The following is a 55,532-nucleotide window of genomic DNA, read 5'->3' on the forward strand; positions in this document are numbered from 1 at the left end:
GCCGCTCCTCGTGACCTCCCCGCCGCGGCGCCCTACGGCCCGCCGGTGCACGTGCTGGGCCGCCGGGTCGACCAGACGGTCACCACCGGGCGGCACGCGACGGCCCCGAGTGCGGCCACGGCGGCGGCCGACCGCGAGCTGCTGCGCGCCGCCGGGCTCGGCACGGCCGCCGAGCTGCTCGACGTCCTGCGGTCGGCGGCGGCCGACCAGCGGCGCGACGTGTTCGGCCGGGTGGTCGCGGACGACCACGAGGCCTTCGCCGGAGCATGGTTGGCGGCGGCCTGCTACACCGAGGCGGTGGCCACCGCGCTCTGCGCCGCCGGCTGGTCGGGGGAGGCGGACCGGGTTCCGGCCGCGGAGGGGAGACCGGAGGGGAGGCCGGAGGAGATGCCCGCGGGGAGCTAATTGCACGGACAGGTAATCGGCGTCGGCTGGCATACTGGTCGCAGCCGGAGCGTTGTGGGAAGCACGGCGGCACCGGAGGACGGAAGGGACGGCGGGCGATGGGTATCCGTGACGACGCGGCCGAGGTCCGGGCCCGTGGCTGGCGGACGCTCGCCGCGCTGCACGGCCTGATCGAGACCGCCCTGGAGAAGGCGCTCCAGTCGGAGCACCGGCTCTCGGTGGTCGAGTACACCGTGCTGGACGCGCTCTCGCGCCAGGACGGGTGGCACATGCGGATGCAGCAGCTGGCCCGCGCCGCGGCGCTGAGCAGCAGCGCGACCACCCGGCTGGTCACCCGGCTCGAGGACCGCGGGCTGCTCGCCCGCTACCTCTGCGCCGACGACCGGCGCGGCATCTACACCGAGCTGACTCCCGAGGGCCGCACCCTGCTGGAGGCCGCCCGTCCGGTGCACGACGCGGCCCTGGAGGCGACCCTGGCGCAGGCCGCCGAACTCCCCGAACTGGCCCCGCTGGTGCGCGGCCTGGCCGAGCTCGACGACGAGGCCACCGCGGAGGCCGGCCCCGGGCTGGCCGCCGCCCGGGCCTGACCGCCGCCCGGGCCGACCGCGGCCGGGCCGCGAGGGTCTGCCGGGTCTGCCGGTCGCGGTGGCCCCGGTGGCCCCGACGGTCGGCGGGTGCTCAGCGTCGACCGTCGGCCAGGGCGTCCTGGCGGACCCGGTCGAGCAGGGCGAGCAGCAGTTCCTTGCTGGACGAGCGCTCCCGGACGTCGCAGAGCACGATCGGGACTTCGGGGCCGAGGTCGAGGGCGCGGCGGACGTCCTCGGGGCTGGCGTCGCGCCGGCCGTGGAAGCAGTTGACGCCGATCGCGAACGGGATGCCGCGCTGCTCGAAGAAGTCCACGGCGGCGAAGCTGGACTCGAGCCGCCGGGTGTCGGCGAGGATGATCGCCCCGAGCGCGCCGAGGGCGAGGTCATCCCACATGAACCAGAACCGGAACTGGCCGGGGGTGCCGAACAGGTAGAGCACCAGGTCCTCGCGGACGGTGATCCGCCCGAAGTCCATCGCCACGGTGGTGGTGGACTTTCCCTGGACACCGTCGAGGTTGTCGATCCCGATGCTGGCGCGGGTCATCCGCTCCTCGGTCTGGAGCGGTTCGATCTCGCTGACCGATCCGACCATGGTGGTCTTGCCGACGCCGAAGCCACCGGCGACGAGGATCTTGACCGCGCCCGGCACCAGGCTCTGGGTCGTCAATTCGGGTCTCCTGGAGTGCTGCTGGAGTGTGCGGAGAGCTGGGGAGGACTGGGCGGAGCTGGGGAGAGCTGCGGGGAACGGTCGGCAGCCGCCCGGTCAGAGCCGGCGGACGCCTTCGATCACGGCCTGGATCAGCGCGATGTCCGGTGCCTCGGCGAGCGCCACCGGGGCACGGGTGAGGATCAGCCGGGCCTCGGCCAGGTCGTCCAGCAGCACCTTGACCACGCTCACCGGCAGGTCGAGCGTGGCCGCGATCTCGGCCACGGCCAGCGGGCGTTCGCGGCACAGGTCGATGATCGCGGCCGGCTCGGGGGTGAGCCGGCTGGTGTCGGTGCGCGGGTCCGCGGTGACCACCAGGGTGATCAGCGCGAAGCCGTCACGGACCGGACCGGTACGCCCGTTGGTGATGGCGTAGGGGCGGACCAGATGGCCTGCGTCCTTGTCGTAGAACCAGGCCTCGTCGGCGTCGGCGGTCACGCACCGCCACCCGCGCCGGCCTGGCCGGCGTCGCTGCGCGGCGCCGCGGTGAGGTACTGGCCGACCTGCTTGACCAGCATGTTGATCTCGTAGGCCATCAGCCCGGCGTCCACCTGCTCGCTGGTGAGGACGGCGAGCCGGGCGCCCTGGCCGGCGGTGGTGACGAAGAGGAACAGCTGGTCCATCTCGACCACGGTCTGCCGGACCCGGCCCCCGTTGAACCGGTGCCCGGCGCCGCGGGCGAGGCTCTGCAGGCCGGAGGCGACGGCCGACAGGTGCTCGGCGTCGGCCCGGTCGAGGCCCTGCGACATGCCGACCAGCAGGCCGTCCTCGGAGAGGACGATGGCGTGGCGGGTCTCGGGGACCCGCGCCACCAGCTGGTCCAGCAGCCAGTTGAGGTCGCGCTGGGTGTCGGTGTGCTGCGTCATCACTGCTGATCCTTGGCTTCCTGAACGGCGGAGGCTTCCTGGGCGGCGGCGGGTGCGGCCGGGGCGTGCGGCGCGGCCGGTGCCTGGGGGGCGGCGGGCGTGGCGGGCCCGTCCGGTTCGTGGTCGGCCGCGCGGGCGGTCCGGGTGCCGCGCTGGATGGCGGCCATGGTGGCGCGCGAGCGCTGCGGTGACGGGTCGTCGATCTCGGCGCCGAGGTGCCGGGGGCCGGTCCGCGGGGCGTTCGCCGGGCCCGCCTGAGCCGGGAGACCGGCCGCCGGGGGCATCATGGCGCCGGGCGCGTTGGCCTCGCGGAGCTGCTCGGCGAGGCTGGCGTTGCGGACCCGCTGCGGCAGGATCCGCGGGGTGCGCAGCTCGCCGTCGGGCCCGTGCTCCAGGGGGGCCTCCTCGGCTCGCTCGTGGGTGGGCGTGCCACGGTCGGCGCCGACGCCGTCGAAGGGCGGCCCGGCGGGTTCGACCGCGGTGTCCGGTCCGGTGGCCGACTCGCCGCCCGGGAGGTCGTACGGCCTCGGCATGGCGGGCCGGGGGACGACCACCGCACCGGGCAGGCCGGGGATCTCGGCGCCGACCGGCAGCCCGCCGTTGGCCGGGGCCTGGGCGGTGCCGTCCTCGGGCCCGGGGTCCACGGGGTACTGGGCGAGCAATTCACCGATGATCACACCGCTGTTGCCCTCGCCGAGGATCCCGGGGCCGCCCGGCAGGCCGGGCAGGCCGGGCAGACCCGGCACACCCGGCCCGTCGGGACCGCCCGGCGCACCCGGCAGACCCGGCAGACCCGGCAGACCCGGCACACGGGGAACCCCCGGCGCATCCGGCGCTCCGGTGACCACCGCGGCGTCGGGACCCCCAGGGAGCCCGGGCGCACCGGCCGACCCAGCCGGACCGGCAGAGTCGGACCCGCCGTCCAGGCCCGGCGCGCCCGTGCCCCCGGGAGCCGCGCCGGGCTCCCCGCCCAGCAGCCCGCCGAGCACCCCGGCCAGCGCGCCCGACAGCTCCGCGGCCGCGGCGTCGTCCGCCGTCGCCGGCGCCGTCGCCGGCGCCTCGGGCACCGGGGTCCGGGTGACCCGGGCGCCGGAGGGCAGCCCGGGCACCGAGGCCGGCTGCTCGGCCTGCTCCAGCAGCACCGACGGCACCAGCACCACGGCCCGGGTGCCGCCGTACGGCGAGGGCCGCAGGGTCACCTGGATGTCGTGCCGGGCGGCGAGCCGCGCGACGACGAACAGGCCCAGGCGCAGGTCGTCGCCGAGGGCGGAGACGTCCAGCTCGGGCGGGTTGGCCAGGTAGTCGTTGAGCCGCTCGTACTCCTCCTCGCCCATGCCGAGGCCGCGGTCCTCGACCTCGACGGCGAGGCCCTTGGTGACCTCCTGCGCGGAGACCTGCACCTGGGTGTACGGCGGGGAGAAGGTGGTGCCGTTCTCGATCAGCTCGGCGATGAGGTGGATGACGTCGGCGACGGCCTGCCCGCTGAGCGAGGCGCGCGGCACGCCCTGGACGACGACGCGGGCGTAGTTCTCGGTCTCGGAGACGGCGCTGCGCAGCACGTTGACCATCGGCACGGCGTTGCGCCAGCGCCGGGCGGGCAGGGCGCCGCCGAGGATGACGAGGTTCTCGGCGTTGCGCCGCATCCGGGTGGCGAGGTGGTCGACGGCGAACAGTTCGCGCAGCAGCTCGGGTTCCTCGTGCTCGCGCTCCAGGGCGTCGAGCATGCTGATCTGGCGGTGGATCAGGATCTGGGTGCGCCGGGCGATGTTGAGGAAGACCTTCTTGGTGCCCTCGCGGCCCTGGGCCTGGTGCACGATGGCGGCGACGGCGGCCTGGCGCACGGCGGCGAGGCCGTCGGTGGTCTGCTGGACCTCGTCGCCGGCGCGGCGGGAGGGCGACCAGGCGGGCGGGGTGGGCACCGGCTCGCCGGCGCGCAGCCGGTCGACGACCTCGGGGATCTCCTGCTGGGCGAGCGCGAGGGTGTCGGAGCGCAGTCCGGACAGGCGGGCGGACAGCGCCCGGGCGGCCCGGACGCCGCGGACCAGGCTGACCAGCAGGACCACCGCGACGACGGCGCTGCCGACGACCAGCGCGGTGCGGTGCTCGGCGTCGCGCAGCAGGTAGGCGGCGTAGCCCCAGGCGGCGGCGAGGCCCAGGCTGGGGACCAGCACGAGGGCGAGGAGGGAGCTGCGGAGCGAGCCGGACCGGCCGGCGCGGTGGCCCGTGCGGGGGGCCGATATGCCTGGCATCTGATTCCTTGTTGCAGGGCCGGGTCGCTGGGCCGAACGGCGGGTCGGCCCGTGCGCGGTTCGGCCGGGGCTTCAGGGCGCCACGGCCGGGGTGGCCGGACGGGTTGACGCGGTGTCATCGTCCGGACGGGGTGCAGCACGGCCGCCGACGGCAGGAACGCTACCAGCCCCAGGTGCCCTCATCGCAACATCAACTGACGATATGTGAACGGCTTCTGGCGTCGCCGCACAATTCCGGTCGAAGCGTTCGCCGACGCATCATCGCAGCTCAACTCGGTTCCGGGGGAACGAGTACGGCTCTCCGGGGGGCCAGGGGAGCCTCCCGGAGAGCCGTCAGGAACAGGTCAATCCGTCGCTATGCTGAACGTTCGCGGTCCTCCGCTGCCGCCGCACACGAACACCCGACGCCGCACGCGGGCGCACCGCGGCCCGGCCGGACGGCGGCCGCCGGTCAGCCCGCCAGCGGTATCGGCACGATCTGCGCGCCGCGGAAGGCCTGCTCCTCCACCGCGGCCTCGTGCTGGGACAGTTCGGTCCACGCCCAGCTCGCCAGGCCGGACAGCTCCGCCGACCACTGCTTGCCGTAGGTGCCGCAGGCGACCTGGCCGAGCCGCAGCCGCTGGACGTCCGAGGTGCCGGCCGGCGGGTAGACGTGGGTGGCGTCGCGCAGGTAGCGCTCGATGCCGAACTCCGTCTGCAGGCCCCGGGCCGCGTGGATCTCCATGGCGTTGCGCGCGGAGTCCAGCGCGTACTCGGTGTTGATGAGCTTGGCGTTCATCAGCTCGGCGTCGCAGGCCTTGCCGTGGTCGAGCAGGTGCGAGGCGTGGTACGCGGCCAACTTGGCGGTCATCAGCCGGGACTGCATCTCGCCGAGCTTGAGCGCGATGTTGGGCAGCTGGTTGAGCGGCTTGCCGTACAGCACCCGCTCCTCGGCGAAGCGCGCGGTGTCCTCGACGATCGCGACGTGGATGCCGAGGGCGACGGCGGCGAGGTTGAGCCGTCCGTACAGGGTCGAGGAGGAGTAGGCGACGTCCAGGCCCTGCCCCTCGCGGCCCAGCCGGTTGCCGACCGGGATGCGGCAGTCCTCGAAGACGATCTCGCCGAAGCTGAAGCCGTGCAGGCCGCTCTGCGAGCCGAGTTCCCCGGTGCGGAAGCCGGGGCGGTCGCTCTCCACCAGGAACGCGGACAGGCCCCGGCTGCCCTCGTCGGTGCGCAGGACCACGCCGTGCACGTCGCCGATGTGGGAGTTGCCGACGAACCACTTGCGGCCGTTGAGCACGTACTCGTCGCCCTCGCGGCGGGCGGTGCCGGCCATGCCCAGCACGTGGCCGCCGGACTCCGGTTCGGTGACGGCGATGGTCGGCAGGGACCGGCCGGAGGCGAACCGCGGCAGCCAGGCGCGCCGCTGGGCGGGCGAGCCGAAGTGGATGACCTTGGCGACGCCGAGCTGGGAGGCCTGGGCCATCGCGCCCATGGCGCCGCTGACCCGGGCCAGCTCCTCCACGATCACGGTCTTGGCGAGGTGCCCGAGCCCGAGTCCGCCGTACTCGCGCGGAATCGTCACACCGATCCAGCCCCGGCGGGCGATCTCCCGTGCGAGCTCGAACTCGACCGTTCGATCGGCCTCCATTCTGGCCACGTGCGGGCGTATCTCCTTCTCCGCGAACTCCCGGACCTCGACCCGGAGACTCTCGTGTCGCTCGTCGGTGAAGTAGTCCATCGCCATGCTGGGTCCTCTCGTTCAGCGGGTGTGTCGTGCCTCCGTCCGTGCCGTCGAAGCCGCTCCGGCCGCCCCCGGGAACAGGTGGGGTGTGTGGAGGTGGTGGCGGCCGACTGCCCCTTGCCATCGGTGCGTGCGGAACTCGGGGCGGCCTTCCCAGGGTTGGGAATACCGTCCGTGTCTTCGGCAGGGCTCATTGTCATATGGGCCTCCTGTGCCGACCCAGAGTCGATCTTGGATTGGCGGGATTCGGTTCATCCTTACTCTGGGGTGTTTTGTCGTGACGCCAAGTGGGAAGTGATCTTCCCCCACTGCCGCCGCCTACTGAGCGTCCGTTCACGTGCGGCTTTGACTGTTCATCAGCAGGGGTGGCGAACCGGACCGGGAGCACCGCAGCGCCCGGATGTCTGATTACATGTGCGCCATGACTGATGTGATGAGCACTCAAGGCCAGTTCCCGGGTGCCCCCGGGGAGTCCGAGCGGACCCGCAGGCTGCGCAGCCTCGGTCTCAACGAACCGTCCGCGGACGAGGCCTTCGACCGCTTCGCCCACCTGGCCGCCAGCATCACCCGCGCTCCCATCGCGATGGTCAACTTCATCAACGACGAGCGCCAGATGTTCCGGGGGCTCTACATTCCGCCAAACTCCAACGACGCCGCCGTCGAAGAAGGCGCCTCGTGGGCCGATCGGGGCATCGCCTTCGACCTTCCCACCCGTCAGATGCCGCTGAGTCACGGCTTCTGCCCGCACGTCGTCGCCCAGCGCTCCCCCCTCGCGCTCGACGACATCCTCGCCTACCCCCGGTTCTCCGGAAACCCGGTCGTCGACGAACTGGGCGTGCGCGCCTACCTCGGCGCACCGCTCGTCGACGACACCAACACCGTCATCGGCACCGTCTGCGTCCTCGACCGGGAACCCCGGCAGTGGGGACGCGAACGGCTGCGCGACATCCAGCACCTCGCCGAGGCCCTGCTCTCCGAGATCCGGCTGCGCGACAACCTGCTCGCCCAGCAGCAGGAGATGTTCGCCGCCTTCGACGGCTCCCCGTTCCCCATCATGCTCACCGACGGCCCCGGCCAGGAGATCCGCTACGCCAACGCCCAGCACGCCGAGACCTTCGGCGCGCCGGTGGCCTACGGCGCGATCGGCGTCGCCTACCCGCAGCTCGGCGCGGCCGGTCTCCAGCAGGCCGTCGCCGAGGCCTACCACACCGGGCGCAGCACCGTCCTCAACGACGTCCGGATCCAGTCGAGCCGGCCCGACGCCCAGCGCGGCCAGCAGATCTTCAGCTTCACCTGCACCCCGCTGCGGGTCGCGCGCACCGGCCAGGTCAACGGCGTCCTCACCGTCGGCATGGACGTCACCGCGCAGTCCCGCACCGAGGAGGAGCTCGGCACGCTGGCCGCCCTGCTCGTCGACCGGCTCCAGCAGAACGGCGCCACCCCCGCCGGCCGCCCGGGCATCGCCGGGGAGTCCGGCCTCGTCCTGCCGGGCTGAGCCGCCGATCCGACCCGTCGACCCGGAATCCGGCGGCGACGCAGCCGCCCGCATCCGCACCGTCACCACCACAGACCGCCCGGCGCACAGCGCACCGCGCCGGCGGGCACCGTCCACCACCGTGGCGGGGCGCCTCTCACCCCCGAGGAGAGGCTCCCCGCCACGGTGCCGTTGCGGACACCCCGCCCCCGGCGCGCCGGAGTTCGCGCACCACCGGACGGCCGGACGGGCTCCGGCCGCCGAGCCGGGGCCGCCCGCCTCGGGCCACCTGCCTCCGGCCACCCGCCGTGGGCCGACTGTCCCGGCACCCGCGCCGGCCCCGGCCCCGGCCCCCGACGCCGGGCCCGAGCGGGTGAACCGCCCACCGCCCGCCCCCGGCCGGCGCCCGCCCGACGGCCGCCGGTGGTAGGCATGGGCCGCATGGACTGGTTCGCCGCCCCCGACTACTGGCTCAGCCGGCTGCTCGTCCAGCGACTGATCGCCGCCCTCTACCTGACCGGGTTCCTCGCCGCCGCCGCCCAGTTCCGCCCCCTCATCGGCACCGACGGCATGCTGCCGGTGCCCCGGTTCACCGCCCGCGTCCCCTTCCGCCACGCGCCCGGGATCTTCCACCTCCACTACAGCGACCGCTTCTTCGCCGCCGTCGCCCTCGGCGGAGCCGCACTCGCCGCCGCCGTCACCGCCGGACTCGGTGACGCCGTCCCGCTCTGGGCCTCCGTCCTGCTGTGGGCGGTGCTGTGGTCCCTCTACCTCTCCATCGTCAACGTCGGACAGACCTGGTACTCCTTCGGCTGGGAATCGCTGCTGCTCGAGGCCGGCTTCCTCGCCGCCTTCCTCGGCAACGCCGACACCGCCCCGCCCGCCCTGGTGCTCTGGCTGATGCGCTGGCTGGTCCTCCGCGTCGAGTTCGGCGCCGGACTGATCAAACTGCGCGGCGACAGCTGCTGGCGCGACCTCACCTGCCTGCGCTACCACCACGAGACCCAGCCCATGCCCGGACCGCTCAGCTGGTTCTTCCACCACCTGCCCGACCCGCTGCACCGGATCGAGGCGGGCGCCAACCACGTCGTCCAACTCCTCGTCCCGCTCTGCCTCCTCCTCCCGCAACCGGTCGCGACCTACGCCGCCTGCGCCGTCGTCGCCACCCAGCTGTGGCTGATCGCCTCCGGCAACTTCGCCTGGCTCAACTGGCTGACCATCGCGCTCGCCCTCGCCGCCGTCGAGCCCTCCCGACTCGGCCTGCCCGCCGGGACCCACCCCCGCCCCGCCGCCCCGCTCTGGTTCGAGGCCCTGGTGGTCGCGCTGACCGTCGCCGTCGCCGTCCTCAGCTACTGGCCGGTCCGCAACCTGATCTCCCGCCGCCAGGTCATGAACCGCTCCTTCAACCGCCTGCACCTCGTCAACTCCTACGGCGCCTTCGGCAGCATCAACCGGATCCGCCAGGAGATCGTCATCGAGGGCACCGACGAGCCGCACCCCACCCCCCGCACGGTGTGGCGCGAGTACGGCTTCAAGGGCAAACCCGGTGACGTGCACCGCCTCCCGCGCCAGTACGCCCCCTACCACCTGCGGCTCGACTGGCTGATGTGGTTCGCCGCCATCTCGCCCGCCTACGCCCGCCCCTGGTTCCTGCCCTTCGTCGCCCGCCTGCTCGCCGGCGACCCGGCCACCCTGCGCCTGCTGCGCCACAACCCCTTCCCCGACGCCCCGCCGACCCACGTCCGGGCGACCCTCCACCTCTACCGGTTCACCGATTGGCGCGAACTGCGGCGCACCGGCGCCTGGTGGCACCGGACCGCCCTCCACGAGTACCTCGCGCCGGTCGACCTCGCCGCCCTCAGCCGCGCCGGCCACCGCCCGCCACTCGGCCGACGTACCCGAACCGTCCCCCTGGACCGGCTGCGCCGCCCGGCCCGGCGGGCCGCCGACCCCTCCGGCGGCACCGCACACCCGGGCCCCGACCACCCGTCCGGCCCCACGCCCCGCCACCCGGGCGGCCCTCCCCGGTAGCGGCCAGGCGGGCGGTGCGGCATACGACACCGACCCGTCGGGCGGTGGGTGCGTGCAAGGCTCGAACGGGCACCCGTATTCTGGGCGTCCACAACCGGCGGCCCGCACGCGCGCCCCCCCGCCCCCGCCCCGGGGCACCCCGCGCAACCGGTCCGCCGCCCCCTCGCTGCCAGCCCCGCCGCCGCCGCCCAGAACCGGACCTCACATGACAGTGCTTCACTCGCGCAACGCCGACGCAGCCGACCCGGCGGACGTCGCCGCCGCAGACGTCAAGGACCCCCAGGACGCCAAGGCCACCACGGCGGAGCCCGACCTCCGCGAGGACCTCGGCCGCTACGCCGAACTCGGCGCCTTCACCCTCACCGCCGACACCCACGCCTGGTACGCGGCCGTCGACACCGTCGCCACGCCCGAGGACGCCCGCGCCGGCTCCACGGCCCTCGCCGAGCTGCGCGGCCACGACCTCCAGCAGACCTGGGACGACGTCACCGCCCTCGCCTCCGAGGCCAAGCTCGACGAGCCCGACACCGTCGCCAAGACCGTGCTGCTCGTCGAACTCCTCCAGCGCGTGCACCGGACCGCCGCCACCCTCCACCGGGCCGCCTACGACGCCGACCTCGGCGCCCTCGCCGCCGCCACCGCCGACGGTGCCTGGCGCCGCGAGAACGGCGTCAAGCTGTCGTGGCTGCGCGCCCGCTCCCTGCGCAAGCAGGCCACCGCCCTCGCCACCGACCGCCGCGTCCGCCGCGAGGACCTGCACGAGGCGCTCACCTCCGCCGAGATCGAGCGCCGCGCCTGGGCCGCCCTCGCCCCCTCCGGCACCCTCCCGGCCGCACCCGCCGACGGCGCGCTCGTCGAGCGGACCGCCCAGACCTTCGAGTCCATCAACACCGGCCTGCGCGAGCTCGCCCGGCTGCTGCCCGGCCACGACCTCGACGGGCTGGCCTTCGCCGGGCTGATCGACCTCGTCGACCGCCTCGCCGCCGACGAGGGCACGCTCTACCGCCTGCCCACCATCCGCGGGCTGCGCGCCACCCTCGAGGACGCCGGTCTCGCCGACCTCCTCTCCGAGCTCGCCGCCACCCGCGCCGACCGCTACGCCGCCGAGGCCGCCTACGCCGCCCGCCAGGCCCTGGCCGGCGGCCAGCGCGACGGCCTCGCGGGGGGCACCGCCGCGGGGACCGTCGAGTCGGACACCGTCGAGTCGGGGACCGTCGAGTCGGAGGTCGCCGGGTCGGAGGTCGCCGAGTCGGTCGAGTCCGCTGAGCCCGAGACCGCTGAGTCGGACGCCGCTGAGTCCTCCACGGCTCCGGTGACGGTCGAGGAGCCCTCGACCGACGTTGTCGCCGAGGTTGCGACCGAAGCCGACGCCGAGGCCGAGGTGGCTGCGGAGACGGTGGCCGTCGAGGCCGAGCCCTCCGAGGAGACGGACGTCCACGAGGCGGTCGCCGAGGAGGAGGTGACGGTGGAGGCCCAGCCCGTCGCGGTCACCCTTCCGGCGCCGTCCCCGGCTGCCGACGACCTGGTGGCCGCCGCGACCGCCGCGCTCGCGGAGGCCCCCGACGTCCCGGAGACGCTGGAGGAGTCGGAGACCGCGGAGCCGGTGGCGACGGACGAGCCCGTGGAGGAAGCGGTCGAGGAGGCTTCGGAGGTCGAGGCCGTCGCCGAGGCTCCCGCCGTCGAGGAGCCGGTCGTCGTCGCGAGCGAGCCGGTCGTCGAGGCCGAGGCGGTTGCCGAGCCGGAGGCGGTCGAGGAGACCGTCGACCCCGTCGAGGAAGCCGCCCCGATTGCCGAAGCCGAGGCGGATGTTGCCGAGGCGCCCGAGGCCGAGGCCGCCGTCGAGGTCGCGGTCGAGGAGCCTGCGGTCGAGGCGGAGGTGACCGTGCAGCCCGTCGTCGACGAGACCGTCGAGGCCGAGGTCGTCGCCGAGGTTGCCACTGAGACCGAGGTCGTCGACGAGACCGTCGAGCCGGTCGCTGTGGAGGAGGCCGAGGCCGAGGTCGCCGCGGAGCCCGTCGTCGTTGAGACCGTCGAGGCCGAGGTCGTCACCGAGGTTGCCACCGAGGCCGAGGTTGCCGCGGAGGTCGAGGTCGTCGACGAGACCGTCGAGCCGGTCGCTGTGGAGGAGCCCGAGGTCGAGGTCGTCGAGGTCGAGACCGAGACCCCCGCTGCCGTGGTCGAGGAGGCCGCCGAGCCCGTCGCCCTGGAGGAGCCGGCGGTCCGGGAGCAGGCCGCTGAGCCGGTAAAGGAGCCGGAGCCTGAGCTGGAGCCGGAGCCCGCGCCCGTCGCCGCCGGCCGTCCCGCGAAGCCCGACTTCACGCCCGGTCGGCCCGTGACCGCCTACTCGGCCGACGAGCTGCTCGCCGTGGTCCGGTGGGTGGACGGCGACGGCGAGACGCGGTCGGAGGAGGAACTGCTGCGCGCGGCGATGAAGGAGCTGGGCTTCGCCCGCCTCGGTCCGCGGATCAAGGAGGCGCTGGGCGCCGCCGTGACCGCCGCGCGGGGCTGACCCCGGAGAGCGGACGGCGCGCCTCGGACGGTGCGTGACGAAGGGCCCGGGACGCGGATGTCGCGTCCCGGGCCCTTCCGTCGTCCGTGGGGGTCAGCCCGCCTTGTTCCACGGCTGCCCGGACATCAGTGCCTTGACGTTGGACACGTAGCTCGGGTTGGGGATGGCCAGACTGCCGACCACCTGGTTGGTGGTCGGGTCGGTGACGGTGTTGTAGTGCACGTTGCCCGCACCGGCGTTGTACGCGGAGATGACCAGGTCGAGCAGCGGCGTCTTGCCGGTGGCCGGGTCGGGGGACAGGTCGTACTTGCCGCCGAAGGACGAGTCGCCGTAGTAGGCGACCAGCCAGTCGAGCAGCTGGGTGCCGAGCTGGACGTTCCCGGCGAGGGTCTTCGGGTCGGACGTGGTGCCGAACTTGCTGTTCATCCAGCTGACGGTGTTCGGCATGATCTGCATGGTGCCGATGCCGCCGTCGCAGGCGAGGATGCCGGACTGCCAGCCGCTCTCCTGCCAGGCGATCGCCTTGACCAGCGCGACGGGCAGCGGCGGGAGCTTGTCGGTGCCTCCGCTGCTGAGGTTGAGCGTGCGGCTCTGCCCGGCCGCGGCGACCAGGGCGGCGCCCACGGCGTCCTTGGGCTCGTCCGGCTGGGGCTTGGAGGGCTGGCAGCCGCTCTGCAGCGGCGGGACGTGCGGCGTGGCCGGCGCGGGCGGCGGCGGGGGTGCGACCGGGCCCGGCTTGGCGGTCGGTACGGGGGCGGCGACGACGGGCTTGGCGACCGGGGGCTGCGTGGTGGGCGCGGCGGGTGCGGCGGCCGCGGCGGACTGGCCGGGGGCGGCGCTGCTCGGGGCCGCGCTGGTGGTACCGGGCTTGGCCGACCTGCTCGCGGACGGGCTCGCGCTGCGCGAGGCGCTGGGGCTCGCCGTGGGCGACGCGGTCGGCGTCGCGCTCGCGCTCGTGGTGGCGGTCGCGGACGGGCCGGTGCTCGGCGTCTCGGTCGGCAGGGTCGTCGCCGCCACGGCCGTGGTGCCGGCCGCGGCGTTCTGGTGGTCGTCGGCATGCTTGCTGCCGCAGCCGGCCAGCACGGCGGTGGAGACGGCCGCGGCCGACACCATCACCAGCGCGCGCCGGGACGTGCTGACTGTCATCTGAGGTTCCCCCACTTGTCACCGGCGGTCCCGGCGAGTGGCGGTCATCCTACGATGGGCCGTCCGTGCCCCGGACGAACGGGTGGTCCAATGCCCGCGCGAGGACGGCAGGGGCCGTCACCAGGGACGGTCCGTACCAGGTCAGGTGACGCCCGCTGACCAGTGCCGCCGGGACGCCGGGGAACGCCTCCGGGCCGTCGTCCGCCGTGAAGCGGTACGGCTCGTCCGGCAGGACGACCAAGTCGGGCCTGCAGGCGAGGAGTTCCGGCAGCGGTACGGCCGGGTAGCGCTCGGGGTGCTCGGCGTGGACGAGCCGGACGCCGAGGCGGTGCAGCAGGTCCCCGGCGAAGGTGTCGCGGCCGAGCACCATCCACGGGCGGCGCCAGATCGGTACGACCGCCCGCGGGCCGCCGGGCGCACGCCGCAGCGGGGCGGCCCAGGCCGCCTCGGCCTCGTCCAGCCAGGCCGGACGGGGGAGCCCGCAGGCGGTGGTGAGCATCCGGTCGAGCGAGCGGAAGGCGTCGTCCAGGGTACGGACGTCGGTGACCCACACCGGGACCCCGGCGGCCCGCAGCGCGTCCAGGTCGGCGCGCCGGTTCTCCTCGTCGTTGGCCAGCACGAGGTCCGGGGCGAGGCCGAGGACGCCCGGGACGTCCGGGTTCTTGGTGCCGCCGATCCGGGTGACGGCCAGATCGGCCGGGTGGCTGCACCAGTCGGTGGCGCCGACCAGCAGCCCGGGGGCGGTGGCGGCGACCGCCTCGGTGAGCGACGGCACCAGGGACACCACCCGGCGCGGCGGGCGGGGGCCGAGCGGGACGGGCAGGTCGAGGTCGTCCCGCGGGACGGTGGGGTCGGCCATCCCGTCACCCTATGCCCGGGGGCGGCGACTCGGATGACAGATGACAGATAACAGACGACAGCTTTCGAAATCTGTTATCTGTCATCTGTCTGCTGTCATCTGTTACCCGTCGTCCGTGCGTCGGTGCGCGGCCGCCCACACGTCCCCGCCCCCGCCCCGCCCCCCTGCCTCAGCAGGCCGCCGCGAGCTCCCCGCTCTCGGCGGCCCGGAGCCGGGCTATCAGCTCCTCCCGGGCGCGGGCGACCCGGGAGCGGACGGTGCCGATCGGGCACCCGGCGACCTCCGCCGCCTCGGCGTAGCTCAGGCCGACCACCTGGGTGAGCACGAACGCCTCCCTTCGCTGGGCGGGCACCCGGTCGAGCAGGTCGCCGAGCGCCACGCCGTCCTCGAACCCGCCCGCCGGGTCGACTCCCTGTCGTTCCGCGGCCTCCTGCCAGTCCGGCAGGGCGGCGCAGCGCGGCCGGGCCGCGGCCGTCCGGTACCGGTCGATGACCGTGCGCCGGGCGATGGACAGCAACCAGGTGCGGGCCGAGGAGCGGCCGGCGAACCCGGGCAGGCTGCGCAGCGCGCGCAGGAAGGTCTCCTGGGCGAGGTCGTCGGCGGACTGCACGTCGGTGAGGTGGGCGACGAACCGCCAGACGTCCCGCTGGGTGGCGCGGACGAAGGCCTCGACGTCGGGTGCCCGGCCCGCGCGCGCGGTCAGGGCGAGGGCGGTGAGCTGTTCGTCATCCACGGCGTCCTCCGACCCGGTCGGCCGCGCCGTCCCCGCCGTGCGGGACGATGGTCGTATGAGATGCGCGCAGTTCCGTACCGCTCTGTCGGCCCGGCTCGACGGCGAGCCGACCGGTCTGCCGGGCGGCCGGCTGGACAAGCACGTCGCGCGCTGCGCCGGGTGCCGGCAGTGGCTGGAGCAGGCCGAGCGGCTGCACGGGCTGGTGCGCACGGGCGCCGCCGACGGTCCGTCGCAGGGGTGGACGGCCCGGCTGCTGGGCGGGCTCGGGCCGGTGGAGGCGGTGGGCGGTCAGGCTCCGGACGGGCCGGAGGCCGCGGAGCGCTAGGACGGTGGCGCCGGGGCAGGCCGGTGCGCCGTCGTGGTCGGGCATGGAGAGGTCCTGAGGGGAGGGCTGGGAACGGCGGCCGCCCCTGGGCGGTGCCGTCGGTGTCCGTGGGCGACCGCGCGGCGCGCCGTACCCCGGTCGGGGTGGCGGCACGACGGGCGCGGGCCCGGGCCCTGGCGCTGCGGCGGCCAACGGCGCGACCGGACGGCAGGGCGACCTGCCCGTCGCGGAGACCTCGTAGCGGAGAGGAGTGCGGCGGGCGCGTCAGCAGGCGAGGGCGGTGGCCGGCGGGCCGCGCCGCACCACGGCGTGCGTGAGGAGCACCGACCTCGGCGGGCGGGCCCGGTCGTGAGAAGGCCGGGGCGCGGCCGGCGGCCGGTAGCCGAAGGGCCGCGCGAAGAGCGCCGGCAGTGCGAACAGCAGGACGCCCGCGACGACCGACCCGAGCGCGCCGAGCAGGTCGAAGAGCCGCACCAGCGCGGCGTCTCCGCGCCACAGCAGCAGGGCGCAGGCCAGGGCGGCGAGGGCGTGGGCGGCGATCATCCCGAGGGACATCCCGTGGGCCATGCCGTGCGCCATCCCGTGCGCCGGGGAGACCCCGGACGGGCCCGGCATGCCCGCCATCCCGGCCATGTCCATCGCCATGCCGTCGGTCGCGGCGGGAGCCGCCGCCGACGCCGGGAGCGAACCGGCCGCGTGGTGCATGCCGGTCATCGGGTGCAGTCCGGCGGCGGGCGGCGCGTCCGGATCGAGGCCCGCCATCCGGGCCAGCTCGGCGGGGGAGAGCCCGGCGGGGATCCGTTCCGGGTTGCAGAGCAGCAGGGCGGCCCAGTCCGTCGAGGCGAGCCGGCCGAGACCGGCGTTCCCGCGGCCGAGCGCCCCGGCCTGCTCGAACACCAGGTGCAGCGCGCTCTGTGCCGCGACCATCCACGCGCTGATCGCCCCGAGCCCGCGCCGCCCGCCGGCGAGCAGCCAGGTCACACCGAGTACGGCCGCGAACGCGCCGGCCAGCACCGGGGGCGAGACTCCGGCCCCGGCCATGGCGACGTGTGCCGCGGCGGCCAGCGCCACGCAGAGCGCGGCGAAGACCGCGGCGCGCAGCAGGCGGATCCGGTCGGTCATCACGATGGGACTCATCGTCGCATTCGCCGGGCCCGGTCCGTACCGCACCCTCCGGTATTGGCCGGTTCCGCCCCGTGAGACCATGCCCGGCCGTCGACCCCTTCGACCCCGTCGACCCCGTCGGAGCCATCGGCCCCGTCCCCCGCCCCGTCGGCCCCACCCCCCCCGCCTCGTCCGCCCTGTCGGTACACCGCGGCCCCGCCCCGGACCGGCGGCGCCGGTACGACTACCAGCGCGGTTTGACATCTCCCCCCGGTTGCTCACTAAATGTGCACACGCAGGCGCAGAGGGTGTCCGCCGGGCGGGTGCCCGGGCGACGCAAGGACACCCGACACCACACGAGCAGGAGGCCCGGCCATGGCGACCTCGACCGGCTCGGCGGCCCCGGCCGTCGACCTCGCCGACCCCCGCTTCTGGCAGCTGCCGGCCCCCGCCCGCTCGGCCGCCTTCGCCGAACTGCGCCGACGCCCGGCCCCCGTCCGCTTCGCCGATCCGGCCACCGGGCGGGGCTTCCACGCGCTGGTCCGCCACGCCGACGTCGTCGAGGCCAGCCGCACCCCCGCCGTCTTCCTCAGCGGTCCGGGCGTCACGATCCCCGAGCCGGTCCGCTGGGTACGGGTGCTGTTCGGCGACTCGATGGTCAACCTCGACGACCCCCGGCACGCCCAGCTGCGCCGGATCATCTCGCGGGCCTTCACCCCCCGGCTGCTCGGCCAGGTCGAGGAGGACATCCGCCGGGTCGCCGCCCGACTGGTCGACGACCTGGAGCGGCGGCGCCCCGAGGAACCGGGCGACTTCGTCACCTCGGTGGCGGCCGAACTCCCCTTCCAGGTGATCTGCACCATGATGGGCATCCCGGAGCGGCCGCGCCGGGCGATCCTCGACCAGGTCAACCACGCGTCCGAGCACGCGGGGGTGGCCCGCCCGCTGCGCCGCCGGATCCGGGTGCCGGGGCGCGGGCTGATGGCGCTCGCCCGGATGCAGGGCATGGTCGCCGGCATCGGCCGCGAGCGCCGCCGCCGGCCCACCGAGGACCTCATCTCGGCGCTGGTCACCGCGGACGTGGACGGCCGCCGGCTCTCCGGCCGCGAACTCGGGGCCTTCTTCTCCCTGCTGCTGGTCGCCGGGGTGGAAACCACCCGCAACGCCCTCGCACACGGCCTGCACCTGCTGACCGTCCACCCGGAGCAGCGCGCCCTGCTCCTCGCCGACCTGGACGGGCGGCTGGGCGGCGCGGTCGACGAGATGGTCCGGTACGCGACGCCGATCGTCCAGTTCCGCCGGACGCTCGCCGTCGACCACGAGCTCGGCGGCCCCGGCGGGCCGCTGCTGCGGGCGGGGGAGAAGGTCGCGCTGTTCTTCGGCTCGGCCAACCGGGACGAGACGGTCTTCCCCGACCCGGAGGTCTTCGACATCACCCGCACGCCCAACCCGCACCTGGGGTTCGGCGGCGGCGGGCCGCACTACTGCCTCGGCGCGCACCTGGCCCGGCAGGAGATGAAGGCACTGTTCCGCGAGCTGTTCACCCGCCTGCCCGAGCTGCGCTCGGTGGGCGAACCGGAGCTCGTCCCGTCCAGCTTCGACCACCGCGTCCGGTCGCTTCGCTTCACCTACTGACGTCGGCCGCCCGGGCCGCCGCTCACCACTCCCGGGTGGCGATCAGCTCCTCCACGTCCGCGTCCGCGAAGCCGTAGGACGAGGCGACGAACCAGAAGTCCTCGGCGATCTCCTCCCGGGCGACCGTCTCGATCTCGCTCCCGGCCGCCTCGAACTCCGCCTCCAGCCGGTTGAACTCCTCGGTCGCGGCCTGCGTCAGCACGTACAGCTCCGCCAGGCCGGACGGCCGTTCGGCCTCGATCCGCTCGCAGAGCCGCAGCAGGACCGCCCTGCCCCGGTCGAGGACGTGGTCGGGGTAGTAGTCGTCCGCGTACAGCTGTCGAAGGAACCCGTGCTCCGCCACCTGCGGGTGCGTGATCGCCACGGCGCGTCCCCTTCCCGTAAGGGCCCGGTCGGGTGCGGGCCGTCGGGCCGATCGTGCACCACGCCACCGACAATCCGGTCCGGCACGGTCGTTCCGGCGCGTCGGGTGGTGTGGCCGCCGCGCCGGGCGGTGGCCGGCTCGGCGGCCTGCACCAGCACCCGGGTCCCGGCCGGCAGCGGGTTGCCGCCGCAGTGGTCGACGTCCGGGTGGCCCCACCCGCCGGTCGGCGCAGGCCCGGTGGGGCGCCGATGACGGTGCCGACGGCGGTGGCGGGCGTCACGGCGCGGAGCGCGGGAGGGGAGCACAATGCGGGACATGACAGAGCGTCCGACCTCCCCAGGAAGCGGGGCCGCCGCGCGGCCCGACGCGCAGCCCGCCGAACCCGTCCGGGCCGCGGCTGCACCCCGTCCGGCCCCGGCCGGGTCCGCGGACCGGCCCACCGCCGACGCCTGGGCCGCCCTCGGCGGTGCGGCCGACCTGCTGGAGAGGGTCTCCTTCCACGGCCCCGACGACCTGCTGCCCTCCGGCCTGCCGGTGCGCCGGCTCGCCCGGGCCACCGTGGCCGCCTGCTCGCTGGCCGCCGCCGAACTCGCCGCCCACCGAAGCGGCGGCCCCGTCCCGGCCGTCCGGGTGGACGAGGGCGCCGTCGCCACCGCCTTCGTCAGCGAGCGCCACCTGACGGTCGACGGCCGTACGCCCGTCAGCTTCGCCCCGCACTCCGGTTTCTGGCGCACCACCGACGGCTGGGTCCGCACCCACGCCAACTACCCGCACCACCGCGCCCGGCTGCTCGCCGCGCTCGACCTGCCCGCCGACGCGGGGCCCGAGCAGCTCGCCGCCGTGCTGGGCGGGCTGCCGGCCGAGCGGATCCAGGAGCGGGCCTATGCGGCGGGGGCGCTCGCCGTGGCCGTCGCGCCGGTCCGGGACGCCGAGCTCCCCCTGGTGGAGCACCGGGTGGTCGGCTCCGCACCGCCCCGACCGCTGGGAGGCGCCGACGTGTCCCGGCCCGCCGCCGGGATCCGCGTCCTCGACCTCACCCGGGTCATCGCCGGACCGGTCGCGACCCGCACGCTCGCCCTGCTCGGCGCCGACGTCCTGCGGGTCGACCCGCCCGGGATCCCCGAGGCCGACGACGCCCACGCCGACACCGGCTTCGGCAAGCGCTCGACCCGCCTCGACCTCGCGGACCGTGCCGACCGCGCGGTCTTCGACGGCCTGCTCGCGGACGCGGACGTCCTGGTCACCGCCTACCGGCCGGGCGCCCTGGACGCACACGGCCTCGCCGCCGAAGCCGTGGCGCAGCGCCACCCCGGCCTGGTCCTCGCCCAGCTCTGCGCCTGGGGCTGGACCGGCCCGTGGTCCGGCCGCCGGGGCTTCGACAGCCTCGTCCAGGCCGGTGTCGGCATCGCCGCCCACGAGGCCGGCCCCGGCGGGCACCCCGGTGTCCTGCCGGCCCAGGCCCTCGACCACGGGACCGGCTACCTCATCGCCGCCGGCGTCCTGCGCGCCCTCACCGACCAGCGCACCGGCCGGCCCGGCGGCCGCCACCTGCGCTACTCCCTCGCCGGCACCGCCTCCTGGCTGCTCCACGGCATCGCACCCGGGGCGGACGCCGCCGCGGCCGGGCCGGTGGCCGGAGCCGCGGTCGGTCCGGCGGTCGGTCCGGCGGTCGGAACCGCTGCCGGAAGTTCCGCCGCGCCGCCGTACGACCCGGCGCGCTGGCTGGCCGAGACGGACTCCGCCTACGGACGGCTGCGCCACGCCCTGCCGCCGGTCGCCTACGAGGGCGCGCCCACCGACTGGGCCCGCCCGCCGGGGCGCTGGGGGACGGACGAGCCGGTCTGGCTCTGACGTCACCGGGTGCCCCCGGGTGCGCCGCGCCCTCCCGGGCCACCCGGGCGCGCCCGTTGCCCGGCCGGGGTGGCCCCGGCCTGGCCCCGACCGGGCCCACGACCGGGTCGGGTGTCCCGGCTGTCACCGCCGTCTGGCAGCATGCCGGGCATGACCGCACACGCCACCGACTACACCTGGTTCGACCAGCGCTACCCCGTCCTCGGTGAGGCCTACTGCCTGACCCAGGTCGAGGGGATCACCGCCGACGAACTGCTGCGCCGCTTCGACGCCCTGCCCGGCCGGGAGGTCACCGGGCTGGACGCGGTGGTCGCCGCCTGGGAGGCCTTCGACGACGGGGAGGACGAGGAGGCCGGCGCCCTGTTCGACGAGGACGAGGACCGGCTGCTCGTCGCCGTCACCGACCTCGACGGCTGGGCCCTCGCGGTCGAGGTCTACGGGTACCTGGGCAGCCTGCACGAGGTCATCCCCCGGCTCGCGGACGGCACCCGGCTGGTCTCGCACTTCCGCAACGTCAACGCGGTGGACCACTTCAACTGGTGGGAGCGCGGCGGCTGCCGCCTCCAGTTCGAACCGCTGTTCCCGACCCAGCGGCACGGCTCGGACGCGGAGGCCCCCGGCGTCCCCGACCTGCTGACCGCCTGCGGCTTCCAGCTCGACGGGGAGCGGTACGACCTGCACACCGAGGCCGCCTTCGCGCTGGCCGAACGGCTGACGGACGTCCGGCTCGGCCCGGAGCGGCTGGAGGCCGCGACGTTCCGGATCGGCTACGCCCCGCGGCCTTAGTGGTCTGCGTCGTAAGTCCTTCGGGGGTTGACTTCGAGACTGGGCATCGGCGTTCTCGTGGTGGGTGGCCGACATGTGGTACCGAGGGAGTTCTCGGGGGTGGTGGCACTGCAGGTGGGCGGGAGGGCGTCTGATCGGAGGCTGGCTCGCCTCGTCGCGGGTGCGCTCAGCGTGGGACTGCGGGGGTGTGGTATCGGCGGTCAGGCGTCGGGGCGTGCCTCGAGGAATGCGAGGGCGCGCACCACGAACGCGTCGTGGAACTGGAAGATCCCGCCGTGTCCGGCGTCCGGGTAGAGGGGGACGAGTTCGCCCCGGGGCAGTCGTGCGGCGAGGTCGAGGGTGTTCTCGCTCGGCACCATCCGGTCGCTCTCGCCGTTGGCCACCAGGACCGGCTGGTGGATGCGGGACATGTCGGCCGGCGCCTGCAGGCCCCATCGGTGGATGGCCTTGAGCTGGGAGAGATAGGAGATGGGGGAGATCGCCTTGTCCCGGTGTTGCGTTCGCTCCTTCAGCCGGGCCAGGAACTCCTTGCCGGCCCGGCGTCCGTTCGCGGTACGGGTGAAGAAGAGGTACTGCTTCGGATCTTGGAGGGTGAGCAGTGCTCGGAGGGTGTCGAGGTGGGAGATCCGGGTCACGTTCTTAATACCCTTGCCACCGGCGGGTCCTGTGCCCGCGAGGATCAGCCTGCGAACGAGTTGCGGTTCGTTCTGTGCGATCACCTGGGCGACCATCCCGCCCATCGAGAAGCCGAGGATGTCCACCTGGTCGAGCTCGAGTGCCCGGATGAAGGTGACGGCGTCGTCGGCCATTTTCTCGATGGTCTTGGGTGTCGAACCGGTGGACGCGCCGACGCCCCTGTTGTCGAACGTGATCACCCGGTGCCTGGCGGCGATGCCGTCGACGACACGGGGATCCCAGTTGTCGAGTACCGCGGCAAGATGGGTGAGGAAGATCACCGGGATGCCGGACCGGGGGCCGAGGTCGCGGTAGGCGAAGGTCACTTGGTCGGCGGTGACGGTGCGGGTCGGTGCGTCCCGGTAGGACATCACCGTGCCGCCGCTACCTTCATGTGTGTCGTTCATGGGTGTGCCCTTCGGTCTCGGATCTACCGCGGCCTCGCTCCGGCCGCTTCGTCCTCGCGGGTATGCGCAGGACGGCTTCCCGGTCTTCCGACTGCGGGCGCGGGGCCGGCGGCCGGATGAGTGGGAGGGGCGCGCGGTGCACCTCTGGTCGATTCCTGTGGTGGCGGGGAGGGGGGATCCACTCGTCTGCCGAGGCCGGCCGGTCAGGTGGAGGCGGGGACCGGCCGGCAGACCTCACTCCATCGCGATGACGACTTTGCCGGCCTTCGCGCGGCCCTTCTCGGCGTACTCCATGGCGTCGCGGGTCCGGTCGAAGGGGAAGACCCGGTCGACGACGGGGTGGATCTGCCCGGCGTCGACGAGCCGGGTGAGTTCGCGCAGCTGGCCGCCGTCGGCCTTCATGAACAGGAACGAGTAGGTGACGCCGTGGCGCTTGGCACGGCGCCGGGTCCTGAAGCTCAGCGCGTTCATCGCCTGCCGCAGGAGCGGGTTTGCGCCGAGCTCGCGGGCGAAGTCCGCGTCGGGCGGCCCGGCGATGCTGATGACCTTCCCGCCAGGCTTAAGGACCCGCAGCGACTTCTCCAGGGTCTCGCCGCCGAGGGTGTCCAGGACGACGTCGTAGCCGTCCAGGAGCTGCTCGAAGTCCTGGGCGCGGTAGTCGATGACCACGTCCGCGCCGAGTTCCTTGACCAGGTCGGCGTTGGCCGCGCTCGCGGTGGTGGCCACATGTGCGCCCAGGTGCCTGGCCAGCTGGAGGGCGATGGTGCCCACTCCGCCGGAGCCCGCGTGGATCAGGACTTTCTGGCCCGGCCGGACCTGCGCCTTCTCTACCAGCGCCTGCCAGGAGGTGAGGGCGACCAGCGGGAGGGAGGCGGCCTGCGCCATGGTGAGGACGGCGGGTTTGGGGGCCAGGTCGTCCTGGTGGACGGCGATGAGTTCGGCGAAGGTGCCGATGCGATCCTTGTCGGGCCGGGCGTAGACCTCGTCGCCCACCGCGAAGCGGGTGACCGACGAGCCGACCCGGACCACCACTCCGGCGAGGTCGTTGCCCAGGACGAGCGGAAGGCGGTACGGCAGGATCCTCTTGAAGGCGCCGTCGCGGATCTTGAAGTCCAGCGGGTTGACGCTCGCCGCGTGGACCTCGACCAGGACATCCTCGGGACCCGGCTGCGGATCGGGCAGCTCGGCGGCGTGCACCGCCGACTGGTCGCCGTACTTCTCGATCAGGTAGGTCTTCATCTCTCCGTCTCCGTGTCCCGTCCGTACCCGAACGCGATCTCCGCTCGCTTCCGGGCCTGCCCCGGTACGAGCCACTTTCTGCTAGTCACTGCTGGTTCACGGCGCCCCACGCCGATGCGGCGGAGTGCTTCTCACGCCGCGTTCGGCGACGTGGCCAGGCTCTGCTTGACGTACCGGGTGGTCTCGTCGGCGAGGACCTCGGGCAGGCCCGCCTCCACGGCGGACAGGGCCTGGGTGGCGACCTCGGCGGGGTTTGCCTTCTGGTCGGCGGGAACGCCGGCGGCCATGTCGGTGTCCATGTACCCGACGTGCAGCGCCGTCACCGTTATGCCGCGGGGCGCCAGTTCCTCTCGGACCGCGCCGGTCAGCGCCCATGCCGCCGCCTTCGCCGCAGCGTATGCGCCGAGGCCGGCCGGGTGCAGCCAGGACAGGACCGACAGCACGTTGAGCACGCCGCCGCCGCCGTTGGACTCGATGACCGGGGCGAAAGCCCGCGTCACGGCGAGAGGGCCGAAGAAGTTCACCTCCATTTCCAAGCGCACCGCGTCCGGGCTGCCCGCGATCAGCGGCGTTCCGGTGGAGATGCCCGCGTTGTTGACCAGCAGCGTCGCGTCGGCGGCGATGCGGGCCGCCGCCCGGATCGACTCCGCGTCGGTAACGTCCAGCCGCAGCGGGACGACGCCCGGAAGGTCCACCGTCTCGGGGCGGCGGGCCGCCGCGTACACCTTGGCCCCGCGCTCCACGAGCTGGGCGGCAAGATGCCGCCCGAGTCCCCGGTTGGCGCCAGTGACCACCGCGACCGCGTTCTTCAGTTCCATGAGCACTCCCGACGTAGTGGGCGGCAGCTGATCGCCACGATAGATTTCATCCAACATCTAAACTGGAGTCTAGAATAGATTCGACTCGACATCCAACTGGGAGGGTGACCGATGGGCCGCGTATCGCAGGCACAGGCACGGGACAACCGCCGACGGGTCGTGGAGACCGCCTCCCGGCTCTTTCGGGAACAGGGCACCCACGTCAGCGTCGCCGACCTCATGAAGGCCTCCGGCCTGACCCACGGCGGCTTCTACAAGCAGTTCACCTCCAAGGAGGCACTCGTCGACGAAGCCACCGCCCACGCCTTCGCCGAACTCGCCCGCCACCACAAGGACGGCCTCGACCAGTACGCCGGACAGCGCGACGCCGCCCAGCGGGCGCTGATCGACGCCTACCTCTCCACCGAGCACCGCGACAGCGCCGCGGACGGCTGCCCCGCCGCCGCACTCGCCGGCGACATGGCCCGCGACGGCGCAGACGGCGAGGCCCGCCGCGTCTACACCCAGGGAGTCGGCGACTTCGCCGACTGGCTCGCCACCGAGGACCAGGACGGCATCACCCGGCTCTGCACCATGCTCGGCGCACTCATCCTGTCCCGCGCCACCAAGGGCTCCCCACTCTCCGAGAAGATCCTCACCACCGCACGCGAGGCACTGACGGCCACCAACTGACCAAAGACGCGGTACAGGGCGGCACCGCGCAGGAAGGGCGCGTGCCGTCGACCTACCGTCATCCACTTCTCGCGATCGGCCTGCCTGCCTTGCCCGTTCCCTCGGCCTGCCCGATAACCCTGACCGCCTCCGAGCGGCAGCGGTTGAAGAAAATGGCCTACGGCCACAGGACCGAGCACCGGATCCGGCAGCGCGCCCACGTCGTGCTGCACGCGGCCCGGGGCCGGTCCAACGCCCGCATCGCCCGTGAGACCGGGCTGCACCTGGACACCGTCCGTACGTGGCGCGGCCGCTTCGCCGCATCTCGGCTGCCCGCCCTCGGCGACCTCAAGCGGTCCGGCCGTCCCGCCTCCTTCACGCCGCTGCAGGCTGCCCAGGTCAAGGCCCTCGCCTGCCAGTTGCCCGCCGAGAGCGGCACACCGCTCGCACGCTGGTCGGCCCCGGAACTGGCGCGCAAGGCGGTCGCCCGGGCCATCGTCGGCACAATCTCCGCCTCCACCGTGCGGCGCTTTCTCAAGCAGGACGCGCTCAAGCCCTGGCAGTACCAGTCCTGGATCTTCATCACCGACCCCGCCTTCCGCCCCAAAGCCGAGCGCCTCCTTGACCTGTACGCCCGCACCTGGCAGGGCGAGGCGCTCAGTGCGGACGAGTACGTGATCAGTGCCGACGAGAAAACCTCAGTCCAGGCCCGCTGCCGCTGTCACCCCACCCTGGCCCCCGGGCAGGCCAGGACGATGCGGGTGAACCACACCTACGGCCGCGGCGGGGCCCTGGCCTATCTCGCCGCCTACGACGTCCACCACGCGAAGGTCTTCGGCCGCTGCGAGCCAACCACTGGCATCTCCCCCTTCATGGCCCTGGTCAACCAGGTCATGAGCCAGTAGCCGTACGCTAGCGCGAAGCGCGTGTTCTGGGTCGTGGACAACGGCTCCTCCCACCGCGGCCGAAAAGCCGCCGACCGGCTGGCATCGGCCCACCCGACCGCCGTGCTCGTCCACACCCCCGTCCACGCCTCCTGGTTGAACCAGGTGGAGATCTTCTTCTCCGTCGTCCAACGCAAGGTCGTCTCACCCAGCGACTTCACCGACCTGAAGCAGGTCTCGGACCGGCTCCGAGCATTCGAAGACCGCTACAACGCCACGGCACAGCCGTTCCAGTGGAAGTTCACCACCTCCGACCTGAACGATTTACTGGCCAGGCTCGACCGACATGCCGCCGATCACCCAGAAGAATCCTCCACAGCCCTCACAACCTGACCAACCCCCGAAGGAATTGCGACGCCGACCACTTAGCCGTAGCGGTAGCGGTAGCCGTATTCGCGACCGCCAACCGAGGGGACGGGGGCCCGGGGCGCCCGACGGTGCGCGGGGCACCCCGGGGCCCCGCGGCCGGGCCGGTGAGCCCGTCAGACCCCGGCGGGGATCTGCTTGGCCTGACCGCGCACCCGCACGGCCGTCACGATCTCGATCAGCCCCAGGATCAGCAGCCAGCAACCCGCCAGCACGGTCAGCGCGGTGATCGAGCCCACCGGCCAGACCATCAGCAGCACGCCGGCCACGGTGTTGGCCACGCCCGCGAAGGCCTGCCAGCCACGGGCCGGCATCAGCGGGTCGGAGATCGCCGCGAACAGCTGGGTGATGCCCCGGAACAGCCAGCCGATGCCGATCCAGAGCGCCAGCAGCAGCAGCGACTCCGCCGCGCTGCGGAAGCAGAGCAACCCCAGCAGGACGCAGATCGCCCCGCTGATGAAGGCCAGCACCCGCATCGCGGTGGTCGCGTGGGTGCCGAACGCGGCGACCAGCTGCACGATGCCGATGACCAGCAGGTAGAGGCCGAACAGCACGCCCACCACCCGCAGGGTCTGTTCCGGCCAGGCGAAGACGATGACCCCGAGGCCGAGCGAGACGAGCCCGGCGACCAGCAGGACCTGCCAGGCGGCCTTGGCGAGCAGGCCGAGCGGTCCCTGGACCGGGGAACCTTCGGGGGTGATGATCGGGGGGACCACGGTGGCGACTCCTCGGGCCGGGAACGGGCAGGGGACGAAGCCCAGCGTGGCCCGGTCGCCGGAGCACGGCGCGCCGGGTGCGGCCGTCCGGGCGACGACCCCGGGTCGGTACGGATGTTCGACTGATGGTCCTCCGGTCGCCGGAACGACACCCTCCGGACACCCGCCGTCGATATCGTCCTGCGGTATGACTTCTGAAGGGTGGGGGACCCCTCCGGTCGAGCCGATCAACCAGCACTACATCGTCTGCGGGGGCAATGCGCTGGCGCACCGGCTGGTCCTGGAGCTCGTCGAGCACTACGAGGTCCCGGTCGTGGTGCTGGTCGCCGACCGGACCCGTGACCACGCACCGCAGATCGAGGAGGTGCCCGGCGTCGCGGCCGTCGTCGAGTTCGCCGGCATCACCGACGAGGCGCTGCGCGCGGTGTCCGTCGAGACGGCCCGCGGCCTCGCCCTCGTCGAGGGCAGCGACCAGGACAACATCCACGCCGCGCTCAGCGCCCAGGGCCACAACCCGGACATCCGGATCGTCCTGCGGATGTTCAACCAGCGCCTCGGCGAGAACATCGAACGGCTGCTCAGGAACGGCGCCGCGCTCTCCGGCTCCGCCACCGCCGCACCCGCCTTCGCCGCGGCGGCGCTCGGCCGGCCCCACTCGGTCGAGGTCGGCGGACGCTTCCTGCACATCGCCTTCGACGACGCCGTCACCTCCGACCGGATCTGCGTGGTGGCCGACCACATCGACCGCCAGGACCTCGGCAGGATCCGGCTGCTGCCCGAACAGCGCGGTGACTCCGCCGACTTCGTCCGCCTCGCCACGGAGTTCGGCGACGACGGTCCCGTCCGCCCCGGCGGCGTCCGCCGCGAACCTGAGTCGGGGAACGGAGCGGAGGAGGAACCGGGCGGCGTGGCCGCCCTCCAAGCGCTGCGCATCGAACCCCGGGAGCCGATCGGCTGGGCACGGCGGCTGCGCTGGCGGCTCCTCGACACGATGCGCTTCTTCACCAGTGCCCGGATGCGGCTGGTGCTGCTCACCGCCCTCGCCGCGGTGCTGATGGCCTTCGGGGTCCTCTGGTACCTCAACCGGGACTTCGGCTGGACGGTCTACGTCTCGCTGCTCGACCTCGCGGGCGCCGCCCAGCCCGACCAGCCCGCCGACCTCGCCGCCGGGACGGGGACGGGAGGCCTCTGGCAGCGGGTCGCCCAGGTGGTGATCACCATCTGCGGGATCACCTTCGCGCCGGTCGCCACCGCCATCGCGGTCGAGGTGCTCGGCTCCGGGCGCCGCGGGCAGCCCCGCAACCCCGGCGCAGGCACCCGGGACCACGTGATCGTCGTCGGTCTCGGCAACGTCGGCACCCGCGTCGCGGCGCAACTCCACGAGCTGGGCGTACCGGTGGTCTGCATGGAGCGCGACCCGCAGGCGCGCGGGATCGCCGCCGTCCGGGCCCTCGGGATCCCGGTGGTGCTGGGCGACGGGCCGTTCGAGGAGCAGCTGCGCCGGGCCCGGCTGAAGCACAGCCGGGCGCTGGTCGCGGTCAGCGGCGACGACGCCACCAACCTGGAGGCGGCCCTGGAGGCGCGCCACGGGAACCCAGAAGTCCGGGTGGTGGTGCGGCTGTTCGACGACGACTTCGCCGGGCACTTCTACGCCACGCTGGACAACGCGGCCTCGCGGTCGGTCTCCTACCTGGCCGCGCCCGCCTTCGCGGCGGCCCTGATGGGGCGCGAGGTGCGCGGGATGCTGTCGGTGTTCCGGCACGTGCTGCTGATCGCCGAGCTGACGGTCGAGGACGGCAGCGGGCTGATCGGGATGAACCGGCACGACCTGGAGGACCCGGGGGGCGTCCGGGTGATCGCCGTCCGGCTCGCCCGCAGCGCGCAGCTCCAGTGGAACTTCCCGGACCGTACCCGCCGCCTCGCCCCGGGCGACCGGATCGTCGTCGCCGCCACCCGCAGCGGGCTCGCCCGCCTCAACACCGCACTGGTGGAGGAGAGGTGAGGGGCGGCGCCGCCCGGGCGGCGTCCGGGGCGGCGTCCGGGGCGGTCCGAGCGGGCCGGCGTCAGACGACCGGCGGATGGCACCTGACGGGTGGGGTGACACCCGACAGATGACGAGTGACAGATGTCGAGTGACAGATGTCAGCTGACAGATTTCAGATGACGAAATCTGTCAGCTGTGATCTGTTCGCCGTCGGCTGTCAGCGGTTGGTGAAGGACGGCGGGCGCTTCTCGGCGAAGGCGGCCATGCCCTCCTTCTGGTCGGCGGTGGCGAACGCCGCGTGGAACATCCGGCGCTCGAAGCGCACGCCCTCCGCCAGGGTGGTCTCGAAGGCGCGGTTGACGCTCTCCTTCATCATGACCGCCGCGGGGGCGGACATCGCGGCGACGGTCTCGGCGGTGGCGAGGGCCTCGGCCAGCAGCTGGTCCGCGGGGACGATCCGGGAGACCAGGCCGGCCCGCTCGGCCTCCTCGGCGCCCATCATCCGGCCGGTCAGGCACAGCTCCATCGCCTTGGCCTTGCCGACGGCCCGGGTGAGCCGCTGCGAGCCGCCGATGCCCGGGATCACCCCGAGCTTGATCTCCGGCTGCCCGAACTTCGCGGTGTCGGCCGCCAGCAGGATGTCGCAGAGCATCGCCAGCTCGCAGCCGCCGCCCAGCGCGAACCCGGCCACCGCCGCCACGACCGGCTTGCGCAGCGCACCGAGGCGGTCCCACGGGCCCAGCCAGTCGTCCAGGTAGACGTCCGGGAACCGGTTTCCCTGCATCTCCTTGATGTCGGCGCCGGCCGCGAAGGCCTTCTCCGAGCCGGTGATCACCAGACAGCCGATCTCCGGGTCCCGGTCGAAGGCGGTGGCGGCCGCGACCACCTCGTTCATCAGCTGGGTGTTCAGCGCGTTGAGCGCCTTCGGCCGGTTGAGCGTGATCAGCCCGACCCGGTCCTTGCGCTCGACCAGGATCGTCTCGTAGGTCTCGGTCATCGCCGTTGACTCCCATTCCGCTGCTCGGCGCCGCTGGGGCGCGCCCTGACCACCCAACGATCTACGACGCGCCCGGGCTCGCGCCAGTCTTGGCATGCGAGACGGTCGTCACGGGCCCGGGCACGGGCACCGGGCACGGCCGCGGGCACCGGCGTGGACCCGGGCCCGGGCGCCGGTGCGGCGTGCGCGTGCGCGGGTGCGCTCAGGCCAGGCCCAACTCGTCCCCCTCGCGCACGGCGAGGAAGCGCTCGACGTCCGCGTCCGTCACCCCGGCGAGGGCGGCCGGGGACCAGCGCGGGGTGCGGTCCTTGTCGATCACCTGCGCCCGGATGCCCTCGACCAGGTCGTGCCCCGCCAGCGCGGCGCAGGAGACGCGGTACTCCTGGTCGAGCACGGCCTCCAGGGAGGGCAGGGTGCGGGCCCGCCGCAGCGCGGCCAGCGTCACCTTGACGGCCGTGGGGGAGTTGCCGAGGATCAGTCCGGCGGCCTCCTTCGCCTCCGGCACGCCGGAGTTCACCAGCCGGTCGACGATCTCCTCGACGGTGTCGGCCGCGTAGCAGGCGTCGATCCACTCGCGCTGCCGGGCGAGTGGGGCGGGCGGCGCGGGCTCGGCGTGCGCGGCGACGGCGTCGGCCGGGTCGGTGCCGCCGGCCAGCGTGTCGAGCAGAGCCGGGACGGCCGCGGACGGGACGAAGTGGTCCGCGAAGCCGTACAGCAGGGCGTCACCGGGGCCCATCGAGGCCGACGTGAGCCCCAGATGGGTACCGGTCTCGCCGGGGGCGAGGGCGAGCAGGCGGCTGCCGCCGACGTCCGGGACGAGTCCGATCCGGGTCTCGGGCATCGCGACGGTGGAGCGCTCGGTGGCGATCCGGATCGCGCCGTGGGCGGACAGGCCGACGCCGCCGCCCATGGTGATGCCGTCCATCACCGCGACGTAGGGCTTCGGGTAGCGGGCGATCAGGGCGTTCAGCCGGTACTCGTCGCGGAAGAAGGCCCGTGCGCCGGCCCCGCCGGCCTTGGCGTCGTCGTGCAGCGCGCGGATGTCGGCCCCCGCGCAGAGGCCGCGTTCGCCGGCGCCGGTCAGCACGACGGCGCGTACCCGGTCGTCGGCGGCCCAGTCGGACAGCGTCGCGTGGACGGTGCGGATCATGCCGTGGGTCAGCGAGTTGAGGGCGCGCGGCCGGTTGAGCACGATCCGTCCGACCCCGCCGTCCAGGAGGACCTGGACCTCCGCCACCTCTGCGCTCATCGGGCCCGCTCCCGTCCTCGGTCGTTCCTCGGTGTCGACGACTCCTGCCGTCCACCGTACCGGGGCGGTCCGGCGCGGTGATCACGAGGCGGGGCCCGCCCGGGGCGCCGCCCCGGATCCCCGCTGCTGTCGGTACGTCAGCGGTGCCGGGCCGCGGCCGCGGCCAGCGGTAACGACAGATGACAGCCGACAGATTTCAGACGACGAAATCTGTCATCTGAAATCTGTCAGCTGTCATCTGTCAGCCGTCCTTCGTCCGGCGCGTTACGGCTGCACCCGCCCCGCGACCTCGCCGAACCCGACGACGGTGCCGTCCGGCCCCGGGGCGGTGGCGGTGATGACCACCTCGTCGCCGTCCTCCAGGAAGGTCCGGGTGGTGCCGTCCGGGAGCTTCAGCGGCTCCTCGCCGTTCCAGGTCAGCTCGATCAGCGCGCCGCGGGTGTCCGGCTCCGGCCCGCTGACGGTGCCCGAGGCGAACAGGTCGCCGGTCCGCAGCGAGGCGCCGTTGACCGTCATGTGGGTGAGCTGCTGCTGCGCCGTCCAGTACATCGACGCGAACGGCGGGCGGGACACCAGGTGCCCGTTCAGCCGGACCTCCATCGCGAGGTCCAGGCCCCACGGCTCGCCGCCGCGGTCGTCCAGGTAGGCCAGCGGCTCGACGTCGCGCGCCGGCGGTGTGACCCGGGCGTCCTGCAGGGCGTCCAGCGGCACGATCCACGGCGAGACCGAGGTCGCGAAGGACTTGCCGAGGAACGGGCCGAGCGGCACGTACTCCCAGGCCTGGATGTCGCGCGCGGACCAGTCGTTGAGCAGGCAGACGCCGAACACGTGCTCGCGGAAGTCCGCCAGGGCCACCGGCCGGCCGAGCTGCGAGGGGGTGCCGACGACGAAGCCGACCTCGGCCTCGATGTCCAGCCGGCGGGTCGCCCCGAAGGTCGGCGCGGGGTCGGCGGGCGCCTTGCGCTGCCCGTGCGGCCGTACCACCGGGGTGCCGGAGACGACGACCGTGCCGGCCCGACCGTGGTAACCGATCGGCAGGTGCTTCCAGTTGGGGGTGAGCGGCTCCGAGCCCGGGCGGAAGATCCGGCCCAGGTTGGTGGCGTGGTGCTCGGAGGCGTAGAAGTCGACGTAGTCGGCGACCTCGAACGGCAGGTGGAGCTCGACCTCGCCGGCCGGCAGCAGCGCCGGCGACAGCGCCTCGCGGTGCGACTCGTCGGTCAGCCACCGGGTGAGGTCGGCGCGGACCTGCGTCCACACCGGCCGGCCGGCCGCCATCAGCGGGTTGAGCGAGTCGGCGTCCAGCAGCGCGGACGGCGCCCCGACCGCGCGGGCGGCCGCCCCGGCGTCCAGCACGAAGTCCCCGACCCGTACACCGATCCGGCGCCGTCCGGGCCGGTCGGCGGCGGTGAAGACGCCGTACGGCAGGTTGTGCACGCCGTACGGCGAGTCCTGGGCGCTGGCGAGCCAGCTGCGGGGGGTGCTCAACGGTCCTCCTGGGGCAGTGGACTGGGCGACAGCAGGCCGAGCGCGGCCAGGTCGTCCAGGGGTTCGGCGATGCTGCAGGTGCCGAACGCGGTGAACGAGTTGCGGATCACCGTAACCTGACGATCGGTCAGTTCGCGCACGGTCTTCGCCAGCACCGCGCCGTCGCGTTCCGCCAGCACCGCCGCGGCGGCCGCCGGGTCGGTCTCCTGGGCGGCCAGCAGCACGTTCAGGAAGCCGTGGTGCTCGAACCCGGTGGCCGGGTCGGTGTGCCGGACGGCGTGGTGGAGTCCGGCGGTGCACTTGTACGGCAGCCCGCGCCGGGCGCAGCCGGTGAGGAAGGCGGCCAGCTCGGCCTCGTCCGGGAAGGCCTCCGGGACGACCCCGCCGGTGCGGAACTTCGCCCGGTAGGGGCTGTCGACCAGCACGTCCAGGACCTCGTCCAGGCCGTCGCCGCGCAGGAGTTCGCGCGGCAGCTCGACGGCGGCCGGGACGTCCGGGGGCAGCAGCCGGTCGAGTTCGGCGACGGCCTCGGCGGCGTCCCGGGTGGCCAGCTCGACGCCGGCCACCCGGAAGGGAGCGGCGGCGGCGAGCGCCGGGCCGAGTTCGGCACTGCCCCCCGGCAGTACGAGCCCGACCGCGAGCGGCGGGTCTCCGGCCGTCGCCGCGCCGCCAGCCACCGCGGCGGCCAGCTCGCCCAGCCGGCCGGCCCCGCACAGCAGCGGACCGACGGCCTCGGCGTACCAGGCCGCGCGGTGGGCCCGGTGGGCGGGCACCGCCTCGGCGACCGGCAGGTTCCCGGGCGGGAACACCGCCGCGTCGTCGAAGAGCCCGTGGAACAGTTCGGGGAGCGGGCCGGTGGCGCTGCTCATCGCCCGGGCCCCCGACCGGCCCAGGTCCAGGCGTAGTTGCCGTCCTCGCTGGCCCGGCCGCCCTCGCCCAGTTCGAGCGGGCGGAAGGTGTCCACCATGACGGCGAGCTCGTCGAAGAACTCCGCGCCGATGCTGCGCTCGTAGGCGCCCGGCTGCGGCCCGTGGGTGTGTCCGCCGGGGTGCAGCGAGATCGAGCCCTGGCCGATGCCCGACCCCTTGCGGGCCGCGTAGTCGCCGCCGCAGTAGAACATGACCTCGTCGCTGTCCACGTTGGCGTGGTAGTACGGCACCGGGATCGACAGCGGGTGGTAGTCCACCTTGCGTGGCACGAAGTTGCAGATCACGAAGTTGTTGCCCTCGAAGACCTGGTGGGCCGGCGGCGGCTGGTGGATCCGGCCGGTGATCGGCTCGAAGTCGGCGATGTTGAAGGCGTACGGGTAGAGGCAGCCGTCCCAGCCGACCACGTCGAACGGGTGGTGCGGCACGGTGTAGCGGGTGCCCGCGACCCCGTTCGGGCCGCGGTGCTTGACCAGCACGTCGACGTCCCCGGGGGCGTCGACCACGAGCGGGCCGACCGGTCCGCGGAAGTCGCGCTCGCAGTACGGCGCGTGCTCCAGCAGCTGCCCGTACTTGGACAGGTAGCGCTTGACCGGGGTGATGTGGCTGTTCGCCTCGATGCAGTAGGCGCGCAGCGGTTCGTCCCCGGACGGCACCCAGCGGTGGGTGGTGGCGCGGGGGATGATCACGTAGTCGCCCTGGCCGACCTCGATCGAGCCGAAGACCGTCTCGACCGTGCCGGAGCCGGACTCAACGTACACGCACTCGTCGCCGAGCCCGTTGCGGTAGAGCTCGCTCGGGGCCCCGGCGGCGACGTAGGAGATCCGCACGTCGGCGTTGCCGAGGACGAGCCGGCGGCTGCCCACGACGTCCGCCGACTTCCACTCCTGGCCGGCGAAGAGCTCGTGCAGCTTGAGGTGGCGGGGGAGCAGGGGATGGTTGGGCACCGTGGACTGGTCGGGCAGCTCCCACGGCACCGCGTTCACCACGGCGGAGGGGATGCCCCGGTGGTAGAGCAGCGAGGAGTCCGAGGAGAACCCCTCCTCGCCCATCAACTCCTCGTAGTACAGACCGCCTTCGGGTGTGCGGTGCTGCGTGTGCCGCTTGGGCGGGATGCTGCCCAGCTGCCGGTAGTACGCCATCTCCCTGCTCCTCCTCGACCGTGCTCAGCCGGTCGCGCGTCGGTCGACCGTGCTCGGGTTGCCCCGACCGCTCACAGGTTGCCGCGCGCGTCCTGCTCGCGCTCGATCGCCTCGAACAGCGCCTTGAAGTTGCCCTTGCCGAAGCCCAGCGAACCGTGGCGCTCGATGAACTCGTAGAAGACGGTCGGGCGGTCGCCGATCGGCTTGGTGAAGATCTGCAGCAGGTAGCCGTCCTCGTCGCGGTCGACGAGGATGCCGCGGGACTTCAGCTCGTCGATGTCCACCCGGACGTTGCCGATCCGGGCGCGCAGCTCCGGGTCGTCGTAGTACGAGTCCGGGGTGTTGAGGAACTCGACGCCGCGCGAGCGCAGCACGTCGACGGTGGTGAGGATGTCGTTGGTGGCGAGCGCCATGTGCTGGCAGCCGGGGCCGGTGTAGAACTCGAGGTACTCGTCGATCTGCGAGCGCTTCTTGGCGACGGCCGGCTCGTTGAGCGGGAACTTCACCCGGTGGTTGCCGCTGGCGACGACCTTGGACATCAGCGCGGAGTAGTCGGTGGCGATGTCGTCGCCGACGAACTCGGCCATGTTCACGAAGCCCATGACCCGGTTGTAGAACGAGACCCACTCGTCCATCTTGCCGAGCTCGACGTTGCCGACGGCGTGGTCCAGGGCCTGGAACAGGCGCTTGGGCGAGCCCTCCGGGTGGCGGACCTTGCTCTCGGCGGCGATGTAGCCGGGCAGGTAGGGGCCCTTGTAGCGGGAGCGGTCGATCAGGGTGTGGCGGGTCTCGCCGTAGGTGGCGATGGCCGCGCGGCGCACGGTGCCGTTCTCGTCCGAGACGTCGTTCGGCTCCTCCAGGACGGTGGCGCCGGACGCGCGGGCGTGCTCGATGCACTTGTCGACGTCCGGGACCTCGAGGGCCAGGTCGACGACGCCGTCGCCGTGGCGGCGGTGGTGGTCCAGCAGCGGGCTGTCCGGCAGCACGCCGCCCTTGATCACGAAGCGGCAGGAGCCGGAGCGGAGCACGAAGGCCTTGCGGTCGCGGCGGCCGGTCTCGGGGCCGGAGTAGGCGACCAGCTCCATGCCGAACACGGCCTGGTAGAACTGGGCCGTCTGGGTGGCGTTGCCGACCACGAAGACGACCGCGTCCTGGGCCGTGACGGGGAACGGGTCGGTGGCCGGGTCGTGCTCGACGAGGCCGACGAGGCGGCGCAGCTGCTCGGCGTCGAGGCCGGCCTCGCGCTCCTCGGGGGTCAGCTCAAGGGCGTGGGACTGCGGGGTCATCGGTCGTTCCTCCACTTTGGGCCTCGGCTCTGAGGCTTCCGCTTGGATCGCGGCCGCGCCGTGAACGGGTGGGCGGTGCGGTTGGCGGAGAGCTTGCTCCTGTCCGGGTGGCTGGGCAACAGGTGGGGATTTCACTGTTCAATGTGTACAAGCTGATCAGGAATTCCGGTCTCCGGCTGCGCAATATGTTCTGTCGATCGAGGGTGATTCACGGGGTCTGCCGCACCGGCCCCGTAGCGGCGTCCGAGGCCGTCAGGTGGCGCAGGAACCAGTCCCCGGCGAGCTCGGCGACCAGGTCCAGCGTGCCCGGCTCCTCGAACAGGTGGCCCGCGCGCGGCACCACCGTCAGTTCACTCTCGCAGTGCAGCCCGGCCCTGGCCCGTCGGTTCAGGTCGATCACCATCCCGTCCAGGGCACCGACCAGGAGCAGCGTCGGGGCGCTCACCCGGCCCAGGACGACCGGCCCGGCCAGGTCCGGGCGCCCTCCGCGCGAGACCACCGCGCCCACGGCCGGCCCGAGCGCGGCGGCGGTGTGCAGCGCGGCGGCCGCCCCCGTGCTGGCGCCGAACAGGCCGAGCGGCAGACCGCCGGTCTCCGGCCGGGCGGCCAGCCGTCCCGCGACGGCGGTCAGCCGGGCTCCCAGCAGCCCCACGTCGAAGACGTTGCGGCGGTCCGCCTCCTCGTCCTCGGTGAGCAGGTCGAAGAGCAGGGTCGCCAGCCCGGAGCGGTTCAGGTGCCCGGCGACGTGGCGGTTGCGCGGGCTGCGCCGACCGCTGCCGCTGCCGTGCGCGAACACCACGATGCCGCGGGCCCCGGCCGGGACGGTCAGCCGGCCGGTCAGCCGGACCCCGGCGGCCGGCAGTACGAGTTCGCGGTCCACGGGCCCGTCGGCCGTTGCCGGCGCGGCCCGGGCCTCGGCCAGCAGCCGCAGCACCTCCTCGTCGCCGGTCTGCGAGAAGTCGCGGTAGAACTCGCCGATCGCGAAGAACGGGGACGGCGTGCCCACGCAGACCAGCTCGTCGGCGACGTCCGCCAGGCGCTCCGTCCAGTCCACGGGGGCCACCGGCACGGCGAGCACCACCCGGGCCGCTCCCCGGGCCCGGACGATCCGGCAGGCAGCCCGGGCGGTGGAGCCGGTGGCGACGCCGTCGTCCACCACGACCACCGTGCGTCCGCGCAGGTCCGCGGGCGGGCGGTCGCCCCGGTAGCGGCGTGCCCGGCGCTCCAGCTCGGCGCGCTCGCGCCGCTCCACCTCGGCGAGCTCCGCCTCACCGGCCCCGGCGAGGCGGATGACCTGCTGGTTGAGCACCCGGACGCCGTCCTCGCCGATCGCCCCCATGCCGAGCTCGGGCTGCCGGGGTGCCCCGAGCTTGCGGATCACGCAGATGTCCAGCGGTGCGCCGAGCGCCCGGGCCACCTCGGCGGCCACCGGCACCCCGCCCCTGGGCAGCGCGACCACCACGGTGCCGGGGCCGCCCAGGTGGCCCAGACGGGCGGCCAGCCGCCGGCCCGCGTCCGTGCGGTCGGTGAAGTGCGTCCCGGTGACGTGCATGACACGGCCTCCGTGTTCCACCGTACGCCGGGCGGTGGCCGGTGGAGGGGGCGGGCGGACCCGCGCGGGGAGGGGCGCACGCGCGGGCGTGCGGGAGGGTTCCGGCGCCCCGGGCGTGCGGGCGGCGCCCCGGGCGCGGACCCGGACGGACCCGGGGTGGCCCAGGCCGGAGCCGGGCGGTCCCGGGACGAACCCGGGGTGGCCCGGGCCGGAGCCGGGCGCTTCCGGGACGGGCGGTTGGGCGGACCCGGCGCGCACCCGGGCCTGGCCCGGCCCGGGCCCGGGTCAAGCCCGGGCGGTGCACGGGAACGGGACGGGACGACACCCCCGTGTGGCCGGGACGACGGGCGGCGCACGGTTGGTCACAGAGGCGGACCGCCGGGCCCGCCCGCGATCGGAAGGAGCCCCGAAATGCCGGGCACCGTCATCACCGATCTGCGCCGCCGCGGCGCGGTCGACCCCGGCCGCCTGCTGTCGGGTCCCCTGTGCGGCGTCGGACTCCAGTGGCTCGACCCGGGCCACAGCACCGAACTGGCCGCCGACGAGGTCGAGCACGCGTTCTACGTCACCGCCGGCTCCGGTCTGGCCTCCGTTCCCGCGGAGGCCCTCCGGGCGGAGGAGGCCGGTGCGAGCGTCCCGCTGGTGGAGGGCACCTCGGTCGTCCTCCCGCTCGGCTCCCGGACCGTCCTCACCGCCGGCACCGCCGGGCTCGAGTTCTTCCACGCCGTCCTCGCCGTCCCGGCGGGCAGCACGGCCACCGCCGACGCCTTCTCCGCGGACGGAACCGCCGCGGACGACACCTCCGACGACATCCCTGACGCCCCCGACGCCTCCAGCGCCCCCGACGACGTCGACGCCCCTGACGCCGCCGACGCTCCCGACAGCCCCGACACCCCGAACGAAGGTGAACCCAGGTGATCGTCACCACCGACACCGGCACCGCCATGGTCCTCCTCGGCCCGGACGGCGAACGCGTACGGGTCCGCCCGCTCGCCCGCCGCGCGATGCTCACCAGCGCCTGCGAGTCCTTCGACCACCTGCGGCTGAGCCCAGGCGCCCACCACGTGCTCCCGGGCCGCCCCGACGCCGAGACCGTGCTGCACGTCCTGCGCGGGGCCGCCGTCGTCGGCCGGCTCCCCGACGGGACCGACCACCTGGCCTCGGACGGCGACCTGCTGCTGGCCCCGCGCGGCAACGCGCTCCACCTCGAAGCCGGACCGCTCGGCGTGGAACTGCTCTGCCTCACCCTCGCCGTCCCCCGGCACGCCGCCGGCACCCGGGCCGCCCTGGCCCGGCGCCGCGCCGACCGCCGAGCCCGTCCCTGACCGCACCGCCCGAGGAGGCCGTCGTGATCCTCGTCCCCGCCGCCGTCCCCCGTACCGCGCCCGCCCTCCGGCGGCTGATCGATCCCGCACAGCGCCCGGCGGTCCTCGCCGGACTGACCGTCGAGGCCCTGCCCCCCGGTGTCCACGTCGAGCAACTCCCCTGCACCGGGCCAGAGTCGGCCACCGTGGTGCTCGCCGGCCGGCTGATCGCGGCCGACCGGATCCTGTCGCCCGGCGAGGCCCTGCACCACCGGTCGGGCCGGGCCTGCCGGTTCACCGCCGTCCGCGGCGCGCCGACCGTGCTGCTCACCGTCCGCCCGGTCGCGTCCGAGGCCGCCATCCCGTCCCAGCGCTCGAACTCACACCCCGCCGACGACCGCCGGCGGGTCACCGTGGAGACCGTGGAACTCGCCCCGGGCGAGGTCCACGGCGTGTCGGCCGGCCCGGGGGCGGACGCCTTCCTGCTGGTCCTCTCGGGCACCGGCGGCTTCCTCGACACCGCCGGAGAGGCGTCGCTGTACCCCGGCGACCTGCTCTACCTGCGGGCGGGGGAGCGCTGCGGCCTCCGGGCCGGCCCGCGCGGGCCCGTCACGGCCGTGCTGGGTCGTGCCGGGGCGCTCGGCCCCGGTCTCCGGGCCGAGCGCCGGGAGGAGCGGGCCCGGTCGCTCCCCTGACCCCGCACCCTCCGGCCCGTCGGCCGTGGCCCCCGCCCGGGGTCGCGGCCGACGGCCGTTCCGGCACCCCGAGGGCTCCGGCCGCCGTCGGATTCCGGGACCGGAATGGGACGGCGAGCCCATGCGACCGGGGCGTCGCGCTCCGCACAGTGGAGACAAGAGCGATCGACCGAACGGTTGCTCGGAACATTGAGGAGAACCACCCCATGGCTACGAACACCGCGACCAAGGCGCTCTGCCTGGCCTCGGCCCTGGCCGGAGCGATCGCCTCAGCCATCGCGTTCAGGAACGCCTGCGCCGTCGCCGCGCCGGCCAAGCCCAGCAAGCCGAACACGACCCCTCCGCCCGCGGACATCTGCACCCTCGGGCAGGGCGACTGCAACCCCTCCTGACTCCGGTGTGACGACCGTGGCGGCGCACCCGCCACCCCGTCCCGTCCAGGCCCCCGGCACCGCCAGTGCCGGGGGCCTCCCCGTGCCCCGAGCCCTTCCCGTGTCGCCTCCGGCTCCTGCGCCCGCCGTCCCGGGTACGGGCCCGGCACCCGAACGGGCTAACCCGCCCCCGTCCCGCCCGGGGCGTCCGTCGCGCCGGTGGCGCCCGCCGCACCGGCAGTACCAGCAGCACCGGCGGCGCCGGGTGCACCGGCCGCCGCCGAGCGCGGCAGCACCGCCACCACCCGGGTGCCGGGAGTGCCCGGCAGCGACTCCACGGTGCAGTGCCCGCCGATCTCCGCGGCGCGGTCCGCCATCGAGCGCAGCCCCACCCCGCCCGGCCCGTCCCCGTACGGCCCCTGCGGCGACCGCTGCTCCAGCCCGTCGCGGCCCGCCGCACCGCCGCCGTCCCCGCCCCCGGCTCCGGTCCCCGTCCCGACCCCGACCCCGTCGTCCCGGACGGTCAGGGTGAGCGCCGCGTCGTCGACCCGCACCGTCACCTCGGCGGTGCGGGCCCGGGCGTGCCGCAGCACGTTGTTCAGCGCCTCGGCGACGATCCGGTAGGTCGCCACCTCCACGGCGGCCGGCAGCTCGGGCAACGGGTCCGGGCGCAGGTCGGCCGTGACGGTGAGCTCGGCGGTGTCGAAGCCGGCGGCCAGCTGCCGGATCGCCCGGGCCAGCCCGAACTCGCCGAGCGGGGCGGGGCCCAGCCGGTCGGTGATCCGCCGGACCTCCCTGATCGCCATCGCGAGGCCGTCCGAGATGCCGTGCAGCGTCCCGCCCAGGCGGTCCTCCCCGCCACCACCGGCGGCGGCGTTGTCCACTCTCAGCCGCAGCCCCGCCAGCGCGGGCCCGAGGCCGTCGTGGATGTCCCGGCGCAGCCAGCGCCGCTCCTCCTCGCGCGCGGCGACGATCTGCTCCCTGCTGGCCTGCAGGTCCTCCAGGAGCTGCAGGGACGCCACGGCGGGGGAGGCCTGGTCGGACAGCGAGCGCAGGATGTCGATGTCGCTGGCGTCCAGCTCCTGCTCGCCCTCGCGCAGGCCGACGGTCAACTCGCCGATCGGCGCGCCGCGGTGGACCAGCGGGAAGGCCTGCCTCCGCCCGTCCAGGCGGCCGACGGCGGCCAGCCGGCGCTGCCCGGCCCGGGTGGCGACGGTCAGGGCGACGCCGGGCAGCCGCAGCTGCTCCGCGACGGCGGCGCACAGCGCGTCCGGCAGCCGTTCCGGCTCGCCGACCTGCCGCACCCGCCCGGCCAGGGTCCGCAACACCTGGTAGGGGTGGGCGCGTTCGCCGTAGTACAGGTGGTCGATCAGGGAGACCGCCCGGCGGGTGGCCCGGGGCAGGCCCGCGCCGAGCGCGAAGACCAGCCCGATCAGCAGCAGCGCGGCCCCGCCCCGCCCGGGCACCAGCCAGCTCGACAGCACGGCCGCCAGCACCACGAACAGCGTCAGCAACCCGGTGGCCAGCAGCAGCCCGGTCAGCACGCTGCGGGCCGCCCGGTCGAGCCGCCAGCCGCCGTCGCGGATCACCAGGTAGCCGATGGCGACGGCCCAGACGGCCCCGGCGACGGCGAAGACGGTGTAGCTGAGCCAGTAGTGCTCCTGGTAGTTGTGCGTGTAGAAGTCCTGCATGCCGGCGAGGAGCAGGTACGCGGCCAGCAGCCCCGCCACGTGCGCCCGGTGCCGCAGCGCCCAGTCCTTCCGGGGGTCCGCCGCCGGCGGCCGCGCGGGCCGGACCAGGCGTACCAGCAGGACGAGCGCGGCGAAGCCGATGAGCAGGTAGTTGACGGGCTGGTAGAGGTCGAGGAGCCGGTTGGAGAGGTGCCCGAAGAACGTCGCGGGGGCGGTGTCGGCCAGCGGGTTGGGGTGGCCGAAGGCGTTGGTGCGGTGCAGGAACCAGAGGTTGGCCGGCAGCTGCCACAGCGCGACCGCCCCGATGTACCACCACCAGTGGCGGCTGGTCAGCCGTCCGGAGGGGAGCCAGAGCGGCAGCACGTAGAACAGCGTCGCGCTGACCACGTCGCACACCGCGCGCAGCGCCACCGTCGCGCCGACGATGCCCGGGTCGGAGACCTCCACCCACACCGGGGCGGAGGCCGCGTTGGGCAGGATCAGGGCGAGCGCGTAGCAGAGCATCACCCAGCCCAGCGGGCTGCCCGGGCGGTGGGCGTGCAGCAGCATCCCGGCACCGGCGGTGGGCAGCGCGTAGATCAGGGTGCCGAGCTCGTTGCGCGGGTAGGTGATGGCGGGGTCGCCGAGATGGACGAGCACGTAGCAGGTCCAGAGCATCGACACGACCAGGCAGACCGAGGTGACGGTGGCCGCCGCGGCTAGCTGCCGTCGGGCGGGGGACGGTCCGGAACCGCGCCGGGAGGGCGCGCGGCCGGACCGGGGAGAGGTCACCGTGATCATGGAACCGCCTCGAAATGGACTGGGGGTGTGGTCCACCGGCCGGAATGTGGTGCGCCGGTACTGGTCGGCCGGCACACGGTCCAGTCTCGGCTGCCCGGTGTCCCGGGCGCGTGGGGCAGCGGTCCCGCTTTCCGGCCGGGACGGGACGGGTCGGGGCCGGCGGGCCGCCGCGCCCGGGAGCACCCCGGAGAGGGGCAACTCCGAGCATGTCACGGAAAGTCACGAGATCATCGCTGGTAGTGTCGGCCGGGTGGATGAACAGCCGCCGGTGGCACCCCCGGGGCGGGCGCCCGACGCCCCGCCCGTCCGTGTACTGATCGTCGACGACCACCCCCTCTTCCGGGAGGGGCTCAAGGTGGCGCTGGAGAGCGCCGAGGGCGTCGTGGTGGTGGCCGAGGCCGAGCGGGTCGCGGACGTGTCCGGGGCCGTCGAACGGCACCGTCCCAACGTCGTGATCATGGACCTCTCGCTGCCCGACGGCTCGGGCCTGGAAGCCGTCCGGCGGCTCTCGGCGCAGGAACAGGCGCCGCCGGTGCTGATGCTGACCATGTCCGACGACGACGGCAACCTGCTCGCCGCCCTCCAGGCCGGTGCGCGCGGCTACCTGGTCAAGGGCGCCGGGCGGGAGGAGGTGCTGCACGCGGTGCGCACCGTCGCGGCGGGCGGCGCCGTCTTCGGCGGCGAGGTCGCCGGGCGGATCACCGCCCTGCTCGCCGGCGCCCGGATGCGCGAGGCGGAACAGCTCTTCCCGGAGCTCACCGCGCGGGAGGCCGAGGTGCTGGACCTGGTCGCGCGCGGCCTGGACAACCGGCGGATCGCCCGGGAGCTGGTGGTCGCGGAGAAGACCGTCCGCAACCACGTCACCCACATCTTCGAGAAGCTGCACGTCGCCACCCGGGCCGAGGCCGTCGCCCGGGCCCGGGACATGGGCCTCGGCGACGGCTGAACGGGGCCGGGGTGCCGGGGGTCCTGGACGCGCCGGGGTGCCGCGGGTGCCGCGGGACGGAACCGGGGGTGCCGGTCCGCCGACCGGCACCCCCGGGGGTCCCTCCGTGGTCTTTCCCGACGGGTGACTACGGCTGCATCTCGTACGCGCCCGACAGCCCCTCGACCATCGCCCACACCGCGTCGGCGCGCACCGCGTTGGCGACCGGCCGGCGCACGTTCGCCAGCGCCCAGGCGGCCTGCTCCTCGGTGGTCGAGGACTTGCCGTGCAGCTCGGTGGCGTGCGCGGAGAAGTCGCGGACCAGCGCGTCGAAGATCTGGTCCAGCACGTCCTCGTCCAGGCCGGTCAGCTCGGCCTGCTCCAGCACCAGCTGGCCGTAGACGATCAGCGCGAAGAGCTGGCCGATCTCCAGCAGGAAGTCCAGGTCGGCCTGCTGCTCCTTGCTCGGCGCGTGGCTGAGCAGCAGCTCGCAGAAGCCGTCGGCCTGCTCGCGGAAGCGGGCGACGTTCGGGACCTGCGCGTGGCGGTCGTAGGCCGTGCGCCAGTCGTGGAAGCGGATCGCGCCCAGGCCGCGGGCCGCGCCCTGGCGGAACAGGAAGGCGTCGTCGGCGGCGTCCAGGCGGCTCGGCACCGGCGCGTACTCGGTCGGGGCGAACAGGTAGTTGCCCATGAACTTGAGGATCAGCGCCAGGTTGACGTGGACGGTGCCCTCCAGCTTCGGCAGGCCGCGGATGTCCTTCGCCGCCTTGTCGAAGTAGGTGTCCGCCTCGAAGCCCTTGGCCGCGATGACGTCCCACATCAGGTCGATGACCTTCTCGCCCTCGGTGGTGACCTTCATCTTGGTCATCGGGTTGAAGAGCAGGTAGCGGCGGTCCTCGGGGGAGGCGGTGCGGAAGTAGTCCACGGCGCGCGCGCTGAACAGCTTCATCGCCACCAGGCGGGCGTACGCGTCGGTCAACTCGCGGCGCACGTGCGGGAAGTCGGTGACCTTGCGGCCGTACAGCACCCGGTTGTGGGCGTGCGTGACGGCCTCGTACATCGCGTGCTCGCAGATGCCGACGGAGGCCGTGCAGAGGTTGAACTTGCCGACGTTGACGGTGTTCAGCGCCGCGTCGAAGGCGGCCTGGCCGGTGTGCAGCACGTCCTCGGCGCGCACCGGGTAGTCCTCGAGCCTGAACTCGCTGACGTACATCTGGGCGTTCACCACGTTCTTGACCAGGTGGTACGCCTCGTGGCGGCTGTCGGCGGCGAAGAAGACGTAGCCCTCCGGGCCCTCGACGTCCGAGCGGCGGCCGAAGACCGAGACCAGGCCGGCCACGTTGCCGTTGCCGATGTAGTACTTGGAGCCGGTCGCGGTGAAGCCGCCCTCGCCGTCGGGGGTGAGGATCATGTCGGTGGAGTAGATGTCGGCGCCGTGGGTGCGCTCGGAGAGCCCGAACGCCATCACGTGACCCTCCGTCAGGAGCTTGGCAGCACGGGCCCGGACGGCCTCGTTGCCGCTCTGCCAGACCGGGCCGAGGCCGAGGATGGTGACCTGCCAGGTGTACCAGTAGCCGAGGCCGTAGAAGCCGAGGATCTCGTTCAGCTCGGCGATCCGGGCGGTGTCCCAGCGCTTGCCGGCGTCGGCCGAGGACGGCGTCAGGAACTCCGCGAACAGGCCCTCCTTGGCGGCGAACTCGAGGAAGTCGCCGTACCAGCTGCGGTCGATGTAGGTGTCGATCAGCGCCTTCTTGCCGCGGGACTCGAACCAGTCCACGGTCGCGCGCAGCAGCCGGCGGGTCGGCTCGTCGAACTGCGCGGGGTCGTACGTACGCGGGTTGAAGAGCATCACGGGCTCCCGGGGGTCGAGGGTGTGTCGGGGGGTGTGGGTCGGTCGGGCGGCTGTCGGCCGGGCGGGGCGACTGACGGATCACGGGTTTCAGATGACAGGTGACAGATTTCAGATTTCATCATCTGTCATTCGTCATCCGTCGGCGGGCGTCCGGTGTCCGGCGCCCGCCTTCGGCCGTCCGTCCGGCGCCCTTCGTCGATCGGTCCTCCGGCCCGGGTTCCCCGCCGTGCGCCGTCCGCTGTTCGATCGTCGGATCCGGTGGCGGGGCGCCGGGCGGAGTCGTCAGGACTGCCGGTCGGCGGCGAGGCGGTGGAGCGTTTCGAGCACGTCGTCGAGCCAGGCGAGGGTCATCCGCTCGTACTCGATGCCGCCGCGCAGCACCACGTGCTGGAGCTCCTGGCGGGTGTCGAGCGAGGTGAGGTCGGGGAAGTCGCGCTGTTCGCCGTGCAGGTAGCGGGCGAGCAGGGCGGCGTGTCCCTCGCGGTGCCGTTCGACCTCGGAGATCAGCGCGGCCGGGTCGTCGAAGGCGGCGGCGCGGATCTTGACCGCGAGCTCGTGGCGGACGGTCTCCGGTTCGACCGGTTCGCGCAGCCAGCCGGCCAGTGCGGCCCGGCCGGGCTCGGCGGCCGAGTAGACCTTCTTGTCTGGTCTGCCGTCCTGGGCGACCTCCTCGGCGGCGACCCAGCCGTCGGCCTCCATGCGTCGCAGCACCCGGTAGATCTGCTGGTGGGTGGCGGTCCAGAAGCGGCCGATGGAGCGGTCGAACCGCCGGGCCAGCTCGTAGCCGGAGCCGGGCTGCTCCAGGAGGGATACCAGGATCGCGTGCTCCAGTGCCATGCCCGCATCCTGCTATGCAACGAGTTGCATAGGCAATGGGGCCTCGGGCCGGTGAGACGCAGGTCACCGGCGTGATCGGATGGTTATCGATCATTTCGGACAATCAGGTACAAAACGTTAGAGAAGGGCCAGAATGGGTACGGGGCAAGCGCCTTCCATGTTCCGAACCGTAGGAGGTGGTATCGGTGTCTACCCAGATCCCGATGGGCATGGAACACCACCCGGACATCGTGGAACTCCGGGAACACTACGAGCGGGTCACCTCGACCCCCCGGGCCCAGGGCGTGGAGGCCCTGGCCGTACTGGCCGGTCTCTTCCTGGCCGCGTCGCCGTGGATCGTCGGCTTCACCGCGTTCAGCACCCTGACCGTCACCTGTCTGATCGTCGGCCTGGCCTACTGCCTGCTGATGGCGGGCTACGGATCGGCCTACGAGCGCACGCACGCGAGGGCCTGGGCGGCCACCGCGCTCGGCGCGTGGACGATCATCTCCCCCTGGGTCGTCTCCGGGTCGGTCGCGCACGGCAAGAACATCGTCACCTGCGTCATCGTCGGCGCCGTGATGTTCCTGCTCGGACTCGCGGCGATCTCGATGGCCACGATCACGTCGAACGGAGCTGCGATGCGGCTCGGCCGGGCCGGCCGAGCGAAGGACTGATCCTCCCCTCGTCGGGGTCCGGGGCGCGGAGGACGGAACCGACCTCCGCGCCCCGGCATGCGCCGCCCGCCGCACCGGCGGGCGGCGCGCCGCGTCGGGGGCGGGTCAGGGGCGGGTCATCCGCAGCACGTCCAGGGCCTCGTCGAGCTGCTCCGCGGTGAGCGCGCCCCGCTCCAGGTAGCCGCGTTCCAGGACGACCTGGCGGATCGTCTTGCGCTCCGCGAGGGCCTGCTTGGCGACCTTGGCGGCCTCCTCGTACCCGATGTACCGGTTCAGCGGCGTCACCACCGAGGGCGAGGACTCCGCGTACTCGCGGGCCCGTTCGACGTTGGCGGTGATGCCGTCCACCGTCCGGTCCGCCAGCAGCCGGGCGCTGTTGGCCAGCAGTCGCACCGACTCCAGCACGTTGCGGGCGATCACCGGGAGCATCACGTTCAGCTCGAAGTTGCCGCTCGCGCCGGCCAGCGTCACCGTCGCGTCGTTGCCGACCACCTGCGCGGCGACCATCAGCACCACCTCGGGCAGCACCGGGTTCACCTTGCCCGGCATGATCGACGAACCGGGCTGCAGATCAGGCAGGTTGATCTCGCCGAGGCCGGTGCGCGGCCCGGAGCCCATCCACCGCAGGTCGTTCGCGATCTTCGTGAACCCGACTGCCACCGTGCGCAGTTGGCCGCTCAGCTCGACCAGGGCGTCGCGCGCGCCCTGCGCCTCGAAGTGGTCCCTGGCCTCGGTCAGCGGCAGCTCCGTGGCGCGGGCCACCTCCTCGATGACCGCGGCCGGGAAACCGGGCGGGGTGTTGATGCCCGTGCCCACCGCCGTGCCGCCGAGCGGGAGTTCGGCCACCCGGGGGAGCGTGGCCAGCAGCCGCTCGCGGCCGTGCCGCACCTGGGCCGCGTAGCCGCCGAACTCCTGGCCGAGGGTGACGGGCGTGGCGTCCATCAGGTGCGTCCGGCCGGACTTGACCACCTGCGCGAACTCGGCGGCCTTGCGCTCCAGGGCCTCCGCCAGGTGCTCCAGTGCCGGGATCAGGTCATGGGTGACGGCGGCGGTCGCGGCGATGTGGATCGACGACGGGAACACGTCGTTGGACGACTGACTGGCGTTGACGTGGTCGTTCGGGTGGACCGGCCGGCCCAGCCGCTCCGTCGCCAGGGTCGCGATCACCTCGTTGGTGTTCATGTTGGACGAGGTGCCCGACCCGGTCTGGAACACGTCCACCGGGAACTCGCCGTCCCAGCGCCCGTCGGCGACCTCCTCGGCCGCCGCCGCGATCGCCGCCGCGGTCTCCTCGTCGAGGACGCCGAGGCGGGCGTTCACCCGGGCCGCCGCCGCCTTGATCCGGGCCAGGGCCGCGATGTGCGCACGTTCCAGCCGCTGACCGGACACCGGGAAGTTCTCCACGGCCCGCTGGGTCTGCGCCTGCCACTTCGCGGCGGCCGGCACCCGCACCTCGCCCATCGAGTCGTGCTCGATCCGGAACGCGGACCCGCCCTGCCGGCGGTCGTCCTGCCGCTCCACCTGCTCGTCACCCATCGCGCGCTGCACCTCCTGAACGGGCCGGTCCGGCCCCCGGGCTGTCTTCGATCACCACAGCCGCGCGCGGGCCCCGGGTATTTCCGACGGTGCCCGGGACCGTCCGGGCGGCCGAATCCGCCAGGGCGCGCCCCGGGCAGGACCCGGCGGGGTGCCGGGCGGGACCCCGGGGGCCCCGCCGTCGTCCGGCAGGGTCATGATCACTCGAACGGATGAATACTCGCGTGGAGCGCTTCAAACGGCCGTGCGCCGCTTCGTACGCTCCTGCCGGGCCACCACGACACGGTTGGCCATGACGAGGGGGCGGACGGATGACGACGACGGGGCGCGACGGGGCTGCGGGGGCGCACGCGGGTGGGGGCGCGAACGCCGATTCGTGCGGAGGCGTGAACACGGGCCTGAAGCCGGGCACGGGCCTGAAGCCGGGCACGGGCGTGAACCCGGGGACGGGCGTGAGCGCGGAGACCGCGGACCCGACCGGGGACACGGCCCGCCGGGGTCGGGCCGACGCGCGGGGCGCGGGCCGGGCGGCCGGTGGGGGAGCCGGCCTCACCCGGCGGCAGCTGCTCGGCGCCTCCGCCGCCCTCGGCGGCGCGGCCTGGCTGCTGCGCGGCACCGTCGGCCCGGACAGCGCCGAGGCCTCGACCCCGGCTCCGCCCGGACTGCCCGCCGGCACCGAGCTGTACCAGCGGGTGTTCCAGAACTGGTCCGGGGAGATCCGCACCGACCAGCTGTGGACCTGCGCGCCGCGCACCCCCGAGGAGGTCCCGGCCCTGGCGGACTGGGCCCACGCCAACGGCTGGCGGCTGCGCGCCACCGGCTACCGGCACACCTGGGCGCCGCTCACCGTCGCCGACGGCACGCCCGGCAGCGCCCGCGTCCTGCTGCTGGACACCAGCCGCCACCTCACCGCGATCACCGCCGACTCGCCGACCACCGTGCGCGCCCAGACCGGCGCCACCATGGAGGACCTGCTGGCCCACCTGGCCGGCCGTGGACTCGGCCTGACCGCCTGCCCGGCCCCCGGCGAACTCACCGTCGGCGGCGTGCTCGCCATCGGCGGCCACGGCACCGCCGTCCCCGCCACCGGCGAACTCCGGCCGGACGGGCAGGGTTACGGATCGGTCAGCAACCAGGTCGTCCGGCTCACCGCCGTCGTCCTCGACCCGGCCACCGGCCGCTACGCGCTGCGCACCTTCGACCGTGCCGAGGCCGACACGGCCGCCTTCCTGGTGCACCTGGGCCGGGCCTTCCTCACCGAAGTCGTGCTGCGGGCCGGCGCCGACCGCCCGCTGCGCTGCGTCAGCCGCCTCGACATCCCGGCGAGCGAACTCTTCGCCCGACCCGGAACCGCCGGTGGTGCCGGCGGTGCCGGTGCCGGTGCCGGTGGTGGGTCCGGCTCCGGTTCCGGGAGTGGCGGCGGACTGCTCGGCGGTGTCCTCGGCGGCCTCCTCGGCGAGGGCGGCGGGCCCCGCACCTTCGCCGAGTTCGTCGAACGCGACGGCCGCGCCGAGGCGATCTGGTTCGCCTACACCGACTACCCGTGGCTCAAGACCTGGAGCGTCACCCCCGCCAAGCCGCTCGCCTCCCGAGCCGTCGACGAGCCCTACAACTACCCCTTCTCGGACATCGTTCCGGAGCCCGTGGCGCGGCTGGCCGGCCAGATCGTCGCCGGCGCCTGGGGATCGGCCCCGCTCTTCGGCCAACTCCAGTACCTGATCGCCAAGGTGGCGCTCACCGGCGACCTCACCGACGTCCTGCTCTCCGGCGGAGTCCTGCGGGACCTGCTCTCCGGCGACCTGCTCACCCACCTGCTCGCCGGCGGCCTGCGGTCCGACCTCTGGGGCCCTTCGCGCACCCTGCTGCAGTACGTCCGCCCCACCACCCTGCGGGTCACCGCGAACGGGTACGCCGTCCTCGCGCGGCGCGCCGACCTGCAGTGGGTTGTCAGCGAATTCGCCTCCTACTACCGGCAGTTGCTCGCCGAGTACCAGTCCCGCGGGGAGTTCCCGGTGAACGGCGCGGTGGAGATCCGGGTCACCGGCCTGGACGACCCAGGCGCGGTCGGGGTGCCGGGGGCGCGCCCGCCGCTGCTGTCCGCGCTGCGCCCGCGGCCGGACCGGCCGGAGTGGGACACCGCCGTCTGGCTCGACGTCCTCGCCTTCCCCGGCACCCCCGGCCTGGAGCGCTTCGCCCGGGACCTGGAGCAGTGGCTGCTGCGCACCTTCGACGGCACCCGGGCGGGTCTGCGGGTCGAGTGGTCCAAGGGCTGGGCCTACACGGCCGGGGCGGCCTGGTCCGATCCGGACGTGCTCGGCCGGGTCATCCCCGCCAGCCTGCGCGACGGCGGCGGGCCCGGCTGGGACGAGGCGGTCGCCGTCCTGGACCGCCACGACCCGCACCGGGTGTTCGGGAACCCGTTCCTGGACGGCCTGTTGAAGTGACCTGGCCGGCCGGCAGGTTGGCCGGATGGCTGGTCGGCCGGTGCGGGCGGGCCTCGCAAGGGCTCCTCCCGAGGATCCCGGCCGGACGGGCAGTGGTGGCGAATCGTCAGATGTGCTCCATCACGATCACCGCGAGGGTGTCCGGTGCCAGTGCGCGGAAGACGTGCGGGGCGTCGCCCGGGTAGCTCACGTAGTCGCCCGGGCCCAGTTCGACGGGTGCCTCGGTCGGGCCGACCAGCGCCCGGCCGGAGCCGATCATCACGTGTTCGACGGTGCCGGGCATGTGCGGGTCGGAGGCCCGGGTCTCGCCCGGCTGGGCCTCGATCCGGTAGATGTCGCGGCGGGCGTTCGGCGGGCACGAGGACAGCACGGTGGCTGCGTAGTCGGCGCGCTCGGAGTGCGTCACCGGACCCTCGCCGGCCCGGATCACCTTGACCGCCGGCCGGGGCGGATCGACCAGACGGCTGAACGGGACGTTCAGGGCGACGCCGAGCGCCCAGAGCGTCTCCACGCTCGGATTTCCGGCGCCCGACTCCAGCTGCGAGAGCGTCGACTTGGCGATGCCCGCACGCCGCGCCAGCTCGGCCATCGACAGCCCGCTGCGCTCGCGTTCGCGCCGGATCGACGCGGCGATCAGGCTGATCAGCTCCACGCCCGAGCCCGCGGGCGGGGCGGTCCGGTCACTCATGCTTGCCACTCGCGCATTCTCCCTGGCTCCTTCTGCCGCTCCGGCTGGTGCCGTTCATGCTGCCACTGTCGACGGCGGCTGCCTCCGGCACCTGCGTTCGCTCTGTCGGTTCATTCGTTCGGCTTGACGAACCCCGCTCGGCGGGTTCACTCTGATGGACATGCGTTCGCTCCTCCGAACACTGGAACATGCCACCCTCCGTGACATCGCTCTGGTCTGCCTGGCCGACGCCCTCGTCGGCGCCTCCTTCGGCGCGATCAGCGTCTCCGGCGGCCTGCCACTGTGGGTGCCGATCGCCCTCTCCGTCCTCGTCTTCGCCGGCGGCTCCCAGTTCGCGGCCGTCGGTGTGGTGCTCTCCGGCGGCGGCGCGCTCGCCGCGGTCGCCACCGGGCTGGTGCTCAACGCCCGGCTCCTGCCCTTCGGCTTCACCGTGGCCGACGCGCTCGAAGGCCCCCTGTGGCGGCGGCTGTTCGGGGCCCAGCTGATCACCGACGAGAGTGCCGCCTTCGTCCTGCGCCAGGACGACGGGCGCCGGCGCCGGGCCGCGTTCTGGCTCTGCGGCGTCGCGCTGTACCTGGTGTGGAACGTCTCGGTGCTGCTCGGGGCCCTCGCCGGCGGGCTGATCGGCGACACGGACGCGCTGGGACTCGACGCGGCCTTCCCCGCCGTCCTGCTCGCACTCGTCCTGCCCTCGCTCACCGACCGCCGCACCCGCACCGCGGCCGTCGTGGGCGCCGTCGTGGCCGTCGCCGCCACGCCGTTCGTCCCGGCGGGGCTGCCCGTCCTGCTCGCCCTGGTGGGGCTGCTGTTCGCCGGAGGGCCCGGAGCCCCCGGTGTGTCGGAGGTCGGTGTGTCGGAGGTCGGCGGGTCGGAGTCGGTGGTGCCGACGGCGCCGGGCGGGGTTTCGGGTGGGGCGTCGGGTGGGGCGTCAGGCGGGGTACCGGCGGTGGCGGCGAACGTCGGCGCGGCCGAGAAGGAGGAAGTCCGATGATGCCGCTGTACGCCGTCCTGCTGTTGGCCGTCGGGACGTACGCCTTCCGTCTGGCCGGGCCGCTCCTCGGCCACCGGCTCGCACTCTCGGAGCGCCTGCGGCACCTGCTCGCCGTGGCGGCGGCCGTCCTCCTGGTCGCTCTGGTGGCGACCGGGGCCCTGACGCAGGGGCACGGCTTCGCGGGCGTGGCCCGTCCGGCCGGTGTGCTGGTCGCCGGAGTGCTCGCGCTTCGCCGGGCTCCGTTTCCGCTGGTGGTCGTCGCGGGGGCGGTGACGACGGCGCTGCTCCGGTTGTGCGGGGTCGCGTGACGGGCTGCGCGGACCGGGAGGCGTGACGGTCGCACGCGCCCGGGCGGGCTTCGACGAGCCCGACGGCGAACGGATGACAGCGAACAGCGAACAGATGACAGATGACAGATTTCGAAATCTGAAATCTGTCATCTGTTCGCCGTCATCCGTCATCCGTCATCCGTCAGCTGACCGCGGGACCACCGCCCAGGGCCTTGAAGAAGATCGTCGTCGGATGCGGGACGCCGGCGGGATCGGTCGCGTAGTCCGGTACCGAGCCGACCCTGGTCCAGCCGCCCGCCTCGTACATCCGTTCCGCCGGGCTGCCCGTCTGGGTGTCCAGCACCAGCAGTCGCAGCCCCAACTCGCCCGCCTGCTCCTCCAGGGCCGCCAGCAGCCGCCCGGCGAGCCGTTGCCCGCGGTGCTCCGGATGCACCATCAGCTTGGCGACCTCGCCGCGGTGCCGGCCGTTCGCCGTCGCCGCGGGCCGCAGCTGGACCGTCCCGGCGAGCCGCCCGCCGTCCACCGCCCGGACCGTCCACAGCAGCAGCCGTCCGGTCTCGAGGTCCGGGGCGAGCGCCCGCCACCACGCGACGGCCTCGGCCTGCCCCAGCGGTGCGAGGAACCCGAGCGAGGCGCCGCCGCGGACGGTGTCCGCCAGCAGCGCGGCCAGCTCCTCCGCCGCACCGGGCAGTTCCTCCGCCGTCACCCGGCCGACCGCGTACCGCACACCGCCCACCCCGCCGGCGGAACCGTTGCCGTCGCCGTCTGCGGTGCCACCGACGGGGCCGCCCCGCCGGCCGTGCTCCGCGCCCGCGGGCCTGCCGCCGTCCATGTCGCTTTCCTCACTCGTTCGCGCCCGCCCGCCGCCCTCCCGGGTGCGGAATACTCGCCGGTACTCCGCCGAGACTACAAGGAGCTTCAATGACGAAGCCGACCCGGATCGACCCGTCCGACCTGCTCGCCGTCGGCGACCTCCTCTCCGACGAGGAGCGGCTGATCCGCGACACCGTCCGCCGGTTCACCGAGGAACGGATCCGCCCGCACATCGGCGACTGGTTCGAGCGCGGCGTCTTCCCGGCCCGCGAGCTGGCCCCCGAGCTCGGCGCCCTCGGCGTGCTCGGGATGCACCTCGACGGTTACGGCTGCGCCGGCGCCGGGGCGGTCGCGTACGGGGTCGCCTGTATGGAGCTGGAGGCCGCGGACTCGGGGCTGCGAAGCTTCGTCTCCGTCCAGGGCTCGCTCGCCATGCGGTCGATCCACGCGTTCGGCTCCGAGGAGCAGAAGCAGCGGTGGCTGCCCGGGATGGCCGCCGGTGAGCTGATCGGCTGCTTCGGCCTCACCGAGCCCGACTTCGGGTCGGACCCGGCCAACATGCGCACCCGGGCGGTGCGCAAGGGCGGCGACTGGGTGCTGTCTGGCAGCAAGATGTGGATCACCAACGGCAGCATCTCCGACGTCGCCGTCGTCTGGGCGCAGACCGAGGAGGGTGTGCGGGGCTTCCTGGTCGAGCGCGGAGCCCGTGGTCTGACCGCCACCGACGTGCACGGCAAGCTGTCCCTGCGCGCCTCGGTGACCAGCGAACTCGCCTTCGACGAGGTGGTCCTGCCGGCCGACGCCGTCCTGCCCGGCGTCACCGGTCTGCGCGGGCCGCTCTCCTCCCTCAACGAGGCCCGCTACGGCATCCTCTGGGGCACCGTCGGCGCCGCCCGCGACTGCTACACCGCGGCCCTCGACTACGCGAAGTCCCGGATCCAGTTCGACCGCCCGATCGCCGGCTTCCAGCTCACCCAGCAGAAGCTCGTCGAGATGATGCTGGAGGTCGAGAAGGCCTACCTGGTCGCCCTGCGGATCGGCCGGCTCAAGGAGGAGGGCGCCGCCCGCCCGCCGCACATCAGCTTCGGCAAGCTGAACAACGTCCGCACCGCGCTGGAGATCGCCCGCAGTGCCCGGACGGTCCTCGGAGCCAACGGCATCACCACCGAGTACCCGGTCCTCCGGCACGCCAACAACCTGGAGTCGGTGCTCACCTACGAGGGCACCAGCGAGATCCACACCCTGGTGCTGGGCGAGACCATCACCGGCGAGTCCGCGTACCGCTGACCCGGCGCCGGCCGTCCCGGGTGCCGGGGTACTCCGGCACCCGGTGCGGCTCTGGTAAGCCTCCGGGGCGCGCCTCGGCGTCCGCGGTCCGCCAAGGCCGCTGGGGAACCCGGCCGCTGGGAACCCGGCCGCCGGGAAATCCGGTGGCCGGGTCCGCCGTGGCCCGGCTACCGTCCCGGCCATGGAGAACCGGCCCACCGCGAGCGGCACCGCCCCGACCACCACCCTCTGGCGCCCGACCGGCCCCGAGGAACTGGCCCTGGTCGAGGCGTCCGGCCGGCGTGCCTGGCCGCCCCGGCTGCCCGAGCAGCCGATCTTCTACCCCGTCCTCGACGAGGACTACGCGATCCGCATCGCCCGCGACTGGAACGTCCCGGCCTCCGGCGTCGGCTACGTGACCCGCTTCGAGGTCGACACCGCCTTCCTCGCCCGCTACCCCGTGCAGCAGGCGGGCGGCCGGACGATCCTGGAACTCTGGGTGCCGGCCGAGGAGTTGGCCGAGTTCAACCGGAACATCGTCGGCCGCATCGAGGTCGTCCACACGTTCCACCCCCAGCCGTGACGGGCCGCTCCGTGACGAGT

50 protein-coding genes and 1 pseudogene (1 of these 51 cut by a window edge) are annotated in these 55,532 nt (G+C 73.9%); 24 read left to right on the forward strand and 27 right to left on the reverse strand.

Features of this window, described 5'->3' with window-relative positions; all coding sequences use genetic code 11:
• Together ACFYUY_RS00880 and ACFYUY_RS00885 are read left to right on the forward strand one after the other, a co-directional pair.
• Window positions 1-405, forward strand: partial view of a hypothetical protein gene (locus ACFYUY_RS00880; protein ID WP_387896837.1) — the end only. 1,674 nt of this gene lie to the left of the window's left edge; only the last 405 of its 2,079 coding nucleotides appear in the window; its start codon lies beyond the left edge, outside the window; the stop codon is at window positions 403-405.
• Between the two features lie 98 nt (window positions 406-503).
• Complete coding sequence (locus ACFYUY_RS00885) at window positions 504-992, forward strand: MarR family transcriptional regulator (protein WP_360205177.1); 489 nt, start codon at window positions 504-506, stop codon at window positions 990-992.
• A 91-nt stretch (window positions 993-1,083) separates the two neighbouring features.
• On the opposite strand, the gene ACFYUY_RS00890 is transcribed toward ACFYUY_RS00885, so the two are convergent.
• From ACFYUY_RS00890 to ACFYUY_RS00910, 5 genes are all read right to left on the reverse strand, one after another.
• Entirely contained in the window at window positions 1,084-1,659 is a 576-nt protein-coding gene (locus ACFYUY_RS00890) for an ATP/GTP-binding protein (RefSeq protein ID WP_387896839.1), read from the reverse strand.
• Window positions 1,660-1,755: 96 nt separating this feature from the next.
• Window positions 1,756-2,136 (reverse strand): DUF742 domain-containing protein, encoded by a 381-nt coding sequence (locus ACFYUY_RS00895; protein ID WP_360205183.1) that lies wholly within the window; start codon window positions 2,134-2,136, stop codon window positions 1,756-1,758.
• Window positions 2,133-2,564, reverse strand: a complete 432-nt coding sequence (locus ACFYUY_RS00900; protein WP_360205186.1) for a roadblock/LC7 domain-containing protein — start codon at window positions 2,562-2,564, stop codon at window positions 2,133-2,135. The genes ACFYUY_RS00895 and ACFYUY_RS00900 overlap by 4 nt, the downstream gene beginning before the upstream one ends.
• A complete protein-coding gene (locus tag ACFYUY_RS00905) occupies window positions 2,564-4,813 on the reverse strand; it encodes a sensor histidine kinase (RefSeq protein ID WP_387896841.1) in 2,250 nt (749 codons plus the stop codon). Before ACFYUY_RS00905 ends, ACFYUY_RS00900 begins: the two co-directional genes overlap by 1 nt.
• A gap of 451 nt (window positions 4,814-5,264) precedes the next feature.
• Window positions 5,265-6,533, reverse strand: coding sequence for an acyl-CoA dehydrogenase family protein (locus ACFYUY_RS00910; protein WP_360205457.1), 1,269 nt, complete (start codon window positions 6,531-6,533; stop codon window positions 5,265-5,267).
• A gap of 424 nt (window positions 6,534-6,957) precedes the next feature.
• On the opposite strand from ACFYUY_RS00910, the gene ACFYUY_RS00915 reads away from it, so the two are divergent.
• From ACFYUY_RS00915 to ACFYUY_RS00925, 3 genes are all read left to right on the forward strand, one after another.
• The gene (locus ACFYUY_RS00915) at window positions 6,958-8,031 is read left to right on the forward strand and encodes a GAF domain-containing protein (RefSeq protein ID WP_387896843.1); all 1,074 of its coding nucleotides are present in this window, start codon (window positions 6,958-6,960) and stop codon (window positions 8,029-8,031) included.
• 420 nt (window positions 8,032-8,451) lie between these two features.
• Window positions 8,452-10,041 carry a lipase maturation factor family protein gene (locus tag ACFYUY_RS00920; protein ID WP_360205460.1) on the forward strand — a complete coding sequence of 530 codons (1,590 nt, stop codon included), beginning with the start codon at window positions 8,452-8,454 and terminating at the stop codon, window positions 10,039-10,041.
• A gap of 205 nt (window positions 10,042-10,246) precedes the next feature.
• Entirely contained in the window at window positions 10,247-12,550 is a 2,304-nt protein-coding gene (locus tag ACFYUY_RS00925; protein WP_387896845.1) for a hypothetical protein, read from the forward strand.
• A 93-nt stretch (window positions 12,551-12,643) separates the two neighbouring features.
• Here the strand turns inward: ACFYUY_RS00925 and ACFYUY_RS00930 are convergent, their stop codons facing one another.
• The 3 genes from ACFYUY_RS00930 to ACFYUY_RS00940 all read right to left on the reverse strand — a co-directional run bounded on the left by ACFYUY_RS00930 (window position 12,644) and on the right by ACFYUY_RS00940 (window position 15,288).
• The gene (locus ACFYUY_RS00930; protein ID WP_387896846.1) at window positions 12,644-13,696 is read right to left on the reverse strand and encodes a transglycosylase SLT domain-containing protein; all 1,053 of its coding nucleotides are present in this window, start codon (window positions 13,694-13,696) and stop codon (window positions 12,644-12,646) included.
• Between the two features lie 49 nt (window positions 13,697-13,745).
• Window positions 13,746-14,555, reverse strand: coding sequence for a helical backbone metal receptor (locus tag ACFYUY_RS00935; protein ID WP_360205201.1), 810 nt, complete (start codon window positions 14,553-14,555; stop codon window positions 13,746-13,748).
• Window positions 14,556-14,724: 169 nt separating this feature from the next.
• Complete coding sequence (locus ACFYUY_RS00940) at window positions 14,725-15,288, reverse strand: sigma-70 family RNA polymerase sigma factor (RefSeq protein WP_387896847.1); 564 nt, start codon at window positions 15,286-15,288, stop codon at window positions 14,725-14,727.
• Window positions 15,289-15,343: 55 nt separating this feature from the next.
• On the opposite strand from ACFYUY_RS00940, the gene ACFYUY_RS00945 reads away from it, so the two are divergent.
• Window positions 15,344-15,613, forward strand: coding sequence for a zf-HC2 domain-containing protein (locus ACFYUY_RS00945; protein WP_387896848.1), 270 nt, complete (start codon window positions 15,344-15,346; stop codon window positions 15,611-15,613).
• Window positions 15,614-15,877: 264 nt separating this feature from the next.
• Here the strand turns inward: ACFYUY_RS00945 and ACFYUY_RS00950 are convergent, their stop codons facing one another.
• Entirely contained in the window at window positions 15,878-16,750 is an 873-nt protein-coding gene (locus ACFYUY_RS00950) for a hypothetical protein (RefSeq protein ID WP_387896850.1), read from the reverse strand.
• Window positions 16,751-17,092: 342 nt separating this feature from the next.
• Between ACFYUY_RS00950 and ACFYUY_RS00955 the strand changes: the two genes are divergently transcribed.
• The gene (locus tag ACFYUY_RS00955; RefSeq protein WP_360205211.1) at window positions 17,093-18,352 is read left to right on the forward strand and encodes a cytochrome P450; all 1,260 of its coding nucleotides are present in this window, start codon (window positions 17,093-17,095) and stop codon (window positions 18,350-18,352) included.
• Window positions 18,353-18,374: 22 nt separating this feature from the next.
• On the opposite strand, the gene ACFYUY_RS00960 is transcribed toward ACFYUY_RS00955, so the two are convergent.
• Window positions 18,375-18,716, reverse strand: a complete 342-nt coding sequence (locus ACFYUY_RS00960; protein ID WP_360205213.1) for a DUF5713 family protein — start codon at window positions 18,714-18,716, stop codon at window positions 18,375-18,377.
• Between the two features lie 315 nt (window positions 18,717-19,031).
• Between ACFYUY_RS00960 and ACFYUY_RS00965 the strand changes: the two genes are divergently transcribed.
• Window positions 19,032-20,567, forward strand: a complete 1,536-nt coding sequence (locus ACFYUY_RS00965) for a CoA transferase (RefSeq protein ID WP_387896852.1) — start codon at window positions 19,032-19,034, stop codon at window positions 20,565-20,567.
• Window positions 20,568-20,717: 150 nt separating this feature from the next.
• Window positions 20,718-21,353, forward strand: coding sequence for a DUF6461 domain-containing protein (locus ACFYUY_RS00970; RefSeq protein ID WP_387896854.1), 636 nt, complete (start codon window positions 20,718-20,720; stop codon window positions 21,351-21,353).
• A gap of 200 nt (window positions 21,354-21,553) precedes the next feature.
• On the opposite strand, the gene ACFYUY_RS00975 is transcribed toward ACFYUY_RS00970, so the two are convergent.
• The 3 genes from ACFYUY_RS00975 to ACFYUY_RS00985 all read right to left on the reverse strand — a co-directional run bounded on the left by ACFYUY_RS00975 (window position 21,554) and on the right by ACFYUY_RS00985 (window position 24,492).
• Window positions 21,554-22,435 carry an alpha/beta fold hydrolase gene (locus ACFYUY_RS00975; RefSeq protein WP_033824403.1) on the reverse strand — a complete coding sequence of 294 codons (882 nt, stop codon included), beginning with the start codon at window positions 22,433-22,435 and terminating at the stop codon, window positions 21,554-21,556.
• 234 nt (window positions 22,436-22,669) lie between these two features.
• The gene (locus ACFYUY_RS00980; RefSeq protein WP_387896857.1) at window positions 22,670-23,674 is read right to left on the reverse strand and encodes an NADP-dependent oxidoreductase; all 1,005 of its coding nucleotides are present in this window, start codon (window positions 23,672-23,674) and stop codon (window positions 22,670-22,672) included.
• A gap of 131 nt (window positions 23,675-23,805) precedes the next feature.
• Window positions 23,806-24,492, reverse strand: a complete 687-nt coding sequence (locus tag ACFYUY_RS00985; RefSeq protein WP_033824401.1) for an SDR family oxidoreductase — start codon at window positions 24,490-24,492, stop codon at window positions 23,806-23,808.
• A 111-nt stretch (window positions 24,493-24,603) separates the two neighbouring features.
• Between ACFYUY_RS00985 and ACFYUY_RS00990 the strand changes: the two genes are divergently transcribed.
• From ACFYUY_RS00990 to ACFYUY_RS01000, 3 genes and pseudogenes are all read left to right on the forward strand, one after another.
• Complete coding sequence (locus ACFYUY_RS00990) at window positions 24,604-25,164, forward strand: TetR/AcrR family transcriptional regulator (protein ID WP_033824400.1); 561 nt, start codon at window positions 24,604-24,606, stop codon at window positions 25,162-25,164.
• Window positions 25,165-25,253: 89 nt separating this feature from the next.
• Window positions 25,254-26,048 (forward strand): IS630 family transposase, encoded by a 795-nt coding sequence (locus ACFYUY_RS00995; protein ID WP_387896859.1) that lies wholly within the window; start codon window positions 25,254-25,256, stop codon window positions 26,046-26,048.
• An 18-nt stretch (window positions 26,049-26,066) separates the two neighbouring features.
• Window positions 26,067-26,420: pseudogene (locus ACFYUY_RS01000) on the forward strand (transposase); the annotation flags it as partial.
• Between the two features lie 149 nt (window positions 26,421-26,569).
• On the opposite strand, the gene ACFYUY_RS01005 reads toward ACFYUY_RS01000, so the two are convergent.
• Window positions 26,570-27,169, reverse strand: coding sequence for a DUF308 domain-containing protein (locus tag ACFYUY_RS01005; RefSeq protein WP_360205222.1), 600 nt, complete (start codon window positions 27,167-27,169; stop codon window positions 26,570-26,572).
• Window positions 27,170-27,356: 187 nt separating this feature from the next.
• On the opposite strand from ACFYUY_RS01005, the gene ACFYUY_RS01010 reads away from it, so the two are divergent.
• Window positions 27,357-29,171 (forward strand): NAD-binding protein, encoded by a 1,815-nt coding sequence (locus ACFYUY_RS01010; protein ID WP_387896861.1) that lies wholly within the window; start codon window positions 27,357-27,359, stop codon window positions 29,169-29,171.
• 199 nt (window positions 29,172-29,370) lie between these two features.
• Here the strand turns inward: ACFYUY_RS01010 and ACFYUY_RS01015 are convergent, their stop codons facing one another.
• The 7 genes from ACFYUY_RS01015 to ACFYUY_RS01045 form a co-directional block, all read right to left on the reverse strand.
• Window positions 29,371-30,150 (reverse strand): enoyl-CoA hydratase, encoded by a 780-nt coding sequence (locus tag ACFYUY_RS01015; RefSeq protein WP_387896863.1) that lies wholly within the window; start codon window positions 30,148-30,150, stop codon window positions 29,371-29,373.
• Window positions 30,151-30,352: 202 nt separating this feature from the next.
• Window positions 30,353-31,387, reverse strand: coding sequence for an enoyl-CoA hydratase/isomerase family protein (locus tag ACFYUY_RS01020; protein ID WP_387897485.1), 1,035 nt, complete (start codon window positions 31,385-31,387; stop codon window positions 30,353-30,355).
• A gap of 276 nt (window positions 31,388-31,663) precedes the next feature.
• Window positions 31,664-32,884 (reverse strand): fumarylacetoacetase, encoded by a 1,221-nt coding sequence (fahA, locus tag ACFYUY_RS01025; RefSeq protein WP_387896865.1) that lies wholly within the window; start codon window positions 32,882-32,884, stop codon window positions 31,664-31,666.
• On the reverse strand, window positions 32,881-33,753 hold the full coding sequence (locus ACFYUY_RS01030; protein WP_387896867.1) for a hypothetical protein: 873 nt from the start codon (window positions 33,751-33,753) through the stop codon (window positions 32,881-32,883). The genes fahA and ACFYUY_RS01030 overlap by 4 nt, the downstream gene beginning before the upstream one ends.
• On the reverse strand, window positions 33,750-34,952 hold the full coding sequence (locus ACFYUY_RS01035; protein ID WP_360205234.1) for a cupin domain-containing protein: 1,203 nt from the start codon (window positions 34,950-34,952) through the stop codon (window positions 33,750-33,752). Before ACFYUY_RS01035 ends, ACFYUY_RS01030 begins: the two co-directional genes overlap by 4 nt.
• 71 nt (window positions 34,953-35,023) lie before the next feature.
• Window positions 35,024-36,238 carry a 4-hydroxyphenylpyruvate dioxygenase gene (gene hppD / locus ACFYUY_RS01040; RefSeq protein WP_360205237.1) on the reverse strand — a complete coding sequence of 405 codons (1,215 nt, stop codon included), beginning with the start codon at window positions 36,236-36,238 and terminating at the stop codon, window positions 35,024-35,026.
• 208 nt (window positions 36,239-36,446) lie between these two features.
• Complete coding sequence (locus ACFYUY_RS01045) at window positions 36,447-37,790, reverse strand: phosphoribosyltransferase family protein (RefSeq protein WP_387896869.1); 1,344 nt, start codon at window positions 37,788-37,790, stop codon at window positions 36,447-36,449.
• Window positions 37,791-38,201: 411 nt separating this feature from the next.
• Between ACFYUY_RS01045 and ACFYUY_RS01050 the strand changes: the two genes are divergently transcribed.
• From ACFYUY_RS01050 to ACFYUY_RS01065, 4 genes are all read left to right on the forward strand, one after another.
• A complete protein-coding gene (locus ACFYUY_RS01050) occupies window positions 38,202-38,708 on the forward strand; it encodes a hypothetical protein (protein WP_387896871.1) in 507 nt (168 codons plus the stop codon).
• Window positions 38,705-39,115 carry a hypothetical protein gene (locus ACFYUY_RS01055; protein ID WP_360205245.1) on the forward strand — a complete coding sequence of 137 codons (411 nt, stop codon included), beginning with the start codon at window positions 38,705-38,707 and terminating at the stop codon, window positions 39,113-39,115. Before ACFYUY_RS01050 ends, ACFYUY_RS01055 begins: the two co-directional genes overlap by 4 nt.
• Before the next feature lie 23 nt (window positions 39,116-39,138).
• Entirely contained in the window at window positions 39,139-39,789 is a 651-nt protein-coding gene (locus tag ACFYUY_RS01060) for a hypothetical protein (RefSeq protein ID WP_387896873.1), read from the forward strand.
• Window positions 39,790-39,995: 206 nt separating this feature from the next.
• Window positions 39,996-40,181, forward strand: coding sequence for a hypothetical protein (locus tag ACFYUY_RS01065; protein WP_360205249.1), 186 nt, complete (start codon window positions 39,996-39,998; stop codon window positions 40,179-40,181).
• Window positions 40,182-40,339: 158 nt separating this feature from the next.
• Here the strand turns inward: ACFYUY_RS01065 and ACFYUY_RS01070 are convergent, their stop codons facing one another.
• Window positions 40,340-42,622, reverse strand: a complete 2,283-nt coding sequence (locus tag ACFYUY_RS01070; protein WP_387896875.1) for an ATP-binding protein — start codon at window positions 42,620-42,622, stop codon at window positions 40,340-40,342.
• Between the two features lie 259 nt (window positions 42,623-42,881).
• On the opposite strand from ACFYUY_RS01070, the gene ACFYUY_RS01075 reads away from it, so the two are divergent.
• A complete protein-coding gene (locus ACFYUY_RS01075) occupies window positions 42,882-43,577 on the forward strand; it encodes a response regulator transcription factor (protein WP_360205255.1) in 696 nt (231 codons plus the stop codon).
• Between the two features lie 127 nt (window positions 43,578-43,704).
• Here the strand turns inward: ACFYUY_RS01075 and ACFYUY_RS01080 are convergent, their stop codons facing one another.
• Both ACFYUY_RS01080 and ACFYUY_RS01085 read right to left on the reverse strand, forming a co-directional pair.
• Entirely contained in the window at window positions 43,705-45,405 is a 1,701-nt protein-coding gene (locus ACFYUY_RS01080) for an acyl-CoA dehydrogenase family protein (protein ID WP_360205258.1), read from the reverse strand.
• A 285-nt stretch (window positions 45,406-45,690) separates the two neighbouring features.
• The gene (locus ACFYUY_RS01085) at window positions 45,691-46,245 is read right to left on the reverse strand and encodes a PadR family transcriptional regulator (protein WP_360205261.1); all 555 of its coding nucleotides are present in this window, start codon (window positions 46,243-46,245) and stop codon (window positions 45,691-45,693) included.
• A 185-nt stretch (window positions 46,246-46,430) separates the two neighbouring features.
• Here ACFYUY_RS01085 and ACFYUY_RS01090 point away from each other — a divergent pair, with 185 nt between their 5' ends.
• Window positions 46,431-46,901, forward strand: a complete 471-nt coding sequence (locus tag ACFYUY_RS01090; protein WP_360205264.1) for an SPW repeat protein — start codon at window positions 46,431-46,433, stop codon at window positions 46,899-46,901.
• A gap of 105 nt (window positions 46,902-47,006) precedes the next feature.
• On the opposite strand, the gene ACFYUY_RS01095 is transcribed toward ACFYUY_RS01090, so the two are convergent.
• Window positions 47,007-48,437, reverse strand: a complete 1,431-nt coding sequence (locus ACFYUY_RS01095) for a class II fumarate hydratase (protein WP_360205266.1) — start codon at window positions 48,435-48,437, stop codon at window positions 47,007-47,009.
• Between the two features lie 452 nt (window positions 48,438-48,889).
• Between ACFYUY_RS01095 and ACFYUY_RS01100 the strand changes: the two genes are divergently transcribed.
• On the forward strand, window positions 48,890-50,881 hold the full coding sequence (locus ACFYUY_RS01100) for a cholesterol oxidase substrate-binding domain-containing protein (protein WP_387896878.1): 1,992 nt from the start codon (window positions 48,890-48,892) through the stop codon (window positions 50,879-50,881).
• Between the two features lie 106 nt (window positions 50,882-50,987).
• Here the strand turns inward: ACFYUY_RS01100 and ACFYUY_RS01105 are convergent, their stop codons facing one another.
• Window positions 50,988-51,569, reverse strand: coding sequence for an XRE family transcriptional regulator (locus ACFYUY_RS01105; protein ID WP_360205464.1), 582 nt, complete (start codon window positions 51,567-51,569; stop codon window positions 50,988-50,990).
• A 160-nt stretch (window positions 51,570-51,729) separates the two neighbouring features.
• Between ACFYUY_RS01105 and ACFYUY_RS01110 the strand changes: the two genes are divergently transcribed.
• A complete protein-coding gene (locus ACFYUY_RS01110; RefSeq protein ID WP_360205270.1) occupies window positions 51,730-52,560 on the forward strand; it encodes an AzlC family ABC transporter permease in 831 nt (276 codons plus the stop codon).
• Window positions 52,560-52,868 carry an AzlD domain-containing protein gene (locus ACFYUY_RS01115; protein WP_387897488.1) on the forward strand — a complete coding sequence of 103 codons (309 nt, stop codon included), beginning with the start codon at window positions 52,560-52,562 and terminating at the stop codon, window positions 52,866-52,868. Before ACFYUY_RS01110 ends, ACFYUY_RS01115 begins: the two co-directional genes overlap by 1 nt.
• Before the next feature lie 163 nt (window positions 52,869-53,031).
• Here ACFYUY_RS01115 and ACFYUY_RS01120 read toward each other — a convergent pair whose 3' ends face one another.
• Window positions 53,032-53,682, reverse strand: coding sequence for a GNAT family N-acetyltransferase (locus ACFYUY_RS01120; protein ID WP_387896880.1), 651 nt, complete (start codon window positions 53,680-53,682; stop codon window positions 53,032-53,034).
• 89 nt (window positions 53,683-53,771) lie between these two features.
• On the opposite strand from ACFYUY_RS01120, the gene ACFYUY_RS01125 reads away from it, so the two are divergent.
• Window positions 53,772-54,950, forward strand: a complete 1,179-nt coding sequence (locus tag ACFYUY_RS01125; protein ID WP_387896882.1) for an acyl-CoA dehydrogenase family protein — start codon at window positions 53,772-53,774, stop codon at window positions 54,948-54,950.
• 181 nt (window positions 54,951-55,131) lie between these two features.
• On the forward strand, window positions 55,132-55,512 hold the full coding sequence (locus ACFYUY_RS01130) for an ADP-ribosylation/crystallin J1 (protein ID WP_360205280.1): 381 nt from the start codon (window positions 55,132-55,134) through the stop codon (window positions 55,510-55,512).
• Window positions 55,513-55,532 lie beyond the last annotated feature (20 nt).

The sequence above is a fragment of the Kitasatospora sp. NPDC004745 genome (assembly GCF_042873275.1).
In the GTDB taxonomy this organism is placed as follows: Bacteria; Actinomycetota; Actinomycetes; order Streptomycetales; family Streptomycetaceae; genus Kitasatospora.

What these genes read in the sequence shown, in the direction of transcription:
- ACFYUY_RS00885 (WP_360205177.1), top strand. Translation starts at nt 504, where the DNA reads ATGGGTATCCGTGACGACGCGGCCGAGGTCCGGGCCCGTGGCTGGCGG.
- ACFYUY_RS00900 (WP_360205186.1), bottom strand. Translation starts at nt 2,564, where the DNA reads ATGACGCAGCACACCGACACCCAGCGCGACCTCAACTGGCTGCTGGAC.
- ACFYUY_RS00905 (WP_387896841.1), bottom strand. Translation starts at nt 4,813, where the DNA reads ATGCCAGGCATATCGGCCCCCCGCACGGGCCACCGCGCCGGCCGGTCC.
- ACFYUY_RS00910 (WP_360205457.1), bottom strand. Translation starts at nt 6,533, where the DNA reads ATGGACTACTTCACCGACGAGCGACACGAGAGTCTCCGGGTCGAGGTC.
- ACFYUY_RS00915 (WP_387896843.1), top strand. Translation starts at nt 6,958, where the DNA reads ATGACTGATGTGATGAGCACTCAAGGCCAGTTCCCGGGTGCCCCCGGG.
- ACFYUY_RS00920 (WP_360205460.1), top strand. Translation starts at nt 8,452, where the DNA reads ATGGACTGGTTCGCCGCCCCCGACTACTGGCTCAGCCGGCTGCTCGTC.
- ACFYUY_RS00925 (WP_387896845.1), top strand. Translation starts at nt 10,247, where the DNA reads ATGACAGTGCTTCACTCGCGCAACGCCGACGCAGCCGACCCGGCGGAC.
- ACFYUY_RS00930 (WP_387896846.1), bottom strand. Translation starts at nt 13,696, where the DNA reads ATGACAGTCAGCACGTCCCGGCGCGCGCTGGTGATGGTGTCGGCCGCG.
- ACFYUY_RS00935 (WP_360205201.1), bottom strand. Translation starts at nt 14,555, where the DNA reads ATGGCCGACCCCACCGTCCCGCGGGACGACCTCGACCTGCCCGTCCCG.
- ACFYUY_RS00945 (WP_387896848.1), top strand. Translation starts at nt 15,344, where the DNA reads ATGAGATGCGCGCAGTTCCGTACCGCTCTGTCGGCCCGGCTCGACGGC.
- ACFYUY_RS00950 (WP_387896850.1), bottom strand. Translation starts at nt 16,750, where the DNA reads ATGAGTCCCATCGTGATGACCGACCGGATCCGCCTGCTGCGCGCCGCG.
- ACFYUY_RS00955 (WP_360205211.1), top strand. Translation starts at nt 17,093, where the DNA reads ATGGCGACCTCGACCGGCTCGGCGGCCCCGGCCGTCGACCTCGCCGAC.
- ACFYUY_RS00965 (WP_387896852.1), top strand. Translation starts at nt 19,032, where the DNA reads ATGACAGAGCGTCCGACCTCCCCAGGAAGCGGGGCCGCCGCGCGGCCC.
- ACFYUY_RS00970 (WP_387896854.1), top strand. Translation starts at nt 20,718, where the DNA reads ATGACCGCACACGCCACCGACTACACCTGGTTCGACCAGCGCTACCCC.
- ACFYUY_RS00975 (WP_033824403.1), bottom strand. Translation starts at nt 22,435, where the DNA reads ATGAACGACACACATGAAGGTAGCGGCGGCACGGTGATGTCCTACCGG.
- ACFYUY_RS00980 (WP_387896857.1), bottom strand. Translation starts at nt 23,674, where the DNA reads ATGAAGACCTACCTGATCGAGAAGTACGGCGACCAGTCGGCGGTGCAC.
- ACFYUY_RS00985 (WP_033824401.1), bottom strand. Translation starts at nt 24,492, where the DNA reads ATGGAACTGAAGAACGCGGTCGCGGTGGTCACTGGCGCCAACCGGGGA.
- ACFYUY_RS00990 (WP_033824400.1), top strand. Translation starts at nt 24,604, where the DNA reads ATGGGCCGCGTATCGCAGGCACAGGCACGGGACAACCGCCGACGGGTC.
- ACFYUY_RS01010 (WP_387896861.1), top strand. Translation starts at nt 27,357, where the DNA reads ATGACTTCTGAAGGGTGGGGGACCCCTCCGGTCGAGCCGATCAACCAG.
- ACFYUY_RS01015 (WP_387896863.1), bottom strand. Translation starts at nt 30,150, where the DNA reads ATGACCGAGACCTACGAGACGATCCTGGTCGAGCGCAAGGACCGGGTC.
- ACFYUY_RS01030 (WP_387896867.1), bottom strand. Translation starts at nt 33,753, where the DNA reads ATGAGCAGCGCCACCGGCCCGCTCCCCGAACTGTTCCACGGGCTCTTC.
- ACFYUY_RS01035 (WP_360205234.1), bottom strand. Translation starts at nt 34,952, where the DNA reads ATGGCGTACTACCGGCAGCTGGGCAGCATCCCGCCCAAGCGGCACACG.
- hppD (WP_360205237.1), bottom strand. Translation starts at nt 36,238, where the DNA reads ATGACCCCGCAGTCCCACGCCCTTGAGCTGACCCCCGAGGAGCGCGAG.
- ACFYUY_RS01045 (WP_387896869.1), bottom strand. Translation starts at nt 37,790, where the DNA reads ATGCACGTCACCGGGACGCACTTCACCGACCGCACGGACGCGGGCCGG.
- ACFYUY_RS01050 (WP_387896871.1), top strand. Translation starts at nt 38,202, where the DNA reads ATGCCGGGCACCGTCATCACCGATCTGCGCCGCCGCGGCGCGGTCGAC.
- ACFYUY_RS01065 (WP_360205249.1), top strand. Translation starts at nt 39,996, where the DNA reads ATGGCTACGAACACCGCGACCAAGGCGCTCTGCCTGGCCTCGGCCCTG.
- ACFYUY_RS01080 (WP_360205258.1), bottom strand. Translation starts at nt 45,405, where the DNA reads ATGCTCTTCAACCCGCGTACGTACGACCCCGCGCAGTTCGACGAGCCG.
- ACFYUY_RS01085 (WP_360205261.1), bottom strand. Translation starts at nt 46,245, where the DNA reads ATGGCACTGGAGCACGCGATCCTGGTATCCCTCCTGGAGCAGCCCGGC.
- ACFYUY_RS01095 (WP_360205266.1), bottom strand. Translation starts at nt 48,437, where the DNA reads ATGGGTGACGAGCAGGTGGAGCGGCAGGACGACCGCCGGCAGGGCGGG.
- ACFYUY_RS01105 (WP_360205464.1), bottom strand. Translation starts at nt 51,569, where the DNA reads ATGAGTGACCGGACCGCCCCGCCCGCGGGCTCGGGCGTGGAGCTGATC.
- ACFYUY_RS01110 (WP_360205270.1), top strand. Translation starts at nt 51,730, where the DNA reads ATGCGTTCGCTCCTCCGAACACTGGAACATGCCACCCTCCGTGACATC.
- ACFYUY_RS01115 (WP_387897488.1), top strand. Translation starts at nt 52,560, where the DNA reads ATGCCGCTGTACGCCGTCCTGCTGTTGGCCGTCGGGACGTACGCCTTC.
- ACFYUY_RS01120 (WP_387896880.1), bottom strand. Translation starts at nt 53,682, where the DNA reads ATGGACGGCGGCAGGCCCGCGGGCGCGGAGCACGGCCGGCGGGGCGGC.
- ACFYUY_RS01125 (WP_387896882.1), top strand. Translation starts at nt 53,772, where the DNA reads ATGACGAAGCCGACCCGGATCGACCCGTCCGACCTGCTCGCCGTCGGC.
- ACFYUY_RS01130 (WP_360205280.1), top strand. Translation starts at nt 55,132, where the DNA reads ATGGAGAACCGGCCCACCGCGAGCGGCACCGCCCCGACCACCACCCTC.